Source organism: Bacillus sp. GMs2/2 (assembly GCF_050172095.1).
Lineage (GTDB): Bacteria > Bacillota > Bacilli > Bacillales > Bacillaceae_G > Bacillus_A > Bacillus_A cereus.
Genome location: NZ_JBNLYE010000006.1, coordinates 1 through 55,725, shown reverse-complemented (window position 1 = coordinate 55,725; position 55,725 = coordinate 1). Strand labels below are relative to the sequence as shown.

Sequence of the window (55,725 nt, the reverse complement as noted above, 5' to 3'; positions counted from 1 at the left end):
TGGGCTTGTACGCGAAGGTGAAGGAATTGCAGCAAAAGCGTTAATTGCTCTTGGATTGAGCCCGGAGAAAGTGCAAAAAGAGGTAGAAGCGTTAATTGGACGTGGAACAGAAGCTTCTCAAACTGTACATTATACACCTCGTGCTAAAAAAGTTATTGAATTGTCTATGGATGAAGCGCGTAAGCTAGGACATTCTTACGTTGGAACAGAACATATTTTACTTGGCTTAATCCGTGAAGGTGAAGGTGTAGCGGCACGTGTTTTAAATAATTTAGGCGTCAGCCTCAACAAAGCAAGACAACAAGTGTTACAACTTCTTGGAAGTAACGAAGCAAGTTCAGGTCACCAAGGTGGTTCATCGACAAATGCAAATACACCGACACTAGACAGTTTAGCGCGCGACTTAACAGTTGTTGCACGTGAGAATCGTTTGGATCCTGTTATTGGACGTAGTAAAGAAATTCAACGTGTAATTGAAGTGTTAAGCCGTAGAACAAAAAACAATCCAGTGTTAATTGGAGAGCCTGGTGTAGGTAAAACAGCAATTGCTGAAGGGTTAGCACAGCAAATCGTAAATAATGAAGTTCCTGAAACGTTAAGAGATAAGCGTGTTATGACACTAGATATGGGAACAGTGGTAGCTGGGACGAAATATCGTGGTGAGTTTGAAGATCGTTTAAAGAAAGTAATGGATGAAATACGTCAAGCAGGGAATATTATTCTATTTATTGATGAACTTCATACATTAATCGGTGCAGGTGGAGCAGAAGGTGCAATCGATGCATCAAATATTTTAAAACCATCTTTAGCACGCGGAGAATTACAATGTATTGGTGCGACAACTTTAGATGAGTATCGTAAATATATTGAAAAGGATGCAGCTTTAGAGAGACGTTTCCAGCCAATTCATGTTGATGAGCCGAGTCTAGAAGAATCAACTCAAATCTTGAAAGGTTTACGCGATCGTTATGAGGCCCATCACCGTGTGTCTATTACAGATGATGCAATTGATGCAGCTGTGAAACTTTCCGATCGTTATATTACGGATCGTTTCTTACCAGATAAAGCAATTGATTTAATTGATGAAGCTGCTTCAAAGGTTCGCTTACGTTCTTATACAACACCACCAAACTTAAAAGAGCTTGAAGTGAAGCTTGAGGAAATTCGAAAAGAAAAAGATGCGGCTGTACAAAGTCAAGAGTTTGAAAAGGCTGCTTCCTTACGTGATATGGAACAACGCTTACGTGAGAAATTGGAAGATACAAAGCGTCAGTGGAAAGAACAACAAGGAAAAGAAAATTCAGAGGTTACGGTAGAAGATATTGCAAATGTCGTTTCTACATGGACACGTATCCCTGTTTCTAAACTTGCACAAACAGAGACTGATAAATTATTAAACTTAGAATCCATTCTTCATGATCGTGTCATCGGCCAGGATGAAGCGGTAGTGGCTGTAGCGAAAGCTGTTCGTCGTGCAAGAGCAGGACTGAAAGATCCGAAACGTCCAATTGGTTCATTTATTTTCTTAGGACCAACAGGTGTAGGTAAAACAGAATTAGCAAGAGCGTTAGCAGAATCTATGTTCGGTGATGAGGATGCAATGATTCGCATTGATATGTCTGAGTATATGGAGAAACATTCAACTTCTCGCTTAGTTGGTTCTCCTCCAGGATATGTTGGGTATGAAGAAGGCGGACAATTAACAGAGAAGGTTCGTCGTAAGCCGTATTCAGTTGTCCTATTAGATGAAGTAGAGAAGGCGCATCCTGATGTATTTAATATTTTACTACAGGTATTGGAAGATGGTCGTTTAACTGATTCTAAAGGACGTACAGTTGACTTCCGTAATACGATTGTTATTATGACGTCTAACGTTGGTGCTGAGGCGTTAAAACGTAACAAACATCTTGGATTTAACGTACAAGATGAAAGCCGTGATTATTCGGATATGAAAGGTAAAGTAATGGATGAGCTGAAAAAGGCATTTCGTCCAGAATTCTTAAACCGTATTGATGAAATTATCGTATTCCATATGCTTGAGAAAAAACATATTCAAGAAATTGTGACTCTTATGGTAAATCAGTTAGTGAATCGCTTAAAAGAACAAGAAATTGAATTGCAATTAACAGAAGGGGCGATTGCAGCTATTGCTGATAAAGGGTTTGATCGTGAATATGGTGCTCGTCCACTACGTAGAGCAATTCAGAAGCATGTAGAAGATAGACTATCGGAAGAACTTTTAAAAGGTGCTATTGAGAAAGGACAAAAAGTTATCTTTGATGTAGAAGGGGAAACATTTGTCATTCATAGTGCTGAAAAGGTAAAATAAGTATAGACAAACTAAGAGGGCTACGAGATAGCCCTCTTTCTTGTACGAGAAGGTCAAATGTTTATAGATGAAAGCGAAGTGAAATATAAAAAGATATGGCTAAAAAGAAAACAAAATTCACATGTCAAGAGTGTGGTTATCAATCACCAAAATATATGGGTAAATGTCCAGGGTGTGGTCAATGGAATTCGCTTGTTGAAGAGATGGAACCCGTTGTATCATCCAGACGCCTAAATTATGCAAATGCAATTCAAACAGAAGTAACAAAACCAAGACGTCTTACAGAAGTAGAAACAAAGTCTGAGGCACGTATTGAAACAAAATTTCAGGAGTTTAACCGTGTACTAGGTGGCGGAATTGTAGATGGATCTTTAGTACTTATTGGTGGGGACCCTGGGATTGGAAAATCAACGTTATTATTACAGATTTCCTCGCAATTAGCAGATGCTTCATATGATGTATTGTATATATCAGGTGAGGAGTCAGCAAAGCAGATTAAACTTCGTGCAGATCGTTTACATGTAAATGGTAGTAATCTATTTGTTGTATCAGAGACAGATTTACAGCGTATTGCAGCACATATTGAAGAGATGAATCCTGCTTTTGTTGTTATTGATTCTATTCAAACGATACATTTACCTGAGGTGACATCAGCTCCTGGTAGCGTGGCGCAAGTACGTGAATGTACAGCAGAATTAATGAAACTTGCAAAAACAAAGGGAATCCCAATTTTCATCGTAGGACATGTGACAAAAGAAGGTGCAATTGCGGGGCCGCGTATGCTAGAACATATGGTCGATGCAGTTCTTTACTTTGAAGGAGATCGACACCATACATATCGTATTTTACGAGCTGTAAAGAATCGTTTTGGTTCTACGAATGAAATGGGTATCTTTGAAATGAAAGAACTTGGCCTTGCAGAAGTCTTAAATCCTTCTGAAATTTTCCTTGAGGAAAGACCAGTTGGAGTTGCAGGTTCAACAGTAGTTGCCTCAATGGAAGGAACAAGACCAGTTTTAGTAGAAATACAGGCATTAATTTCCCCTACTAGTTTTGGAAATCCTCGAAGAATGGCGACAGGAATTGATCATAATCGTGTCTCGCTTATTATGGCGGTACTAGAGAAAAGAACAGGTTTACTATTACAAAATCAAGATGCGTATTTAAAAGTAGCTGGTGGTTTGAAATTAGATGAACCGGCAATTGATTTAGCTGTTGCCTTAAGTATAGCTTCAAGTTTTAGAGATAAATCTACGGCACCAACTGATGCGGTAATAGGAGAAGTTGGATTAACTGGAGAAATAAGAAGAGTATCAAGAATCGAACAACGTGTACAAGAAGCAGCTAAATTAGGATTTCAACGTGCTATCATTCCTAGAAAAAATTTAGGGGGGTGGACAATTCCAGAGGGGATTGAGGTTGTAGGTGTTTCTAATTTAGGAGAAGCGCTTCGTTTGACATTAGGAGGCTAGGCTATGGAAGAAAATAAGCAACGTGTCAAAAGTATAATTAATATTTTACAGCTCGTGGCCCCGGGAACACCACTGCGCGAAGGGATAGATAATGTACTTCGCGCACAAACAGGGGGACTAATTGTTCTTGGGTATAATGAGCAGATTAAAAGCATTGTTGATGGTGGTTTTCATATTAATTGCGCATTCTCTCCTGCTAGTTTATATGAATTAGCAAAAATGGATGGAGCACTTATTTTAAATGAAACTGGAAGTAAAATTTTAATTGCAAACGCACAGTTAGTTCCGGATTCATCTATTGATTCTATTGAAACAGGTATGCGTCACCGAACAGCAGAGCGTGTAGCAAAGCAGACGGGCAGCCTTGTTGTGGCCATTTCACAAAGACGTAATGTAATTACGCTATATCAAGGGAACTTACGTTATACATTAAAAGATATAGGTGTCATTTTAACAAAAGCAAATCAAGCAATTCAAACGCTAGAAAAATATAAGGCTGTATGGAATGACGGCATTACGAATTTGGGTATTCTAGAATTTGAAGAGGTCGTTACAATGTCCGAGGTGGTTCACGTTTTACATAGTGTTGAAATGGTGCTGCGTATAAAAAATGAAATATTGAGCTATATTCATGAGTTAGGAACAGAAGGTAGGTTAATTCGTTTACAGCTTACAGAATTACTAGCTGATTTAGAGGCAGAGGCAGCATTGTTAATTAAAGATTATCACCAGGAGAAAACACAAGACCATCATCAAATCTTGAAAAAGTTACAAGATCTTGCAAATACACAACTTTTAGAGGATAGTGATTTAGTTAAATTACTTGGCTATCCAGGACAAACAAGCTTAGAAGAAAGTGTGACACCTAGAGGGTACCGAATCACAAGCAAGATTTCTCGTGTTCCGCCACTTATTATCGAGAATTTAATTAATCGATTTAAAACATTGCAAGGTGTTTGCCGAGCAACTATTAATGAATTGGATGATGTGGAAGGAATTGGGGAAGTGAGAGCGAAGAAAATACGAGAAGGTCTAAAAAGAATTCAAGAGCATCTCTATATGAGTAGACACAATTAAGAATATTACATTGATTCTATAATATAACGACACTAGAACATTTTTGGTATATGATATGATATATTGGTAAATAAAACTATTTACAAAAAAACACGTCCGCTTTTGCATTCGGCGTTTTGATTAGCGAAACAATGGTTAATAATGAGTAGGAGGTGGTTGGATGTTAAAACGGATTGTACAGCTCTTCTTTTTAGTGATCGGGGGAGCGTTAGGGATTTACTTAATCCCAAAAATTATTAATGTATTAGATATCGGTGCGGTTCCTTTGTTGGAAGGATCGTATGTTCGTGCAATTATTGGTGCAATTATTTTATTTTTAACAACATTTTGGCTTGTGGATTATATTGTTCAACTTATTAAGCATATTGAAGAGGCTCTTGTAAAGGCGCCTGTAGCAGATGTTTTATTTGGTACATTAGGATTAATCTCTGGTCTTATTGTTGCATATTTAATTTTGATACCAATTCGTGAATTTACAATTCCAGTTATTAGTACGGTGTTGCAAGTATTCTTCACCCTTTTACTTGGATATTTAGGATTCCAAGTAGGATTTAAAAAGAGGAATGAATTGCTAGGATTATTTACATTACCCCAACGCGGAGGTAAGAAGAAAAACAATAGTGAGAATGAAGAGGTAGAGGTCGAAGCAGAAAAATCTACGACTCATTGGAAAATTCTCGATACGAGTGTAATTATTGACGGACGTATTGCAGATATTTGCCAAACAAAGTTTTTAGAAGGAACAATTGTCATTCCGCAATTCGTATTAGAAGAGCTTCAGCATATTGCCGATTCTTCAGATGCTTTAAAGCGTAATCGTGGCCGCAGAGGGCTAGACATTTTAAATCGTATTCAAAAGGAGATGCCAATTCCGGTAGAAATTTATGAAGGCGATTTCGATGATATCCAAGAAGTAGATAGCAAGCTTGTAAAGTTGGCAAAAATCACTGGTGGAACTGTAGTAACAAACGATTTCAATTTAAACAAAGTTTCTGAATTACAAGGGGTTACGGTGTTAAACATTAATGATTTAGCTAATGCGATTAAACCAGTCGTACTCCCTGGTGAAGAATTAAGTGTTTATGTTGTGAAAGATGGTAAAGAACAGAATCAAGGTGTTGCATACTTAGATGATGGTACGATGATTGTAGTAGAAGATGGTAGAGAGTATGTGGGTTCACAACTTGATGTACTTGTTACTAGCGTATTACAAACATCGGCTGGTCGTATGATTTTTGCAAAACGTAAATTGCTAGAAAAAGCATTATAAGTAGAGGATTATTAATATGTATACATTAATTATTCCGGCAGCGGGCCAAGGAAAACGAATGGGTGCTGGTAAAAATAAGTTATTTTTACTTATAGATGAAGTACCAATTATTGTGCACACATTGCGTGCTTTTGAAAAAGATAAAGCGTGCAAAAGTATTATTATGGCAATTAACGAAGAAGAACGCCCATATTTTGAAGAGTTAATGCAGAAGTACCAGATTGAAAAGCACGTACAATTTATTCAGGGTGGAGCCGAAAGACAAGATAGCGTATATAACGCACTTCAGTATGCGAGTGGTGTCGAATATGTTCTTGTGCATGACGGGGCGCGCCCGTTCGTAAGGAATAAAGTGATTCGCGATGTATTAACTGCAGCAGAAAAATATGGAGCTTCCATTTGTGCAGTGCCAGTAAAAGATACTGTTAAGAAAGTAGAGCAGGGTGTTGTTGTAGAAACGGTAGAGCGATCTCAACTTAACGCTGTACAAACACCACAAGGATTCTCTGTTTCTCTTTTGCTAGAAGCTCATAGAAGCGCAAAGCAAAGTTGTTTTCTTGGCACAGATGATGCAAGTCTCGTAGAACGTGTTGGGAAGCAAGTAGGTGTAGTAGAGGGGAGTTACTATAATATTAAAGTGACGACTCCGGAAGATCTATTAATTGCTGAAAGTTTCCTACGTGTTCAGAAGAAATAATGTTGATGATGTGTTAATAAAGAAAAGCTCGGCAACAGCCGGGCTTTTCTTTATAAGGATAGCGATATAATATAGAGTCATAAAGCTCAGTAGTTTAGCTTAAGGAGGAAGTAAGGATGTTTCGAATTGGACAAGGTTTTGATGTACATGAATTTGCGGAAGGGCGCCCGTTGATTATTGGTGGAATTACAATTCCACACGAGAAAGGATTAATTGGTCATTCAGATGCAGATGTATTGTTACATACGATTGCTGATGCATGTTTAGGTGCGATTGCAGCAGGAGATATCGGAAAGCATTTTCCTGATACAGACCCAGCTTTTAAAGATGCAGATTCAGCTGTATTGTTACAAAAAGTTTGGGAATTTGTGCGTGAACAAGGTTACGAGTTAGGAAATTTAGATTGTACAATTATTGCTCAAAAACCAAAAATGGCACCACATATTGAGAGCATGCGTAAGCGCATTAGTGAACTGCTAGAAACGTCTATCAATAACATTAATGTAAAGGCAACAACAACAGAAAAATTAGGATTTACAGGTAGAGAAGAAGGGATTGCTTCTCAAGCGGTTGTTTTATTACAGAAAAAATAATGGTTTTTAATTCGTAAGATGGATAATCACATTTTTTTGGTGTACAATTATAGAATGTGTTGACATTAAGAATGGAAGGTGTACCAATTATGGAAAAGCAAGTGAGAGTGCGCTACGCGCCAAGTCCAACAGGACACTTACATATCGGAAATGCGCGTACGGCATTATTTAATTATTTATTTGCTCGTCATTTAGATGGCAAATTTATTATTCGTATTGAAGATACTGATGTAAAACGTAACGTGGCTGGTGGAGAAGAAAGCCAATTAAAATACTTGAAATGGCTCGGTATGGACTGGGATGAAGGTGTTGATGTTGGTGGTGAATTTGGACCATATCGCCAAACAGAGCGTTTAGATATTTATAAAAAATTATATGAAGATTTATTAGAGCGTGGTCTAGCTTATAAATGTTATATGACAGAAGAAGAGCTAGAAGCAGAGCGTGAAGGACAAATCGCTCGCGGTGAAACACCTCGTTACGCAGGTAACCACCGTGAATTAACTGAAGAACAAGTGAAAGAATTTGAAGCTGAGGGACGTATTCCAAGTATTCGTTTCCGTGTACCAGCTAATCGTGACTACACATTCAAAGATATTGTAAAAGATGAAGTTGCGTTCCATTCAAATGATTTCGGTGATTTTGTTATTGTGAAAAAAGATGGAATTCCAACTTATAACTTTGCAGTAGCAGTAGATGATCATCTAATGGAAATTACACATGTACTTCGTGGTGATGATCATATTTCAAATACACCGAAACAAATGATGATTTATGAAGCTTTCGGCTGGGATATTCCACAATTCGGTCATATGACTCTAATTGTTAATGAAAGTCGTAAAAAGTTAAGTAAGCGTGATGAATCTATTATTCAATTTATTGAGCAATATAAAGAGCTTGGGTATCTTCCAGAAGCAATCTTTAACTTTATTGCACTACTAGGTTGGTCTCCGGTAGGAGAAGAAGAAATCTTCTCTAAAGATGAGTTTATCAAAATGTTCGATGCAGCTCGTTTATCAAAATCACCTGCATTATTTGATTCTCAAAAACTAAAATGGATGAACAACCAGTATATGAAAAAGCAAGATTTAGATACGGTTGTAGAGTTAAGTTTACCGCATTTAGTGAAAGCTGGACGTGTGGGAGAAACTTTAAGCGAACAAGACCAAGCTTGGATTCGTGATGTAATTGCTTTATACCATGAACAAATGAGTTTTGGAGCTGAAATTGTAGAGCTTTCTGAAATGTTCTTTAAAGATCATGTTGATTATGAAGAAGAAGGACAAGAAGTATTAAATGGTGAACAAGTACCTGAAGTACTTCGTGCATTTGCTGGTCAAATAGAAGCTCTAGAAGCAATGGAGCCAGCAGCAATTAAGGCAGCGATTAAAGCAGTTCAAAAGGAAACAGGTCATAAAGGTAAAAACCTATTTATGCCAATCCGTGTTGCAACTACAGGACAAACGCATGGTCCAGAGCTTCCGAATGCTATTGCACTTCTTGGAAAAGAAAAAGTTTTAAATCGTCTTCAAAAAGTAATTGGTTAACATTTTCTAGGTTTAGAAATATAATAAGTATACCTAAAACCTAATAAGGAAAAGCGACGAGAAGGAGAAGTAGAAAATCAGGCTTTTTACAGAGAGAACCACCTTTAGGCTGGGAGTGGTTTATAAGCAGATTTTTGAAATGCCCCTTCGAGTCTTCTGCTGAACAGCGAATTGCTTCGTGGGATGTCTTAGGCCGCAAAGTAAGCAGAAGCGGTGTACACCGTTATCATGGATGAGTTTGAGGTTTTTTTAAGCCTAAACAGAGTGGAACCGCGCTTAAAAGGCGTCTCTGTCAATATGACAGAGACGCCTTTTTTTTATACCGTGTAAATAGGTATGAATATAGAATTTATCTCCTTATATAAAGAATTAGGGGAGAAGTGATGAGTTAGGGGAGTTAGTTCGTTCGACAAAAAAGCAGCCCATAAAGGGGAGGGAACACCGATGTTTAAGAGGCTTCGGGAAGATATTGAAGTCGTTTTTGAACAGGATCCAGCGGCAAGAGGTTATTTCGAAGTCATTTTAACTTACTCTGGATTACATGCAGTTTGGGCCCATCGAATTGCACATGCTTTTTATAAAAGAAACTTTTTCTTTCTTGCACGTTTTGTTTCACAAGTGAGCCGCTTTTTTACTGGCATTGAGATCCATCCAGGAGCAACTATTGGTCGACGCTTTTTCATAGATCATGGAATGGGAGTTGTAATTGGAGAAACTTGTGAAATTGGTGATAATGTAACGATTTATCAAGGGGTTACATTAGGTGGTACAGGAAAAGAAAAAGGGAAGAGGCACCCAACAATTCAGGATAATGTATTAATTGCGACGGGTGCTAAAGTTCTTGGGTCTATTACTGTGGGAGAGAATTCTAAAATCGGAGCAGGGTCTGTCGTATTAAAAGAAGTTCCTGCACATTCTACAGTTGTAGGTATACCTGGCCGTGTCGTTATTCAAAATGGAGTAAAGATTGGTCAAGAATTAAATCACTCTGACCTTCCAGATCCGATTTTTGATAAATTAAAGGCTATGGAAGTAGAACTTGATAAATTGAAGAAACAATTGGAATTAAAGGTAGAAAGGAAGGATAAAAATGACTATTCACATTTATAATACGTTAACACGTCAAAAAGAAGAGTTTGTTCCATTAGAAGAAAATAAGGTAAAGATGTATGTATGCGGACCTACAGTTTATAACTACATTCATATTGGGAATGCAAGGCCTCCCATGGTATTCGATACAGTGCGTCGTTATTTAGAATACAAAGGATACGATGTGCAATATGTATCTAACTTTACGGACGTAGATGATAAATTAATTAAAGCGGCAAATGAATTAGGTGAAGATGTACCAACAATTGCTGATCGTTTTGTTGAAGCGTACTTTGAAGATGTAACAGCACTAGGTTGCAAACACGCAACAGTTCATCCTCGTGTAACAGAAAATATGGATATCATTATTGAATTTATTCAAGAACTTGTGAATAAAGGGTATGCATATGAATCAGAGGGTGATGTGTACTTTAAGACGAAGGAATTCGAAGGTTACGGTAAATTATCACATCAACCAATCGCAGATTTACGTCACGGTGCTCGTATTGAGGTAGGGGAAAAGAAACAAGACCCTCTTGATTTTGCTTTATGGAAAGCTGCGAAAGAAGGAGAAATCTTCTGGGAAAGCCCTTGGGGGCAAGGGCGTCCAGGATGGCATATTGAATGCTCAGCAATGGCGCGTAAGTACTTAGGGGATACGATTGACATTCATGCTGGTGGGCAAGACTTGGCGTTCCCGCATCATGAAAATGAAATTGCGCAGTCAGAGGCATTGACTGGAAAAACGTTTGCACGTTACTGGATGCATAATGGATATATTAATATTAACAATGAGAAGATGTCTAAATCGCTTGGTAACTTTATTTTAGTTCACGATATTATTAAGCAATACGACCCGCAGTTAATTAGATTCTTTATGTTATCAGTACACTATCGTCACCCGATTAACTTTAGTGAAGAGTTATTACAAAGTACGAATAATGGACTGGAAAGAATTAAAACAGCTTATGGAAACTTAAAGCATCGTATGGAGAGTAGTACGGATTTAACGGACCATAATGAGAAATGGTTAGCTGAAATAGAGAAATTCCAGACTGCATTTGAAGAGGCAATGAATGATGACTTTAACACTGCAAATGCAATCACCGAATTATACAACGTAGCAAATCATGCAAATCAATATTTACTTGAAGAGCATACATCTAAAGTTGTGATTGAAGCATACGTAAAACAACTGGAAACGTTATTTGATATTTTAGGATTAGAATTATCAAAAGAAGAATTACTGGATGAAGAAATTGAAGAGCTTATCCAAAAGCGCATTGAAGCTCGTAAAAATCGCGATTTCGCATTGTCTGATCAAATTCGTGACGATTTAAAAGAACGTAATATTATTTTAGAAGATACCGCTCAAGGTACAAGATGGAAAAGAGGATAAGGATGATTGATGCAAAGCAATTAAACAGCTTGGCGTTAGCGTATATGGGTGATGCGGTATATGAACAATATATCCGCTATCACCTCCTTCAAAAAGGAAAAGTTCGCCCTAATCAATTACATCGCTTAGGGACGAGCTTTGTTTCAGCAAAAGCACAGGCGAAAGTTGTTTATCATTTATTAGAGACGGCATTTTTGACAGAGGAAGAAGAGGCGGTATTAAGAAGAGGGCGTAATGCAAATTCAGGTACAGTTCCGAAAAATACGGATGTACAAACATATCGACATAGTACAGCCTTTGAAGCGCTAATTGGTTATCATCATTTATTAAATAATCGTGAAAGATTAGACGAAATTGTATATAAGGCAATTGCAGTTTTAGAAGAAAAGGAAGGGGGCACATCATCATGACTAGTGAATATATTATCGGACGTAACCCTGTAATTGAAGCGTTAAGATCAGGGAGAGATATTAATAAAATTTGGATCGCAGAAGGTGCTGCCAAAGGACAAGTACAAATTGTACTAGCGTTAGCGAAAGAAAATAAGATTATTTTACAACATGCACCAAAGAAAAAGTTAGATCAATTAGTTGAGGGTAATCATCAAGGTGTAATTGCTCAAGTAGCTGCATATCAGTATGCAGAGTTAGAAGATTTATTCAAAGTGGCAGAAAAACGTAATGAAGATCCGTTCTTCTTGATTTTAGATGAGATTGAAGATCCGCATAACCTAGGTTCTATTATGCGTACTGCTGATGCAACAGGAGCTCATGGAATTATTATTCCGAAGAGAAGAGCTGTGGGACTTACCGCATCAGTTGCGAAAGCATCAACAGGAGCGATTGAATACATTCCTGTTGCGCGCGTAACAAACTTATCTCGTACAATTGATGAATTAAAAGAGCGTGGACTTTGGATTGCTGGTACAGATGCCAAAGGGAAAACGGATTACCGTAATTTAGATGGTACAATGCCGATTGGATTAGTAATTGGTAGTGAAGGAAAAGGTATGAGTCGTATTATTGGTGAAAAGTGTGATTTCTTAATCACTCTACCGATGGTTGGTAAAGTTACATCCTTAAATGCTTCAGTAGCCGCAAGTTTGTTAATGTATGAGGTATATCGTAAACGTCACGAAATTGGTAAATAAAAAATGAACGATATTTTAATCGTTGACGGCTACAACATTATCGGAGCTTGGGGAGATTTGAAGAAACTGCGGGATATAGATTTACAATCATCAAGAGATGCGCTTATTGATAAGATGGCGGATTATCAAGGTTATACAGGTACAAAAGTGATGATAGTCTTTGATGCCTATACAGTCCATGGTATTGAAAAAAAGATGAAACAATCTCGTGTAGAAGTAATATTCACACGAAAGAATCAAACTGCAGACGAAAAGATAGAGCAACTTGCGATAGAGCTTAGAAATATAAATACACAAATATATGTTGCGACTTCTGATTATACAGAACAATGGGTTATATTTGGGCAAGGTGCCCTTCGAAAATCTGCGCGTGAATTAGAGTTGGAAGTACAAGCGATGGAACAACAAGTAAGAAGGCGTACAAAAGACACGAAAGAACAGCAGCCCGCCATGCGAAAGATATTTAGTAAGGATATTACAGAAAAATTAGAAAAATTAAGAAGAGGAGAGCGTTGAAGCATTGACGCTCTTTATCTTTTTACTGTATAATATTGCTAAATAAATAGCGGTCGGAGGGATCAAGGTGGAAGCAGGCTTCGTAAGTATAGGCGACGTTACATTTCGTGATTTAGAGGATGAGGCAATCGTTGAGTTAGTTCGAAAAGGTAATACTGACGCTCTAGAATATTTAATTCACAAGTATAAGAACTTTGTTCGTGCGAAATCAAGATCTTACTTTTTAGTGGGTGCCGATCGAGAAGACATTGTTCAAGAAGGTATGATAGGGTTGTTTAAAGCAATTCGTGATTATAAAGAGGACAAGCTGTCTTCATTCAAAGCATTTGCTGAACTATGTATCACTCGACAAATTATTACCGCTATTAAAACGGCAACAAGACAAAAACATATTCCTTTAAATTCGTATGTGTCTTTAGATAAGCCGATTTACGATGAGGAATCTGATCGAACGTTATTGGATGTTATTTCTGAAGCGAAGGTGACTGATCCTGAAGAGATGATCATTAGCCAGGAAGAATATACAGACATAGAATCAAAAATATCTGAATTATTAAGCGATTTAGAAAGAAAAGTGCTTTCTTTATATTTAGATGGTCGTTCTTATCAAGAGATTTCAGAACAGTTAAACAGGCATGTGAAATCTATTGATAACGCTTTACAAAGAGTAAAGAGGAAATTGGAACGATATATGGAAATGAGAGAAAGTACAACTTTAAATTCATAAGAAGTAACAAGTGCTGCAGGTGTAAAATAAATCACCTGTTTTCTTTTGTAGAGAGTACAAAATGCATGTCATTGACATTGTCTTTTATTGTATGATACATTTTTAGGGACATAATGTTACAAGGTTGGTGTAACTAATGAGGAAAAAAGTTGTACTCTCATGTGAAGAGTGTAAAAATCGAAACTACTCTACTATGAAAGATACGAGCTCAATAGAGCGACTTGAAATAAAAAAGTTTTGTAAAACATGCAATCAGCATACAGTTCACAAGGAAACAAAATAAATAATTGAAATAATACACTGGAGGTCCCGCAGATGCGTTTAACGAACTTTTTCGGCGATGTAGGTCGCGAAATGAAAAAAGTAAGTTGGCCTAAAAAAGATGAATTACTCCGCTCAACAGCGACTGTTGTTGCTACAGTTGTGTTCTTTGCGATTTTCTTCGCAGTAGTTGATATGGGCATTTCTTCTTTAATTCGGTTAATTCTTGGTTAATTCTTGAATAAGAAGCACTTATCCATGATATAATGTTATTTATAAGAACTGTGTAAAAGCCCGGTGAACGGGTTTTTTCATTTGCGCAAAAAAATGTACGTCAGGGAGGGAAGGACGCTCGTCCTAAATGAATGGAAAAAAGTTGGTATGTTGTCCATACTTATTCTGGATATGAAAATAAAGTAAAAGCAAACCTAGAGAAACGTGTAGAATCAATGGGTATGCAAGATAAAATTTTCCGTGTTGTTGTCCCGGAAGAAGTAGAAGTAGAAATGAAAAACGGAAAAGAAAAATTAATGAAAAGAAAAGTGTTCCCAGGTTATGTATTAGTAGAATTAATCATGACTGATGACTCTTGGTATGTTGTACGTAACACGCCAGGTGTAACTGGGTTCGTTGGTTCTTCTGGTTCTGGATCTAAACCATCACCTCTATTAGAAGAGGAAGTTGTTACCATTATGAAACATATGGGAATGGACAACGAAGTGGTTGATTTCGACTTTGAACTTCATGAGACAGTACGTGTAAATGAGGGGCCATTCGCAGATTATACAGGTGCTATTGAAGAAATTGATGTGGAGAAGAAAAAGGTTAGCGTGCTTGTGGATATGTTTGGTCGCGAGACTCCAGTTGAACTTGACTTCCATCAAATTGAAAAATTATAAAATGAAACTTGAAATGAATTGTAAAAAGTGATAATATCTTTTAAGTCAGTACGTCTTCGTTATCGGAGACGTTTTTTGAAAGATTTTATCCTTACAGATAAAATATGACGTGGGAGGGCAAATCACTGTCCAATTGACCACATCACGGACTTAAGGAGGTGTGTCTCGTGGCTAAAAAGGTAATTAAAATGGTAAAGCTTCAAATTCCTGCAGGTAAAGCTAACCCAGCTCCACCAGTTGGTCCAGCATTAGGACAAGCAGGTGTTAACATCATGGGCTTCTGTAAAGAGTTTAACGCTCGTACAGCAGATCAAGCTGGTCTTATCATCCCTGTTGAAATTACGGTATTTGAGGACCGTTCATTCACTTTCATTACTAAAACTCCTCCTGCTGCTGTTCTTCTTAAGAAAGTAGCTGGTATTGAGTCTGGTTCTGGTGAACCAAACCGTAATAAAGTGGCAACTGTTAAGCGTGATAAAGTACGCGAAATCGCTGAAACTAAAATGCCTGACCTAAACGCTGCTAGCGTAGAAGCTGCAATGCGTATGGTTGAAGGTACTGCACGCAGTATGGGCATCGTTATCGAAGACTAATTCGATTTGTTTTTAAAAAAGGTTGCGGGTCTGGAATTCCAATTCGCAACCTTTATTATCGTAAATGATTATCGTTTTTAAATAAATGGATGGCGCTCATCCTCAGGTTATACCTGAAAACAGGCGTAAACGTGGGAGGTTATTCCGCTAAAACCACATTCGAGGAGGAAATAAAAATGGCTAAAAGAGGTAAAAAGTACGTAGAAGCTGCAAAGCTTGTTGATCGTGCAGCTGCTTACTCTGCAACAGAAGCAGTAGAATTAGTAAAGAAAACAAACACAGCTAAATTTGATGCAACTGTAGAAGCTGCATTCCGTTTAGGTGTTGACCCTAAGAAAGCTGACCAACAAATCCGTGGTGCAGTTGTTCTTCCACACGGTACTGGTAAAGTACAACGTGTATTAGTATTTGCTAAAGGTGAAAAAGCTAAAGAAGCTGAAGCTGCTGGAGCTGACTTCGTAGGCGATACTGATTACATCGGTAAAATCCAACAAGGTTGGTTCGATTTCGATGTAGTAGTAGCAACTCCTGACATGATGGGTGAAGTTGGTAAACTTGGTCGCGTATTAGGACCTAAAGGTTTAATGCCAAACCCTAAAACTGGAACAGTTACTTTCGATGTAACTAAAGCTGTTAACGAAATCAAAGCTGGTAAAGTTGAATACCGCGTTGATAAAGCTGGTAACATCCACGTTCCAATCGGTAAAGTATCTTTCGAAGATGCTAAATTAGTAGAAAACTTCAAAACAATTGCTGACACTTTACAAAAAGTTAAGCCAGCTGCTGCAAAAGGTACTTACATGAAGAACGTAACAGTTGCTTCTACAATGGGACCTGGCGTACGTGTAGACGTTTCTACATTAGCGTAAATTTTGGAAGTTGACTTCATAAAGAAGTTTTAATATAATCATTTATGTTGTGAATTTAATTAGTGTACCGTAGACAGTAGGTGTCAATAGACTTAATTTCCTACCTAGGTGTTAATATACGAAGCGGAATCTTTTTTCTGTGACTATATGCCTCCATGTCTACAAGTTGGGCATGGAGGTTTTTAGTGCACTTTCGGTACATCTTCTATATAATCTACAGGAGGTGTAATAACATGAGCAAAGTAATCGAAACTAAACAACAAGTTGTAACTGAAATCGCGGACAAACTTCGCGCTAGTAAATCTACAATCGTTGTTGACTACCGTGGTTTAACAGTTTCTGAAGCAACAGAATTACGTAAGCAATTACGTGAAGCTGGCGTTGAGTTCAAAGTTTACAAAAACTCTCTAACTCGTCGTGCTGCAGAATCTGCTGAAATGGCTGAGTTAAATGAATTCTTAACAGGACCAAACGCAATCGCGTTCAGTAACGAGGATGTAGTTGCTCCTGCGAAAGTATTAAACGACTTCGCTAAAGATCATGAAGCTTTAGAAATTAAAGCGGGCGTAATCGAAGGTAAACTTGTAACACTTGATGAGGTTAAAGCAATCGCTACTCTTCCATCACGTGAAGGCTTACTTTCTATGCTTCTTAGCGTTCTTCAAGCTCCAATCCGTAACCTTGCACTTGCTACTAAAGCAGTTGCAGACCAAAAGGAAGAGCAAGGCGCTTAATTTTTTAAAAGATAATTACGTATTATCGATAAAACAATACAAACCTATTTAAGGGAGGATATTTACAATGACTAAAGAACAAATCATTGAAGCAGTTAAATCTATGACTGTATTAGAACTTAACGACTTAGTAAAAGCTATCGAGGAAGAATTCGGCGTAACTGCTGCTGCTCCTGTAGCTGTTGCTGGTGGCGCTGGAGAAGCTGCTGCTGAGAAAACTGAATTTGATGTGGAACTAACTAGCGCTGGTGCACAAAAAATCAAAGTTATCAAAGTTGTTCGTGAAATCACTGGTCTTGGCTTAAAAGAAGCTAAAGAATTAGTTGACAACACTCCAAAAGTAATCAAAGAAGCTGCTGCTAAAGAAGAAGCTGAAGAAATCAAAGCTAAACTTGAAGAAGTTGGCGCTGCTGTAGAAGTTAAGTAATTAACTTTTGATGCTTTAAAAAAAGCTCGCTCTCATGCGAGCTTTTTTTTTAACTGTAAAGAAAAGAGGTGGCCATATGGCAGACCATTATTTTTCTAACGACCCTTCTAGTAAAAGTGATCGTAAGCGATGGGAGTTTGCCCTTCGTGGATCTCGATTCACTTTCTTATCTGACCATGGGGTGTTCTCGAAAAACGAAGTGGACTTTGGTTCCCGTCTTTTAATTGAAGCGTTTCAAATGCCAGATATTAAAGGTGATATATTAGACGTAGGTTGCGGATACGGTCCTATTGGTTTGTCGTTAGCGAAAGAGTTTCAAGGTCGTGAAGTTCACATGGTGGATGTGAACGAGAGGGCACTTGGGCTTGCGAAAGAAAACGCCGCTAATAACAAAATCGAGAATATACGTATTTTTCAAAGTAGCGTCTATGAAAATGTAGATGGTAAGTATGCTGCTATTCTATCTAACCCTCCAATTCGTGCGGGTAAAGATATCGTACATGAGATTTTAGAAAAAGCTGTGGAGTATTTAGTTCCAGATGGAGAGCTTTGGATTGTTATTCAAAAGAAACAAGGTGCACCGTCTGCGCTAAAAAAACTAGAAGAAGTATTTTCTGAAGTTGAGGTTGTAGAAAAGAAAAAAGGATATTATATCATAAAATCAAAAAAACGTTGACGGTTATTTTTGGCTATGTTAACATTATACAATGCCAATATATGATTTTCTGCGTTGAGAAAGATGTATATTTTTGTTTCTCTTGGAAAAGATAGTAAAATCAGCAGATTATGAAACAGAATGATGGTTTTCTTATAGAAGCCATTTTTCTTTTTTGAGCAGGTAGAAAGACTCAACGTATTTATCTTTAAGAGAAAGAGACTACGCTAATAGCAGTAGTTGTATTTATTTGTGATTTTGCACAAATTTTTTTGTGCATTTATAATACTCATGATTTGAGGGGTGAAGCAGTTGACAGGTCAACTAGTTCAATACGGACGCCACCGCCAACGAAGAAGTTATGCCCGTATTAGTGAAGTATTAGAGTTACCAAATCTTATCGAAATTCAAACCTCTTCTTATCAGTGGTTTCTTGATGAGGGTTTGCGAGAAATGTTCCAAGACATTTCTCCGATTGAAGACTTTACGGGAAATCTATCGCTTGAATTTATCGACTACAGCTTAGGTGAACCTAAATACTCTGTAGACGAATGCAAAGAGCGTGATGTGACGTATGCAGCACCACTTCGTGTAAAAGTGCGTCTAATCAACAAGGAAACTGGTGAAGTAAAAGAACAAGATGTGTTCATGGGAGATTTCCCACTCATGACAGAGACTGGAACATTCGTAATTAACGGTGCAGAACGTGTTATCGTTTCCCAGTTAGTTCGCTCTCCAAGCGTATACTATAGTGGCAAAGTGGATAAAAACGGAAAACGTGGTTTTACTGCTACTGTAATTCCAAACCGCGGAGCTTGGTTAGAGTATGAGACAGATGCTAAGGATGTTGTATATGTGCGTATTGACCGTACGCGTAAACTTCCTGTAACTGTTTTGTTACGCGCATTAGGGTTTGGCTCTGATCAAGAAATCACCGAGCTTTTAGGTGATAACGAATACTTAAGCAACACATTAGAAAAAGACAACACAGATAGCACAGAAAAAGCATTGCTTGAAATTTATGAGCGTCTACGTCCTGGTGAACCACCAACAGTAGAAAATGCTAAGAGCTTACTTGTGTCTCGTTTCTTCGATCCAAAGCGCTACGATTTAGCAAATGTAGGTCGCTATAAGATCAACAAGAAGTTACACATTAAAAACAGATTGTTTAATCAACGTTTAGCTGAAACATTAGTGGATCCAGAAACTGGTGAAATTTTAGCGGCAGAAGGAACAATCTTAGATCGTCGTACACTTGATCGCATTTTACCTTACTTAGAGAAAAACATTGGATTCAAAACAGCGAAACCAATGGGTGGAGTGGTAGAAGGCGATGTTGAGCTGCAATCTATTAAGATTTATGCTCCTGAGTCGGAAGGCGAACGCGTAATTAATGTAATTGGTAATGCAAACATTACTCGTGATGTGAAACACATCACACCAGGTGATATCCTTGCTTCTATCAGTTACTTCTTCAACCTACTATACAAAGTAGGGGATACAGATGATATTGACCATTTAGGAAACCGTCGTCTGCGTTCTGTTGGAGAACTATTACAAAATCAATTCCGTATCGGTCTTTCTCGTATGGAACGTGTTGTTCGTGAGAGAATGTCGATCCAAGATACAAATGCGATTACACCACAGGCACTAATTAATATTCGTCCTGTTATTGCATCTATTAAAGAGTTCTTCGGAAGTTCTCAGTTATCTCAGTTTATGGACCAAACAAACCCATTAGCAGAGTTAACTCACAAACGAAGACTATCTGCATTAGGACCTGGTGGTTTAACGCGTGAGCGCGCAGGCTTTGAAGTGCGTGACGTTCATTACTCTCACTACGGTCGTATGTGTCCGATTGAAACACCAGAGGGACCAAACATCGGTTTGATTAACTCATTATCTTCGTTCGCGAAAGTAAATGAGTTTGGTTTCATTGAAACACCATACCGTCGTGTTGACCCAGAAACTGGTCTTGTAACAGGGCATGTTGATTACTTAACAGCAGATGAAGAAGATAATTATGTTGTAGCCCAAGCGAATATGAAATTATCTGACGAAGGTGAATTCCTAAGTGAAGATATCGTAGCTCGTTTCCGTGGTGAAAACATTGTCACAAATAGAGAACGCATCGACTACATGGATGTATCTCCAAAACAAGTAGTGTCGGCAGCGACAGCTTGTATTCCGTTCTTAGAAAACGATGACTCTAACCGCGCACTTATGGGAGCGAACATGCAACGTCAGGCGGTTCCGTTAATGAATCCGGAATCTCCGATTGTAGGTACAGGTATGGAGTACGTATCAGCAAAAGACTCAGGTGCTGCAGTAATCTGTAAACATCCTGGTGTTGTTGAGCGCGTAGAAGCACGTGAAGTTTGGGTACGTCGCTATGTAGAAGTTGACGGTCAAACAGTAAAAGGCGACTTAGATCGCTACAAAATGCAAAAATTCATTCGTTCTAACCAAGGAACTTGTTACAACCAACGTCCAATCGTAAGTGTTGGAAATGAAGTTGTAAAAGGTGAAATCCTTGCGGATGGTCCTTCTATGGAATTAGGTGAACTAGCACTTGGACGTAACGTGCTTGTTGGCTTCATGACTTGGGACGGTTATAACTACGAGGATGCGATCATCATGAGTGAGCGCCTTGTAAAAGATGATGTGTACACTTCTATTCATATTGAAGAATATGAATCAGAAGCTCGTGATACGAAGCTTGGACCAGAAGAAATTACACGTGACATTCCAAACGTTGGGGAAGACGCATTACGTAACCTTGACGAGCGCGGTATCATTCGCGTTGGTGCTGAAGTAAAAGATGGAGATTTACTTGTTGGTAAAGTAACACCTAAAGGTGTAACAGAATTAACAGCTGAAGAACGTCTATTACATGCTATCTTTGGAGAAAAAGCGCGTGAAGTACGTGATACATCACTACGTGTACCACACGGTGGTGGCGGTATTATCTTAGACGTAAAAGTATTCAACCGTGAAGATGGCGATGAATTGCCACCAGGCGTGAATCAACTTGTACGTGCATATATCGTTCAAAAACGTAAAATTTCTGAAGGTGACAAGATGGCCGGACGTCACGGTAACAAAGGTGTTATTTCTCGTATTTTACCAGAAGAAGATATGCCTTACTTACCAGATGGTACGCCAATCGATATCATGTTAAACCCATTAGGGGTACCATCTCGTATGAATATCGGTCAGGTATTAGAGCTTCATCTTGGTATGGCAGCAAGATACCTTGGCATTCACATTGCAACACCAGTATTCGATGGTGCTCGTGAGGAAGATGTTTGGGGCACAATTGAAGAAGCTGGTATGGCAAATGACGCGAAAACAATCCTGTATGACGGACGTACTGGTGAACCATTCGATAACCGCGTATCTGTTGGTGTCATGTATATGATCAAACTTGCGCACATGGTTGACGATAAACTTCATGCTCGTTCTACTGGACCATACTCACTTGTAACGCAGCAACCTCTTGGAGGTAAAGCTCAGTTCGGTGGACAGCGTTTCGGTGAGATGGAGGTTTGGGCACTTGAAGCTTACGGTGCTGCTTATACTCTTCAAGAAATCTTAACAGTGAAGTCTGATGATGTTGTTGGACGTGTTAAGACTTATGAAGCAATTGTTAAAGGCGAAAATGTTCCAGAACCAGGCGTTCCTGAATCATTCAAAGTATTGATTAAAGAGCTGCAAAGTTTAGGTATGGACGTTAAAATGATGTCTAGCGACGATACAGAAATTGAAATGCGTGATACAGAAGATGACGATGATCATCAATCAGCAGATAAATTGAATGTCGAAGTTGAGACAACTAAGGAATAATTGGGATAACCTGTAGACTAAAAGGGAGGTAGGCCCCTTGATAGATGTAAATAACTTTGAATATATGAAGATTGGACTTGCTTCACCTGACAAGATTCGTTCTTGGTCATACGGTGAAGTTAAGAAACCAGAAACTATTAACTATCGTACGTTAAAGCCTGAAAAAGATGGCTTGTTCTGTGAGCGTATTTTCGGACCACAAAAGGACTGGGAATGTCATTGCGGAAAATACAAACGTGTACGTTATAAAGGTGTAGTTTGTGATCGATGTGGCGTTGAAGTAACGCGTGCAAAAGTACGTCGTGAACGTATGGGTCATATTGAATTAGCTGCTCCTGTATCTCATATTTGGTATTTCAAAGGTATCCCGAGCCGCATGGGACTTGTCTTAGACATGTCCCCTCGCGCGCTTGAAGAAGTAATTTATTTCGCTTCTTATGTTGTAACAGAAAGTGGAGATACACCACTTGATAAGAAGCAATTACTTTCTGAAAAAGAATACCGTGCATATCGTGATCGATATGGTAGCACATTCCAAGCTGCTATGGGTGCAGAAGCAATTAAAAAGCTACTACAAGACATCGATTTAGATAAAGAAGTAGACTTCTTAAAAGAAGAATTAAAAACAGCACAAGGACAACGCCGTACTCGTGCTATTAAACGTCTAGAAGTATTAGAAGCATTCCGTAACTCTGGAAATGAACCGTCTTGGATGATCTTAGATGTTCTACCAGTAATTCCACCAGAACTACGCCCAATGGTACAGTTAGACGGTGGACGTTTTGCTACTTCTGACTTAAACGACTTATACCGTCGTGTAATTAACCGTAACAATCGTTTAAAACGTCTATTGGACTTAGGTGCACCAAGCATCATCGTTCAAAACGAAAAACGTATGTTACAAGAAGCTGTAGACGCATTAATCGATAATGGTCGTCGTGGCCGTCCAGTTACTGGACCAGGTAACCGTCCATTAAAATCACTATCTCACATGCTTAAAGGTAAACAAGGACGTTTCCGTCAAAACTTATTAGGTAAACGTGTTGACTACTCTGGTCGTTCTGTAATCGTTGTAGGACCGAACTTAAAGATGTATCAATGTGGATTACCAAAAGAAATGGCGCTTGAACTGTTCAAACCTTTCGTAATGAAAGAGTTAGTTGAAAAAGGATTAGCACATAACATTAAGAGTGCGAAACGTAAAATCGAGCGTGTACAACCTGAAGTTTGGGACGTTTTAGAGTCTGTGATTAAAGAACATCCAGTACTTCTAAACCGCGCACCAACACTTCACCGTCTTGGTATCCAGGCGTTTGAACCTACATTAGTAGAAGGTCGCGCAATCCGTCTTCACCCACTTGTATGTACTGCATACAACGCGGACTTTGACGGTGACCAAATGGCCGTTCACGTACCTTTATCATCAGAAGCTCAAGCTGAAGCTCGTCTTCTTATGTTAGCGGCACAAAACATCTTGAACCCGAAAGACGGTAAACCAGTTGTTACTCCATCTCAGGATATGGTATTAGGTAACTATTACTTAACACTTGAGCGTGAAGGTGCAATCGGTGAAGGTATGGTCTTCAAAGATGCAAACGAAGCATTGCTTGCATATCAAAATGGATATGTTCATCTTCATACACGTGTTGCGGTAGCTGCAAGTGCAGTAAACAACGCAACATTTACTGAAGAGCAAAAGAGTATGCTTCTATTAACAACAGTTGGTAAATTAATATTTAACGAAATCTTACCAGAGTCGTTCCCTTATATTAATGAACCAACAAATTCAAACCTTGAAAAAGAAACACCAGCGAAATATTTCGTTGAAAAAGGTGCGAACATTAAAGAAATTATTGCTAGTCGCGAAGAAGTGGCGCCATTTAGCAAGAAGATCCTTGGTAACATCATTGCGGAAGTGTTCAAACGTTTCCAAATTACAGAAACGTCTCGCATGCTTGACCGTATGAAAAACTTAGGATTCAAGTACTCTACAAAAGCTGGTATTACAGTTGGGGTATCTGACATTCTTGTATTAGGCGAAAAAGATGAAATTCTCCACGAAGCACAAGCAAAAGTAGATAATGTAATTAAACAATTCCGTCGCGGTTTAATCACGGAAGAAGAACGTTACGATCGCGTTATCTCTATTTGGAGTAATGCAAAAGATGTTATCCAAGGAAAACTGATGAAATCCTTGAATAAACGCAACCCAATCTTCATGATGAGTGACTCAGGTGCCCGTGGTAACGCATCTAACTTTACTCAGCTTGCTGGTATGCGTGGTCTTATGGCCAATCCATCTGGTCGTATCATCGAACTTCCAATCAAATCGAGTTTCCGTGAAGGTTTAACAGTACTTGAGTACTTCATCTCTACGCATGGTGCGCGTAAAGGTCTTGCCGATACAGCACTTAAAACTGCCGATTCTGGTTACTTAACACGTCGTCTTGTTGACGTTGCACAAGATGTAATCGTTCGTGAAGATGATTGTGGAACAGATCGCGGTTTATTAATTGGTGCGATTAAAGAGGGTAATGAAGTTATCGAGTCATTATATGATCGTCTTGTTGGACGTTTTGCAAGAAAAACTGTAAAACATCCTGAAACAGGTGAAGTATTAGTTGCTGAAAATCAATTAATTACTGAAGATATCGCTCATATCGTTGAAAATTCGGGTGTTGAAACTGTAAACATTCGTTCAGCGTTTACGTGTAACACTCGCCACGGTGTATGTAAGAAGTGTTACGGTCGTAACTTAGCAACTGGAACAGACGTAGAAGTAGGAGAAGCGGTAGGTATTATCGCAGCTCAATCTATCGGTGAGCCAGGTACACAGTTAACGATGCGTACATTCCATACAGGTGGGGTTGCCGGAGATGATATCACTCAAGGTTTACCTCGTATCCAAGAGATCTTCGAAGCTCGTAATCCGAAAGGTCAGGCAGTGATCAGTGAAATCGACGGTGTTATCGCAGCGATCAACGACGTTAAAGATCGTCAAGAAGTAGTTGTACAGGGTGAAGTTGAAGCTCGTACGTATGCTATTCCTTACGGTGCTCGTCTGAAAGTAACTCCAGGACAGCCAATTAGCCACGGTAAAGAGTTAACAGAAGGTTCTATTGATCCGAAAGAATTACTAAAAGTAACGGACATTACGGCGGTTCAAGAATACTTATTACGTGAAGTTCAAAAAGTATACCGTATGCAAGGGGTAGAAATTGGTGACAAACACGTAGAAGTAATGGTACGTCAAATGTTACGTAAAGTTCGTGTAAGTGATGCAGGTGAAACGGATGTATTACCAGGAACATTACTAGATATCCATCAGTTCACTGATGCGAATGCTAAGGTCTTACTGCAAGGTAAGCAACCAGCAACAGCTAGACCTGTTCTACTTGGTATTACAAAAGCTTCACTTGAAACAGATTCATTCTTATCTGCAGCATCGTTCCAAGAAACAACTCGTGTCTTAACTGATGCAGCAATTAAGGGTAAACGCGATGAACTTCTAGGATTAAAAGAAAATGTTATTATCGGTAAACTTGTTCCTGCTGGAACAGGTATGAATCGTTATCGCAAAGTGGATCTTGTAAAAACAACACAAGATGACATGAATGTAGAAAACGATGAGGTTTATGTGGAACAGTAAAATTTTCCGGCATAAATTTTGTATAAAAACAATTAATCTTAGTTGACATTGTATGAGTCAAAATGTTACTATAATCAAGGTTGCTCCTGAACGATGCTTTGGAGGATATTTATATGTCTTATCAAAAAGTATCAACTGCTGAAAATGTAGTCGTTGGTCATAAACGCACATTGGAGGCAATCAAAAATGGTACAGTTAAAGAAGTTGTCATCGCAGAGGATGCTGACATGCGGTTAACCCATGCTATCATTCGTGTTGCAATGCAATATAACGTGCCCATAACAAAAGTTGAATCAGTTCGTAAGCTTGGTAAAGCTTCGGGGATTCAAGTGGGAGCTTCAGCAATAGGAATAATAAGTTAAAACTGTTTTTGTGAGGAGAGAGCATTTGCTCTTCCTTGCAAAAACTTTGTTTTCAACTAATAATGAACCACCTGGATATGTGGTCATACAAACATGCGAAGGGAGGATAATCAAATGCCTACTATTAACCAATTAGTGAGAAATGGTCGTACTGATAAAGTATGGAAATCTAAATCACCTGCGTTAAACAAAGGTTTTAACTCTTTAAAGAAAAAATCAACTGATATCTCTGCACCTCAAAAACGTGGTGTATGTACTCGTGTTGGTACAATGACTCCAAAGAAACCTAACTCAGCGTTACGTAAATACGCTCGTGTACGTTTAACAAACGGTATCGAGGTTACAGCTTACATCCCAGGTATCGGTCATAACCTACAAGAGCATAGCGTAGTATTAATTCGCGGTGGTCGTGTAAAGGATTTACCGGGGGTACGTTACCACATCGTTCGTGGTGCGCTTGACACAGCTGGTGTTGACAAACGTATGCAAGGACGTTCTAAATATGGTACTAAGAGACCAAAACCTGCTAAAAAATAATAACTTTAAAATGAAAGGAGGAACTCAATATGCCTCGTAAAGGACCTGTTGCGAAACGTGACGTGTTACCAGATCCAATGTACAATTCGAAGCTAGTAACACGCCTTATCAACAAAATGATGGTTGACGGTAAAAAAGGTAAATCTCAAACAATTCTTTATAATGCGTTCGATATCGTAAACGAACGTACTGGTAAAGAGCCAATGGAAGTATTCGAGCAAGCTCTTAAGAACATCATGCCTGTTCTTGAAGTACGCGCTCGTCGTGTTGGTGGTGCTAACTACCAAGTTCCAGTTGAGGTTCGTCCAGAACGCCGTACAACTTTAGGTCTTCGTTGGTTAGTAAACTACGCTCGTCTTCGTGGTGAAAAAACTATGGAAGAGCGTCTTGCTAACGAAATCTTAGATGCAGCTAACAACGCTGGTGCATCTGTTAAGAAACGTGAAGACACTCATAAAATGGCAGAAGCTAACAAAGCATTTGCTCATTACCGTTGGTAGGATTCAACGTAAAATAAATGTAAGCATAAACCGCTTTATTTGTCGCTTATGGAAGTGTGGAGAGGGAGAATGCCTCTCCCTTTCATCGGGCGCTCGTTTTACATAATGAGAGTACTGGACATACTGACATGTGTAACAATATAAAGTGGCTTTTTTGCTACTTAAAATAAAAAAATCCAATCCATATATGGAAGGAGCAAGACACCAAATGGCAAGAGAGTTCTCTTTAGAAAACACTCGTAATATTGGTATCATGGCTCACATCGATGCTGGTAAAACAACAGCAACTGAGCGTATTCTGTACTACACAGGACGTATTCATAAAATCGGTGAAACTCACGAAGGTGCATCTCAGATGGACTGGATGGAGCAAGAGCAAGAGCGTGGTATCACAATTACTTCTGCTGCAACTACAGCACAATGGAAAGGTCATCGTGTAAACATCATTGATACTCCAGGACACGTAGATTTCACAGTAGAAGTAGAACGTTCTTTACGCGTACTTGATGGCGCTGTAGCAGTACTTGATGCGCAATCTGGTGTAGAACCACAAACAGAAACTGTTTGGCGTCAGGCTACTACTTACGGCGTACCTCGTATCGTATTCGTTAACAAAATGGATAAGATCGGTGCAGATTTCTTATACTCTGTAGGAACAATCCACGATCGTTTACAAGCAAACGCACATCCAATTCAGTTACCAATCGGTGCTGAAGATGAGTTCAATGGTATCATTGACCTTGTTGAAGAGTGTGCTTACATGTACGGTAACGATTTAGGAACAGACATTCAACGTGTTGAAATTCCTGAAGAGCACAAAGAATTAGCTGAAGAATACCGTGGAAAACTTATTGAAGCGGTAGCTGAGCTTGATGAAGAAATGATGATGAAGTACCTAGAAGGTGAAGAAATCACTGTAGAAGAGCTTAAAGCTGGTATCCGTAAGGCTACAACTTCTGTAGAATTCTTCCCAGTAATCTGTGGTTCTGCATTCAAAAACAAAGGTGTTCAAATTCTGTTAGACGCAGTTATCGACTACCTTCCATCTCCACTAGATGTACCTGCTATTAAAGGTACTCTACCGGATACAGATGAAGAAGTAGAACGTAAGTCTAGCGATGAAGAACCATTCGCAGCTTTAGCATTCAAAATCATGACTGACCCTTATGTTGGTAAGTTAACGTTCTTCCGTGTGTACTCTGGTGTGTTAAACTCTGGATCATACGTGAAAAACTCAACTAAAGGTAAGCGTGAGCGTGTAGGTCGTATCCTACAAATGCACGCTAACAGCCGTGAAGAGATTTCAACAGTTTACGCTGGTGATATCGCTGCTGCTGTAGGTTTAAAAGATACTACTACTGGTGATACTCTTTGTGACGAGAAGAGCCTTGTTATCCTTGAGTCTATGGAATTCCCAGAGCCAGTTATCTCTGTAGCTATCGAACCAAAATCTAAAGCTGACCAAGATAAAATGGGTACAGCTTTATCTAAGCTTTCTGAAGAAGATCCAACATTCCGTGCTCACACTGACCAAGAAACTGGCCAAACTATCATCGCTGGTATGGGTGAACTTCACCTTGATATCATCGTTGACCGTATGCGTCGTGAATTCAAAGTGGAAGCAAACGTTGGTGCTCCTCAGGTAGCATACCGTGAGACTTTCCGCGCTGCTGCGAAAGTTGAAGGTAAGTTCGCTCGTCAATCTGGTGGTCGTGGACAATTCGGTCACGTTTGGATTGAGTTTGAACCTAACGAAGAAGGTAAAGGATTCGAATTCGAAAACAAGATCGTCGGTGGTGTAGTTCCTCGTGAATACATCCCAGCTGTTGGAGCAGGTCTTGAAGATGCACTTAAAAATGGTGTACTAGCTGGTTATCCACTAGTTGACATTAAAGCTGCATTAGTTGACGGATCTTACCATGATGTCGATTCATCTGAGATGGCGTTCAAAATCGCTGCATCTATGGCACTTAAAGCTGCGGTTTCTAAATGTAGCCCAGTAATTCTTGAGCCAATGATGAAAGTTGAAGTTGTAATTCCTGAAGAGTACATGGGTGACATTATGGGTGACGTAACATCTCGTCGTGGACGTGTAGAAGGTATGGAAGCTCGCGGTAACGCACAAGTTGTTCGCGCTATGGTTCCACTTTCTGAAATGTTCGGTTATGCAACGTCATTACGTTCTAACACTCAAGGACGCGGAACATTCTCTATGGTGTTTGACCACTATGAAGAAGTACCAAAGTCTGTTTCTGAAGAAATTATCAAAAAAAATAAAGGTGAATAATTGATTTTTATCGATTGTTCAAGTATAACTACTTATGTAAGCTTAGAAAGTGGGACGTAAGTTTCACTTTCTAGTCTAAATATAAAATAACCTATATAAACTAAGGAGGAATTTAGAATGGCTAAAGCTAAATTCGAACGTTCTAAACCCCATGTTAACATCGGTACAATCGGCCACGTTGACCATGGTAAAACTACATTAACTGCTGCGATCACTACAGTTCTTGCAAAAGCTGGTGGTGCTGAAGCACGCGGATACGATCAAATCGATGCTGCTCCAGAAGAAAGAGAGCGCGGTATCACAATCTCAACTGCACACGTTGAGTACGAAACTGAAACTCGTCACTATGCACACGTTGACTGCCCAGGTCACGCTGACTATGTTAAAAACATGATCACTGGTGCTGCTCAAATGGACGGCGGTATCTTAGTAGTATCTGCTGCTGATGGCCCAATGCCTCAAACACGTGAGCACATCCTTCTTTCTCGTCAAGTAGGTGTTCCTTACATCGTTGTATTCTTAAACAAATGCGACATGGTAGATGACGAAGAATTATTAGAATTAGTAGAAATGGAAGTTCGCGACCTATTATCTGAATACGGATTCCCAGGCGACGACATTCCTGTAATCAAAGGTTCTGCTCTTAAAGCTCTTCAAGGAGAAGCTGATTGGGAAGCAAAAATCATTGAATTAATGGCTGAAGTTGATGCTTACATCCCAACTCCAGAACGTGAAACTGACAAACCATTCTTAATGCCTGTAGAGGACGTATTCTCTATCACAGGTCGTGGTACAGTTGCTACTGGTCGTGTTGAGCGCGGTATCGTTAAAGTTGGTGACGTAGTAGAAATCATCGGTCTTGCTGAAGAAAATGCTTCTACAACTGTAACTGGTGTAGAGATGTTCCGTAAACTTCTTGACCAAGCTCAAGCTGGAGACAACATCGGTGCTTTACTTCGTGGGGTTGCTCGTGAAGACATCCAACGTGGACAAGTACTTGCAAAAAGCGGTTCTGTAAAAGCTCACGCTAAATTCAAAGCTGAAGTTTTCGTATTATCTAAAGAAGAAGGTGGACGTCACACTCCATTCTTCGCTAACTACCGTCCTCAGTTCTACTTCCGTACAACTGACGTAACTGGTATCATCCAATTACCAGAAGGTACTGAAATGGTAATGCCTGGTGACAACATCGAAATGACTATCGAACTTATCGCTCCAATCGCTATCGAAGAGGGAACTAAATTCTCTATTCGTGAAGGTGGACGTACAGTAGGTTACGGTGTAGTTGCTACTATCGTTGAGTAATCTTAACTGATATAAAAAAACCTAAGGGATTTTCCCTTAGGTTTTTTGTTTGCGTTTATATAAGGGAGAAGAGAGTGTTTTTTTGTTTTGACGAGTTTCTTCTATAGTAATATAAAAACAACAAAAGATAATCCAGAAACTGTAAAATGAATTCTGTTAGATGAAAACTTGAAATTCTTTAAAGTGCCATGTATAATAGCAAAAGTAGAGAAAAGCAGATGCAAACAAAAAGATGCTTGCATCTAGACGAATAACATTGTATAATAGACAATGTTGGTCTTTGACTGCGATGAAGTGGAAGGTTGCTGACACACCCGGCCGCTTTGCCATGGCATGGTGTGGGGAAATTTCCATGGAGAAGGTCTATTTTAGAAATAGGCGAACGAAGGAGGGAAAATAATGGCAAAAGAAAAAATTCGTATCCGTTTAAAAGCTTACGATCACCGTATTCTTGATCAGTCAGCTGAGAAAATTGTAGAAACAGCTAAGCGTTCTGGGGCAACAGTTTCTGGTCCGATCCCATTACCAACTGAAAAAACTGTTTACACAATTCTTCGTGCTGTTCATAAGTACAAAGATTCTCGTGAGCAATTCGAAATGCGCACGCACAAACGTCTAATCGACATCGTGAGTCCTACTCCACAAACAGTAGATTCATTAATGCGTTTAGACTTACCATCTGGTGTAGATATCGAAATCAAACTATAATTTATATAACTTAAAAATGTAGGAGGTGTAACTCATGACCAAAGGAATCTTAGGAAGAAAGATCGGTATGACTCAAGTATTTGCTGAGAACGGTGAGTTAATCCCAGTAACAGTTATCGCTGCTAATCCAAACGTTGTTCTTCAAAAGAAAACAACTGAAACTGATGGCTACAATGCAATCCAGTTAGGATTTGAAGATAAACGTGAAAAGTTAACTAACAAACCTGAACAAGGCCACACTGCTAAAGCATCTACAACTCCTAAGCGCTTCATTCGCGAAATCCGCGATGCAGACGTGGACGGATTAGAGGTTGGTCAAGAGGTAAAAGTTGACGTATTCGCTACAGGTGAAATCGTTGATGTAACAGGAATTTCTAAAGGTAAAGGTTTCCAAGGTGTTATCAAACGCCACGGACAATCTCGCGGACCTATGTCTCATGGTTCTCGCTATCACCGTCGTCCAGGTTCAATGGGCCCAGTTGCTCCGAACCGTGTATTCAAAGGCAAAAAACTTGCTGGACGTATGGGTGGAGACCAAGTTACTATCCAAAACTTAGAAATCGTTCAAGTTGACACTGAGCGCAACTTATTACTAGTAAAAGGTAACGTTCCAGGTGCTAAGAAATCTCTTGTAGTTGTTCAAGGCGCTGTGAAGGTTAGCAAATAATTCACAATAGGAAGGAGGAATTCCAATGCCAAAAGTTACTGTATATAACCAAACTGGTTCACAGGTTGGTGAAATCGAATTAGCTGAAGCTATTTTCGGTATCGAACCAAATGAAGCTGTACTTTTCGAAGCTGTAATGATGCAACGTGCATCTTTACGTCAAGGTACACACAAAGTAAAAACTCGCTCTGAAGTTCGCGGTGGTGGTCGTAAACCATGGCGTCAAAAAGGAACTGGACGTGCTCGTCAAGGGTCTATCCGCTCTCCTCAATGGCGTGGTGGTGGTACGGTATTCGGACCTACACCAAGAAGCTATGCGTACAAACTTCCTAAGAAAGTTCGTCGTTTAGCAATCAAATCTGCATTAGCTACTAAAGTAGTTGAGAACAACATTGTAGTTCTTGAAGACCTAGTGTTAAATGCACCAAAAACAAAAGATATGCTAGCAGTACTTAAAGGATTAACTGTTGAGAAGAAAGCTCTTATCGTAACTGCTGATGCAAACGAATCTGTAGAGTTATCTGCTCGCAATATCCCTGGAGTAACAGTAATCACTGCTGATGGCGTAAACGTTTTAGACGTGCTTCATCATGATAAGCTAATCATGACAAAAGCGGCAGTGGAAAAAGTAGAGGAGGTGCTTGCATAATGAGAGATCCTCGTGATATCATTAAGCGCCCAGTTATCACTGAACGTTCTATGGAAATGATGGCTGAAAAAAAATACACGTTCGATGTGGACGTTAAATCTAATAAAACAGAAGTTAAAGATGCTCTTGAAGCGATCTTTGGTGTTAAAGTAGAAAAAGTGAACATCATGAACTACAAGCCGAAAGCAAAACGCGTTGGTCGTCACGCTGGTTTTACTAGCCGTCGTCGTAAAGCAATCGTTAAGCTAACTGCTGACAGCAAAGAAATCGAAATCTTCCAAGGCGTTTAATTCTTACTAAAGAAGGAGGGAAATTGAGATGGGAATCAAAAAGTATAATCCAACTACTAACGGTCGTCGTAATATGACTACGAATGATTTCGCTGAAATCACGACTGATAGACCCGAAAAGTCATTACTTGCTCCTTTAAGCAAGAAGGCTGGTCGTAATAACCAAGGTAAAATCACTGTACGTCATCAAGGTGGCGGACATAAGCGTCAATACCGTATCATCGACTTTAAGCGTAACAAAGATGGAATTCCAGGACGCGTTGCTACGATCGAATACGATCCAAACCGCTCTGCGAATATCGCATTAATTAACTACGTTGACGGTGAAAAACGTTACATTCTTGCTCCTAAATCTTTAGAAGTAGGTATGGAAGTTATGTCTGGCCCAGAAGCTGACATTAAAATCGGTAACGCATTACCATTAATCAACATTCCAGTAGGTACTGTTGTTCATAACATCGAGCTTAAGCCTGGTCGTGGCGGACAATTAGTTCGTTCTGCTGGTACATCTGCTCAAGTACTTGGTAAAGAAGGTAAATACGTACTTGTACGTTTAACTTCTGGTGAAGTACGTCTTGTATTATCTGCTTGTCGCGCTTCAATCGGTCAAGTAGGTAACGAACAACACGAACTTATCAAAATCGGTAAAGCAGGTCGCTCTCGCTGGTTAGGTAAACGCCCAACAGTTCGTGGTTCTGTAATGAACCCGGTTGATCACCCACACGGTGGTGGTGAAGGACGTTCTCCAATCGGACGTAAGTCTCCAATGTCTCCATGGGGTAAACCAACTCTTGGATTCAAGACTCGTAAGAAAAACAAAGCGTCTGACAAATTCATCGTTCGTCGTCGTAAAAAATAATGGGATTGTAGTACGGTTCATTTCTAGAACCGTACGCCAATCACGAAGGGAGGCACCAAAATGGCTCGTAGCTTAAAAAAAGGACCATTTGTCGATGATCACTTAATGAGCAAAATGGAAAAATTAGTTGCATCTGAGCAAAAACAAGTTGTTAAAACTTGGTCTCGCCGTTCAACAATCTTCCCTCAGTTCATCGGACACACAATCGCTGTATATGATGGTCGTAAACACGTACCTGTGTACATCACTGAGGATATGGTTGGCCATAAGTTAGGTGAATTCGCACCAACTCGTACGTACAAAGGTCACCTTGCTGACGATAAGAAAACTAGAAGATAATGAGAGGAGGCACTTCAATGCAAGCTAAAGCAGTAGCGAGAACAGTTCGTATTGCTCCTCGTAAAGTTCGTTTAGTAGTAGACTTAATCCGAGGTAAGCAAGTGGGTGAAGCGATTGCTATCCTTAACCACACACCAAAAACTGCTTCTCCAGTTGTAGAAAAAGTTTTAAAATCTGCAATCGCAAATGCAGAGCACAATTATGAGATGGACATTAACAACCTAGTTGTTGAAAAAGTTTTCGTTGACGAAGGTCCAACGTTAAAACGTTTCCGTCCACGTGCAATGGGTCGTGCAAGCCAAATTAACAAACGCACAAGCCACATCACAGTTGTGGTATCAGAAAAGAAGGAGGGATAATCGATGGGTCAAAAGGTTAATCCAATTGGTCTTCGTGTCGGCGTTATCCGTGACTGGGAATCTCGTTGGTTCGCTGAGAAAGATTACGCTACATTATTACATGAAGACATCAAAATCCGTGAGTACATTAATGTACGCTTAAAAGATTCTGCTGTTGCTAAAGTAGAAATCGAACGTGCAGCAAATCGTGTAAATGTTACAATTCACACTGCAAAACCTGGTATGGTAATTGGTAAAGGTGGTACTGAAGTTGAAGCACTTCGTAAAGCTCTTAACCAATTAACAGGCAAGCGTGTACACATCAACATTTTAGAAGTTAAGAGAGCTGATCTTAACGCTAAATTAGTAGGCGAAAACATCGCTCGTCAATTAGAAAACCGTGTATCATTCCGTCGTGCACAAAAGCAAGTTATTCAACGTGCTATGCGTGCAGGTGCTAAAGGTATTAAAACACAGGTTTCTGGTCGTCTTGGCGGAGCTGATATCGCTCGTGCAGAATCTTACAGTGAAGGAACTGTTCCACTTCATACACTTCGCGCTGATATTGACTATGCAGCAGTTGAAGCTGATACAACATACGGTAAATTAGGCGTAAAAGTATGGATCTACCGTGGAGAAGTCCTTCCTACAAAAAAGAAAGCTTCTGAGGAAGGAGGAAAATAATATGTTAATGCCAAAACGCGTAAAATATCGTAGAGAGCATCGTGGTAAAATGCGTGGTCGTGCTAAAGGTGGAACTGAAATTGCTTTCGGTGAATTCGGTTTACAAGCACAAGCTGCTTCATGGATTACAAACCGTCAAATCGAAGCTGCTCGTCGTGCAATGACTCGTTACATGAAACGTGGCGGTAAAGTATGGATTAAAATTTTCCCTTCTAAACCTTACACTGCAAAACCTCTAGAAGTACGTATGGGTTCCGGTAAAGGGGCACCAGAAGGCTGGGTAGCAGTAGTAAAACCTGGGAAAATTATGTTCGAAATCGCGGGTGTATCTGAAGAGGTAGCACGCGAAGCATTACGTCTTGCAGCTCACAAGTTACCTGTGAAATGTAAATTCGTAAAACGTGAAGAAAATGGTGGTGAATCTAATGAAAACTAATGATATTCGTGAATTAACCACTGCCGAAATCGAAACAAAAGTTAAAGCTTTAAAGGAAGAGTTGTTTAATCTTCGCTTCCAACTTGCTACAGGACAATTAGAGAATCCAACTCGCATTCGTGAAGTGCGTAAAGCAATTGCTCGTATGAAAACTGTAGTTCGTGAAAGAGAGATCGGAATTAATCGATAAATTGAGGGGAGGTTTGCATAGTGAGCGAACGTAACCAACGCAAAGTTTATACTGGTCGTGTAGTGTCTGACAAAATGGACAAAACGATTACAGTTTTAGTTGAAACTTACAAAACTCATTCCTTGTACGGAAAACGTGTTAAGTATTCTAAGAAGTACAAAGCCCATGATGAGCAAAACCAAGCGAAACTTGGCGATATCGTTAAAATCATGGAAACTCGCCCGCTTTCTGCTACTAAGCGTTTCCGTTTAGTTGAAATCGTTGAAGAAGCGGTTATTATCTAAATAGACGAATCGGAATTTTTAGTCCGAAGGGAGGTTTCATAACATGATCCAACAAGAATCTCGTTTGAAAGTTGCTGACAACTCTGGTGCACGTGAACTTTTAACAATTAAAGTATTAGGCGGCTCTGGTCGTAAATATGCTAACATTGGTGACATTATCGTTGCTACGGTAAAACAAGCAACACCAGGTGGCGTTGTTAAAAAAGGTGACGTTGTTAAAGCAGTAGTGGTACGTACGAAGAGCGGAGCTCGTCGTCCGGACGGTTCTTACATCAAATTTGATGAAAACGCAGCGGTTATCATTAAAGACGATAAGAGCCCACGTGGTACTCGTATCTTCGGACCAGTAGCTCGTGAATTACGTGATAGCAACTTCATGAAGATCGTTTCTTTAGCTCCAGAAGTTCTATAATTTAAGGTATTGCCTTGCTAAGGAGGTGCAGAATTAAGATGCATGTAAAAAAAGGTGATAAAGTACAGGTAATCACTGGTAAAGACAAAGGAAAACAAGGCGTTATCCTTGTGGCTTTCCCAAAGCAAAACCGTGTTATCGTTGAGGGTGTCAATATCGTTAAGAAGCACTCTAAGCCATCTCAATTAAATCCACAAGGTGGAATTATTACTAAAGAAGCACCTATTCACGTTTCTAACGTTATGATTTTAGATCCGAAAACAGGTGAACCTACTCGTGTAGGCTTCAAAGTAGAAGATGGTAAAAAAGTTCGTATTGCAAAAAAATCTGGTGAATTATTAGATAAATAATTTTCTTAAGAAAGGAGGTCACTTCATTGAATCGCCTTAAAGAGAAGTTCCAAAAGGAAATTACTCCTGCTCTAGTGAGCAAGTTTAACTATAAATCTGTAATGCAGGTACCAAAAATCGAAAAGATCGTAATCAACACTGGTGTTGGTGACGCGGTATCTAACTCAAAAGCGTTAGACAACGCAGTAGAAGAATTAACACAAATCACAGGTCAAAAACCTGTTGTAACTCGTGCTAAAAAATCAATCGCTGGTTTCCGTCTTCGTGAAGGTATGCCAATCGGTGCGAAAGTAACTTTACGCGGCGAGCAAATGTATGAGTTCTTCGACAAATTAGTATCAGTTTCTTTACCACGTGTACGTGATTTCCGTGGTGTTTCTAAGAAATCATTCGATGGTCGTGGAAACTATACATTAGGTGTTAAAGAGCAACTTATTTTCCCTGAGATTGATTATGATAAAGTAAGCAAAGTCCGCGGTATGGACATCGTAATCGTTACTACAGCGAAAACTGATGAAGAAGCTCGTGAACTTTTAACACAATTCGGTATGCCATTCCAAAAATAATGGAAGCCAACGCTAAGTAGAGGAGGCGAAAACGTGGCTAAAAAATCTATGATAGCGAAACAAAAGCGTACTCCTAAGTTTAAAGTACAAGAGTATACACGTTGCGAACGCTGCGGTCGTCCGCATTCTGTATACCGCAAATTTAAACTTTGCCGTATTTGTTTCCGTGAACTTGCATATAAAGGTCAAATTCCTGGTGTTAAAAAAGCTAGTTGGTAAAACCCACAAATGGGAAGGAGGTAAAACACATGGTGATGACAGATCCAATTGCAGACATGCTTACTCGCATCCGTAATGCGAACATGGTACGTCATGAGAAATTAGAGGTTCCTGCTTCTAAAATCAAAAAAGAGATCGCTGAACTTTTAAAACGTGAAGGTTTCATTCGTGATGTAGAATACATCGAGGATAACAAACAAGGTATCCTTCGTATTTTCCTGAAATATGGTGCAAACAATGAACGTGTAATCACTGGATTAAAACGTATCAGTAAACCTGGCTTACGCGTTTACGCTAAAGCTGACGAAGTACCACGTGTACTTAACGGATTAGGTATCGCTCTTGTTTCTACATCTAAGGGAGTAATGACAGACAAAGACGCTCGTCAATTACAAACTGGTGGAGAAGTAGTAGCATACGTTTGGTAATATATATTTAAAACGAACGGAGGTGTGACCACATGTCTCGTATTGGTAAAAAGATTCTTGAAATCCCTGCAGGTGTTACTATTACAGTTGCAGAAGACAATACTGTAACAGTAAAAGGCCCTAAAGGTGAATTAACTCGTACTTTCAATGCTGATATGCTTATCAAAATTGAAGAGAATACATTAACAGTTGAGCGTCCATCTGAACAGAAGGAACACCGTGCATTACACGGTACAACTCGTGCTTTAATCGGAAACATGGTTGAAGGTGTAACTGAAGGTTTCGCACGCGGACTTGAATTAGTCGGTGTTGGTTACCGTGCTCAAAAACAAGGTGATAAACTTGTATTAAGCGTAGGTTATTCTCATCCAGTAGAAATGACTCCGGAAGCAGGTCTTGAAGTTGAAGTACCTGCACCAACTAAGATCGTAATTAAAGGTATCGACAAGCAACGTGTTGGCGAATTCGCTGCTAACATCCGTGCTGTACGTGCTCCTGAGCCTTACAAAGGTAAAGGTATTCGTTACGAAGGCGAAGTTGTTCGTCGTAAAGAAGGTAAAACTGCTAAGTAAACCCGTTAGGTGAGAGAAAGGAGTGACAAGAATGATCACTAAAGCTGATAAAAATGCGACTCGTAAGAAAAGACATGCACGTGTACGTGCTAAACTTACTGGTACTGCAGAGCGTCCACGTTTAAACGTGTTCCGTTCTAACCAACATATTTACGCTCAAGTTATTGATGATGTGAATGGTGTAACGTTAGTAAGTGCATCTACTCTTGATAAAGACCTTGCTCTTAACGGTACTAGCAATATTGAAGCTGCTACGAAAGTTGGAGAATCAGTTGCTAAGCGTGCTGTAGAGAAAGGCGTTAAAGAAGTAGTATTTGATCGCGGTGGTTACTTATACCATGGCCGTGTTAAAGCTCTAGCTGAAGCTGCTCGTGAGGCTGGATTACAATTTTAATGGTCAAAGGAGGGAAAATTGATGCATCGCATTGACCCAAGTAAATTAGAACTTGAAGAACGTGTAGTTACGATAAATCGTGTCGCGAAAGTTGTTAAGGGTGGTCGTCGTTTCCGCTTTGCTGCACTAGTTGTAGTTGGCGATAAAAACGGTCATGTTGGATTCGGTACTGGTAAAGCACAAGAGGTACCAGACGCAATCCGTAAAGCTATCGAAGACGCTAAGAAAAACTTAATCGCTGTACCATTAGTTGGTACAACAATTCCACACACAATCAACGGTCATTTTGGCGCTGGTGAAGTATTCTTAAAACCTGCTGCTGAGGGTACTGGTGTTATTGCTGGTGGACCTGTTCGTGCGGTCCTTGAATTAGCTGGTGTACAAGATATTCTTTCGAAATCTCTTGGTTCTAACACACCAATCAACATGATTCGCGCTACTGTGAACGGATTAAGCGAACTTAAGCGCGCTGAAGATGTTGCAAAATTACGCGGTAAATCTGTAGAAGAGCTACTAGGTTAAGGAGGGAAAACAAATGGCGAAAAAGTTAGAAATTACCCTCACTCGTAGTGTAATTGGTCGTCCACAAGATCAACGTGCGACGGTAGAAGCTTTAGGTCTTAAAAAGTTGAATTCAACTGTAGTTAAGGAAGAAACTCCTGCTATTCTTGGTATGATCAACAAAGTTTCTCACCTTGTAACTGTAAAAGAAGCTTAAGGATAACTCATTAATATAAGGAGGTGCCTGGGAATGAAACTTCATGAATTAAAACCTGCAGAAGGTTCTCGTAAAGTACGTAACCGTGTCGGTCGTGGTATCGGTTCTGGTAACGGTAAAACTGCTGGTAAAGGTCATAAAGGACAAAACGCACGTTCTGGTGGCGGTGTTCGTCTTGGCTTCGAAGGTGGTCAAACTCCATTATTCCGTCGTTTACCAAAACGCGGCTTCACAAACATTAACCGTAAAGAGTTTGCTATTGTAAACTTATCAACGTTAAATCGTTTTGAAGATGGTACAGAAGTAACACCTGAATTATTGCTGGAAACTGGCGTTATCAGCAAGTTAAACGACGGTGTTAAAGTTCTTGCAAGCGGAGCAGTAGAGAAAAAACTAACTGTTAAAGCGCACAAGTTCTCTTCAAGTGCTAAAGAAGCAATTGAAGCAGCTGGCGGATCAGTTGAGGTGATCTAATGTTTCGTACAATCTCCAACTTTATGCGCGTTGCTGAGATAAGACGTAAAATATTATTCACTTTAGCGATGTTAATCGTATTCAGGATTGGCACGTTTATCCCCGTGCCATTTACAAATGGAGACGTACTGAAGGCACAAGATCAATTAAATGCTTTAGGTATTCTAAATACATTTGGCGGTGGAGCCTTGAAAAACTTCTCCATCTTTGCGATGGGAATCATGCCGTATATTACAGCATCCATCATCGTGCAATTATTGCAGATGGATGTTGTTCCTAAATTTTCGGAATGGTCGAAGCAAGGTGAAATGGGCCGTCGTAAATTAACGCAATTCACGCGTTACTTTACAATTGTTCTTGCGTTTATTCAGGGGTTTGGTATGTCAATCGGTTTTAACGGTATGGTAGGTGGACAATTAATTTTGAATCCAGGTTGGAGCACTTATTTATACATTGCTACGGTACTGACTGCTGGTACTGCATTTTTAATGTGGTTAGGTGAACAGATTACAGCTAAAGGTGTAGGTAATGGTATTTCCATCCTTATCTTTGGCGGTATTGCCGCAGCGATCCCAAGTGTTATATCTCAAGTGTATCAGCAACAGTTTCAAAATATCGGAGATCAATTGTTCATGAGTATCGTTAAAGTTGCATTGATTTTACTAGCTGTGCTAGCAGTTATTGTGGGTGTTATTTTCATTCAACAGGCTGTTAGAAAGATCCCAATTCAATATGCGAAGCGTGTAACAGGAGGAAATGGTGGTTATGCTGGAGCACAAAACACACATTTACCGCTTAAGGTAAATAGTGCTGGTGTTATTCCAGTAATTTTTGCTGTTTCATTCTTAATTACGCCTCCGACTATTGCACAGTTCTTCCCGAAACATGATGTATCGCAGTGGATTATTGCAAACTTTAACTATTCTCACCCAGTGGGAATGATCATATATGTTGCGCTCATTGTAGCCTTCACATATTTCTATGCATTTGTTCAGGTTAATCCAGAGCAAATGTCAGAGAATCTAAACAAGCAAGGTGGATATGTTCCAGGTATTCGTCCGGGTAAGAATACGGAACAATATCTAACAAAAATCTTGTATCGTTTGACCTTTGTAGGATCAATTTTCCTAGCAGCGATTGCAATCTTACCAGTTATCTTTACGAAATTGGGAAATCTTCCTCCATCTGCACAGATCGGTGGAACGAGTATGTTAATCGTTGTCGGCGTTGCTTTAGAAACAATGAAGCAGCTAGAAAGCCAACTGGTAAAACGCCATTACAAAGGGTTTATCAAGCAGTGAGTAAGTGGGAAGAATTGTCTTCCCTACATGCTCATGTACTCTGAGGGGGAACAAGGATGAACTTAATTTTAATGGGGCTTCCTGGTGCTGGTAAAGGTACACAAGCCGAACAGATTGTTGCCAAGTATAACATCCCTCACATTTCAACAGGAGACATGTTCCGTGCAGCTATGAAGGCTGAAACTGAAATGGGTCTACAAGCAAAATCTTTTATTGATAAAGGTGCACTTGTTCCAGATGAAGTTACAATCGGAATCGTTCGTGAACGTTTAAGTCAAGACGACTGCGTAAGAGGTTTCTTACTAGACGGTTTCCCACGAACTGTTGCACAAGCATCAGCTCTTGAAGAAATTATGAAAGATCTTGGCAAAAAAATCGACTATGTTTTAAACATTAATGTGGATTCAGGGTTGTTATTAAAACGCCTTACAGGCCGTCGCATTTGTAAAGAGTGCGGTGCGACTTACCACTTAGAATTCAATCCACCAGCAAAAGCTGATGTGTGCGATAAATGTGGTGGCGAATTATATCAACGCTCTGATGACAATGAAGAAACTGTAGCAAATCGTTTAGATGTAAATATTAAGCAAACAAAACCTTTGCTTGATTTCTACGAAGAGCTTGGTTACTTACAAAGCATTAATGGTGAGCAAGATATCAATAAAGTATTTGCTGATATCGATGTTCTCATCGGAGGCTTAGCGTAATGATAATCTGCAAAACTCCTCGCGAGATAGAAATCATGCGAGAAGCTGGCAGGATCGTTGCTTTGACTCATCAAGAGTTGAAACAGCACATTACTCCAGGAATTACAACGAAAGAGCTCGATCAAATAGCGGAAAAGACGATTCAAAAATATGGTGCTACGCCATCTTTTAAAGGATACAACGGATTTCCGGGGAGCATATGTGCTTCTGTAAATGAAGAGCTTGTACACGGAATTCCAGGGAAGCGCAAGCTCAAAGAGGGCGATATCATCAGTATCGATATTGGTGCGAAATACAATGGGTACCATGGAGATTCTGCATGGACGTATCCAGTTGGAAACATTTCTGAATCTGTTCAAAAGCTACTTGATGTCACAGAAAAATCGTTGTATCTTGGTCTAGAACAAGTAAAACCAGGCGAGAGATTATCAAATATCTCACATGCGGTTCAAACCCATGCTGAAGAGAATGGATTCTCGATCGTTAGGGAGTATGTTGGTCACGGAATCGGGCAAGACTTACATGAGGACCCTCAAATCCCGCACTATGGTCCACCAAATAGAGGCCCTAGATTAAAGCCGGGAATGGTCATCTGTGTTGAGCCGATGGTGAATCAAGGAAGACGATATGTAAAAACACTATCTGATGACTGGACAGTGGTAACGGTAGATGGTAAATGGTGTGCCCATTTTGAGCACACGATTGCTCTTACAGAAGCAGGATACGAAATCCTTACCACTTTATAAGTAGCTGGCTCTCCGGGATTTCAGAGCAGTGTAAAATGTTACTGATTTGAAGAAGGGAGAACTATTGAATGGCTAAAGATGATGTAATTGAAGTCGAAGGTACCGTTCTTGAAACGTTGCCAAATGCTATGTTCAAAGTAGAATTAGAGAATGGGCATGTCGTATTGGCTCACGTTTCTGGTAAAATCCGTATGAACTTCATTCGTATTTTACCAGGAGACAAAGTTACGGTAGAATTATCTCCGTACGATTTAAATCGTGGTCGTATTACGTACCGTTTTAAATAATATAGCACTCCGTAATCTTTAAGGAGGTTCGAGACATGAAAGTAAGACCGTCAGTTAAACCAATCTGCGAAAAATGTAAAGTTATTCGTAGACGTGGAAAAGTAATGGTTATTTGTGAAAACCCTAAACATAAACAAAAACAAGGTTAATCAGAAGGAGGTGCATTCGTAATGGCACGTATCGCAGGTGTAGATATTCCTCGAGACAAACGCGTTGTTATTTCTTTAACTTACGTATTCGGCATTGGTCGCACAACTGCTGAAAAAATTCTTGCTGAAGCAGGTATTTCTGAAGAAACACGAGTTCGTGATTTAACGGAAGACGAATTAGGACGTATCCGTGATATCATCGATCGTATTAAAGTTGAGGGAGACCTTCGTCGTGAAGTATCTCTTAACATCAAACGTCTAATGGAGATCGGTTCTTACCGTGGTCTTCGTCACCGTCGTGGTTTACCAGTTCGTGGTCAAAACTCTAAAAACAATGCTCGTACACGTAAAGGTCCACGTCGTACAGTAGCAAATAAAAAGAAATAATAAGTAAAGGAGGTTGAACTAACAATGGCACGTAAAACAAACACTCGTAAAAAACGTGTGAAAAAGAATATTGAAGCTGGTATAGCTCATATTCGTTCTACTTTCAACAACACAATCGTAACACTTACAGATACTCACGGTAACGCACTTTCTTGGTCTAGTGCTGGTGCACTTGGTTTCCGTGGATCTCGTAAATCTACTCCATTCGCTGCGCAAATGGCTGCTGAAACTGCTGCTAAAGCTGCAATGGAACACGGTTTAAAAACTTTAGAGGTTACTGTTAAAGGTCCTGGTGCTGGTCGTGAAGCTGCAATTCGTGCTCTTCAAGCTGCAGGTCTAGAAGTAACAGCAATTAGAGATGTTACTCCAGTTCCTCATAATGGATGTCGTCCACCAAAACGTCGTCGTGTGTAATTTTTCTGTATAGAATTTTCCCTTTTGTCTATAATGGATATGATGCATTATCGAGAAATTTCGTACAGAAACATCGCTTGTTGTGCACAATCGGGAACTGCCTAAGGGGGACTTTCGGTTAGACAGGGGTTATACCTTTGTTTAACCGGGGTTTCGACGTTTTGAAGGAGGGTTTAGTTAATGATTGAAATCGAAAAGCCGAAAATCGAAACGGTTGAACTTAACGAAGATGCTAAATATGGTAAATTCGTAATTGAACCGCTTGAGCGTGGATATGGTACTACTTTGGGTAACTCCTTACGTCGTATTCTTTTATCCTCACTCCCTGGTGCCGCTGTTACTGCTATCCAAATCGATGGCGTATTACATGAATTTTCAACAGTTGAGGGCGTAGTAGAAGACGTTACGACGATCATCTTAAACTTGAAAAAGTTAGCTCTTAAAATCTACTCTGAAGAAGAGAAGACGTTGGAAATTGATGTACAGGGCGAAGGTATTGTCACAGCTGCTGATATTACTCACGATAGTGATGTAGAAATCTTAAATCCAGATTTACACATTGCAACGTTAGCAAAAGATGCGCATTTCCGCGTGCGTTTAACTGCAAAGCGTGGCCGTGGGTATACGCCAGCTGATGCAAATAAAAGCGAAGATCAACCAATAGGAGTAATTCCTATTGATTCTATTTATACTCCAGTATCACGTGTGACTTACCAAGTGGAAAAGACACGTGTCGGACAAGTGGCTAATTATGATAAGCTTACGCTTGATGTATGGACGGATGGAAGCATCGGGCCAAAAGAAGCTATCTCTTTAGGTGCCAAAATCTTAACTGAGCATTTAAATATCTTTGTTGGTTTAACTGATGAAGCACAAAATGCTGAGATTATGGTCGAGAAGGAAGAAGATCAAAAAGAGAAAGTTCTTGAGATGACTATCGAAGAACTAGACCTTTCTGTTCGTTCTTATAATTGCCTAAAACGTGCAGGAATTAATACTGTACAAGAGCTTGCGAACAAAACAGAAGAAGATATGATGAAAGTTCGTAACTTAGGACGTAAATCCTTAGAAGAAGTTAAACATAAACTTGAGGAATTAGGTTTAGGTTTACGTAAAGACGACTGAGGATTTAAACCCATCAACAAAGGAGGGAACTACGAATGGCATACAGAAAATTAGGCCGTACAAGTGCGCAACGTAAAGCTATGTTACGTGATTTAGCTACTGATTTAATTATCAACGAGCGCATCCAAACGACAGAAACTCGTGCAAAAGAACTTCGTTCTGTAGTGGAAAAAATGATCACTTTAGGTAAACGCGGAGATCTTCATGCTCGTCGTCAAGCAGCAGCTTTCATTCGCAATGAAGTAGCTAACGCTGAGACTGGTCAAGATGCACTTCAAAAACTATTCGCTGATGTAGCTCCACGCTATGCTGAGCGCCAAGGCGGATACACTCGTATTGCAAAAATTGGTCCACGTCGCGGAGACGCAGCACCAATGGTAATTATCGAGTTAGTATAATGATAATTAAAAGGGCAGGACAGTTCTTTTCAAGAAACTGGTCATGGCCCTTTTTTTTAAATATAAAAATAGGCTAACTGTGCGAAGGAAAGGGTGCCTTCTATTGAAAAAAGAGAAACTTCGGATAGAAAATATATCATTTCAATATCCTGGGGCAGCCACTTATGCATTAAAAGATGTTTCATTTTCCTTATATGAGGGAGAGTGGGTATCTATTATTGGACAAAACGGTTCAGGAAAGTCTACACTTGCAAAATTATTGAATGGTTTGTTTTTGCCAGAAGCAGGGACTATTACAGTAAATGATACAATGGTTTTATCAGAGGAAACGGTATGGGATGTTCGAAAACAAATTGGAATGGTATTTCAAAATCCAGATAATCAATTTGTTGGAACAACAGTGCAAGATGATGTTGTATTTGGCTTAGAGAATATCGGAATGCCAAGAGAACAAATGATTGAAAGATTAGAACAGGCCTTGCGACTTGTCCGTATGGAAGATTTTCTTAATGATGAGCCTCATTCCTTATCTGGTGGGCAAAAGCAGCGAGTGGCAATAGCAGGCGTTTTAGCACTTCAACCATCTATTTTAATATTAGATGAAGCAACGTCAATGTTAGACCCTCAAGGGAGACGTGAAGTAGTAGAAACGGTTAGACAACTTGTTACTCAAAAAGGTATTACCGTGTTATCGATTACGCACGATTTAGAAGAAGCGGCACAGTCAGATCGTGTCATTATTTTAAATAAGGGAGAAATATTAGAGGAAGGGACTCCAGAAAAAATTTTCAAATCCTCTCATATGCTCCAAGAAATTGGCTTAGATGTACCGTTTTCAGTGAAAATAGCAGAATTATTAAAAAGAAATGAAATTCTCTTGCAAAATACGCATCTTACAATGGAAAGCTTGGTGAACGAACTTTGGAGATTACATTCCAAAAAGTAGAGCATCGTTATCAATATAAAACTCCATTTGAAAGACGCGCACTTTATGATGTAGATGTGTCGTTTCCAAGTGGGGGCTATTATGCCATTATTGGTCATACTGGTTCAGGTAAGTCAACGATGATTCAACATTTAAATGGTTTATTGCAGCCGACAAATGGTACAGTTCAAATTGGTGAACATTTGATTTCGGCAGGAAAGAAAGAAAAAAAGTTAAAGCCACTACGTAAAAAAGTAGGGGTTGTCTTTCAATTCCCAGAACATCAGTTGTTTGAAGAGACTGTGGAGAAAGATATTTGTTTCGGCCCTACTAATTTTGGAGTATCTGTAGACGAAGCAAGGCAAAAGGCTAGAAAGGCAATTGAACTTGTAGGGCTAGAACCGGAACTGTTAACACGTTCTCCGTTCGAATTAAGTGGTGGACAAATGAGACGTGTTGCTATAGCGGGTGTACTGGCGATGGAACCTGAAGTGCTTGTATTAGATGAACCTACAGCAGGACTAGATCCAAAAGGGCAGAACGAACTTATGGAGATGTTTTATAAGCTGCACAAGGAGAAAGGTCTTACAGTTATCCTTGTAACGCATAATATGGAGGATGCTGCTCAGTATGCGGAGCAGATTGTAGTTATGCATAAAGGAACGGTCTTTTTGCAAGGAAGTGCAGAGGAAGTATTTTCACATGCCGATGAACTAGAGAAAATTGGTGTGGATCTTCCTATGTCATTAAAGTATAAACGTGCAATTGAAGAGAAGTTTGGTATTTCAATTCCAAAGGCTACCTTATCTTTAGAGGATCTTACTCATGAAGTTGTGCAGGTGTTACGAAAAGGTGGTCATGAATCATGCAGCAGTTGATTATTGGGAGATATATCCCGGGGAATTCACTTATTCATCAACTTGATCCACGTACGAAGCTGCTGATTGTCTTTTTATATGTATTTGTTGTTTTCTTAGCAAATAATGCGATTTCATATGGATTTTTATTTTTATATGCACTCATTGCTTTATTTTTTGCAAAAGTGCCGATTCGTTATGTACTTTCGGGCTTAAAACCAATTTTATGGATTTTTCTTTTTACATTTTTCCTGCATATTTTTACAAATAAGGAGGGGGATGTACTATTCCAGCTTGGTTGGTTTTCGATATATGAAAAAGGATTAGAGCAAGGGATATACATTTCTGTACGATTCTTCGTTATTATTTTAATGACGACATTATTAACGTTAACGACGACACCTATTGAAATTACAGATGGTTTGGAGACGTTATTAAAGCCGTTGAAGCGTATAAAGGTTCCTGTTCATGAAATCGCATTAATGATGTCAATTTCTCTTCGTTTTATCCCGACATTAATGGATGAAACGAGTAAAATAATGAAAGCACAAGCGTCACGTGGTATTGATTTTGCCGGGGGACCGATAAAAGATAGAATGAAAGCTATTATTTCACTGCTCGTTCCTCTGTTTATCAGTGCTTTTAAGCGTGCAGAGGACTTAGCCATTGCGATGGAAGCTCGTGGATATCAAAGTGGTGAAGGACGTACTAAATTTAGGCAACTACGCTGGAAAACAAGCGATACAGTAACGATTGTCAGCTTATTTTGTTTAGCTTGTATTTTGGCATGGGTGCGATCGTAATGGAGAATAGAGAAATGGATAGAATAAAATGTACGGTTGCATATGATGGCATGCATTTTTGTGGTTATCAAATTCAGCCGAACCATCGTACTGTTCAACAGGAGATAGAAAAAGCATTGCAGAAATTGCATAAGGGAGAACTTGTTCGTGTTCAGGCATCTGGTAGAACAGATTCTACAGTTCATGCAAAAGGACAAGTAATACACTTTGATACTCCTTTGTCTCTTGAAGAGTGGCAATGGATTAATGCTTTAAACACAATGTTGCCAGATGATATTGTTATTAGGCAAGTAGAGAAAAAAACAGAAGAATTTCATGCACGTTACGGTGTTGAGAAAAAAGAATATCGTTATCGTGTATTATTATCAAAGACTGCGGATGTATTCCGTAGAAATTACGTATATCAATATCCATACCCGCTCGAAATCAACTCTATAAGAAAAGCAATTCCTTATTTTATTGGAACACATGATTTCACTTCTTTTTGTTCGGCAAAAACTGACAAAAAAGATAAAGTGCGAACAATTTATGAAATCGAGTTAATTGAACAAAATGATGAAATAATTTTTCGTTTTGTAGGTAATGGATTTTTATATAATATGGTCAGAATTATTGTTGGTACGTTACTTAGCGTAGGGCAAGGAAAGCTTGATCCTGATAGCATTCCAGAGATTTTAGCGAAACAAAATCGTCAGTTTGCTGGAAAGATGGCTCCAGGTCATGGGCTTTACTTATGGGAGGTAAACTATAACAACTAATCCTGGTGTAACATTTGCTTGACATTAGAAACTCAAAAGTATATCATAACATATGGTATTGTTTCTAAAACCACGATTAGCCCCGGAAGGAAATCGTGTTTAAGATAAACAATAGATTTTTTCTATGGAAAAGATAACGAGGAGGGAAACACATGCGTACGACTTTTATGGCAAAAGCTAACGAAGTTGAGCGTAAATGGTATGTGGTTGATGCTGAAGGTCAAACTTTAGGTCGCCTTGCTAGTGAAGTAGCATCCATTTTACGTGGTAAAAACAAACCTACATTTACACCACACGTTGACACGGGTGATCATGTAATTATTATTAACGCTGAGAAAATTCATTTAACAGGTAATAAATTAAACGATAAAATTTACTACCGTCACACTAACCACCCAGGTGGACTTAAGCAAAGAACAGCTCTTGAAATGCGTACAAACTACCCTGTACAAATGTTAGAGCTTGCAATTAAAGGCATGCTTCCAAAAGGACGCTTAGGCCGTCAAGTTTCTAAGAAACTTAACGTGTATGCTGGAGCAGAGCATCCACACCAAGCACAAAAACCAGAAGTTTACGAACTTCGCGGATAATTAATTAAAGGAGGGCTTACTTTGGCACAGGTTCAATACTATGGCACTGGACGTCGTAAGAGTTCAGTAGCGCGCGTACGCCTAGTTCCAGGCGAAGGACGCGTTATCATTAACGGTCGTGATTTTGAAAACTATATCCCATTTGCTGCATTACGTGAAGTAGTGAAACAACCTCTAGTTGCAACAGAAACTTTAGGTAACTACGATGTACTTGTAAACGTAAATGGTGGTGGATACACTGGTCAAGCTGGTGCTATTCGTCACGGTATTTCTCGCGCTTTATTAAAAGCTGATCCAGAATACCGTCTAACACTAAAACGTGCAGGTCTATTAACTCGTGACGCACGTATGAAAGAGCGTAAAAAATACGGTCTTAAAGGCGCACGTCGTGCACCTCAGTTCTCAAAACGTTAATTTTTGCGAACTACAAACCCCAACCATTTTGGTTGGGGTTTTTTTATGTTTCATTCCTCTTTTGCAATTTTTATAGCTTGGAATATTTTAGTGCTACCGCCACGCGTATGCTTCTTCTTTAGAAGTTTAGACTAATACGTATTAGGGAGGTTTATAAGTACTATGAATGTCATTGTCAGCTTACAAGAAAAACAAAAAGAAAAGCAGTTAAAATACGAGCGGAAGATGTTGCGGGAATTATCATTAAAAACATTGCGTTCAAATATTCGTGATGCCTTTCAAATGCAAGAGCTTCATCGTCAGTATGAAGATTACTGTATTGAATTAGGGATAGAATCTTATTTATTAGGAGCGAGATACAGTAAATTTGGTTATTATGGTGAATCGTTTTTTGATGTGAAATATAGAGCTTTAGAAGAAGAACAACAATTAACTGAAACGCTATTTCAATTTTTAACGAGTATGACTATGCGAGAAATAAAGTTGAAAGATGAGGAATTACTTTTTGAATCTTGTCAGCAGTTTATAGGATTGTGGTGGCAAGAAGGGTATGAAAAAGGTGAAAGAAGATATCGATTAAAGCTTCATTAAGACAAGCATAAACTTTCCTCTTGTCCCATATAAGTAATTAGAGGGACTAGCTGGAGGAGGAAAGGTATGAAGAGAATTCGAATTATCTCTTTTGCACTCGCTGCGGTTGTATTGTTTTTTTTAGTCAAACAAGAATTTCAAATTACAAAATCGTGGCGTGCTTGGAATTTACCCTTATCAGGGAAAGTAATCGTATTAGATGCTGGGCATGGTGGACCAGATGGAGGGGCTGTTGGTGGAAAGGATATTATAGAAAAGGATATTACGCTTGAAATTACAAAAAAGGTACAAGACTATTTACAAGAACAAGGTGCACTAGTTATTTTAACGCGTGAGGGAGATTATGATTTAGCTAACAAAGATACAAAGTCATATAGCAGACGTAAAGCAGAGGATTTAAAAAAACGTGTAGAAATCATCAATAAACCTGATGTAGACTTTTTTGCAAGTATTCATTTAAATGCTTTAACTAGTAGTGGATCGAAAGGCGCACAAACGTTCTATTACCGCTCTTCAATTGAAAATGAACGTGCTGCAAAATTTATACAGGCTGAATTGAGAACAAGTTTAGAGAATACGAATCGTTCTGCTAAGACTATTTCGCATGTGTATTTATTAAAGTATTCTAAAACACCAGGTGCTTTAATTGAAGCTGGCTTTTTATCGAATGTGAACGAAAGGTATATGTTAAATTCGGAGAAATATCAGCAAAAGGTAGCAGCTGCAATATACCGTGGTATACTACGGTATTTCACGGAAAAAGGAAATCCTCCAGAATAAGGAGGATTTTTTTGAGCTTCTCTCGTTAACGAAGTTTTCGGAAAATATGTTATACTGGAAATGTAAACGCATTTATTTCAAGAATAAGCAGAGATAAATTCAATTAACATTACGTTATTTTTCATACAGGGGGCTGGGCTAATTATGGTAACGAAAGAGCAAGTGGTTGAAGCGTTAGAAGGGATTGTAGATCCGTTTTTACATAAAACATTAAAAGAAACAAGTGCAATTAAAGAGGTAACAGTCAAGCCAGAGAAGGAACATGTGAGTGTCAAAATTGCAATCGTAAAAACCGGTACAGCGGAACAAATGCAGTTGCAGTCTGGAATTGTAAAGTTAGTAAAAGAACTTGGGGCAGCAACAGTTGGACTTCGTTTTGCAGAATTTACAGAAGAGGAATTAGCTCAGTTTGCGCCGGAACAAGAAGAAGAGCAAAGTGAATCTTTATTGTCACCTAATTCAAAAACAACATTCTTAGCAGTAGCGAGTGGAAAAGGTGGCGTGGGAAAATCAACTGTTTCCGTTAACCTTGCAGTTGCTTTAGCTCGTTTAGGAAAAAAGGTTGGTATTATTGATGCGGACATTTACGGTTTTAGTGTGCCAGACATGATGGGGATAGAAAAACGTCCTATCGTAAGAGGTGACAAGATAATTCCGGTGGAACGTTTAGGTGTAAAGGTAATCTCAATGGGCTTCTTTGTAGAGGATAATGCACCAGTTATTTGGAGAGGACCTATGCTTGGGAAAATGTTAAACCACTTCTTCACAGAAGTAGAATGGGGCGATTTAGATTATTTAGTACTAGATTTGCCACCAGGCACAGGTGATGTTGCGTTAGATGTGCACTCAATGTTGCCATCTTGCAAAGAGATTATTGTAACGACGCCTCATCCAACAGCTGCGTTTGTAGCAGCGCGTGCTGGAGCGATGGCATTGCGCACTGAACATAGTATTCTTGGTGTTGTTGAGAATATGGCATATTTTGAAAGTAAGGTAACTGGTGAGAAAGAATATGTATTTGGAAAAGGCGGGGGAGATAAGTTAGCTACCGAATTACAAACAAATGTTCTTGGGCGTATTCCACTACAACAACCCGATTGGAATAAAGAAGACTTTGCTCCTTCAGTATATGAAGATACACATACAACGGGCATTATTTATAGTAAAATAGCTGAAACAGTAATTGATAAAACAGCTGTTACACAAAAATAAAGTGAAACTTTAATCAGTGGGGTTTACCTGTTACTGACAACAATAAGGCTGTAAACCTTTCGCTTAACTAGAGGGGTCCATTTTGTCTATTAATAGCAAGATAAAGTAATAACGAGTGAACAATGTATACATTGTTCACTCGTTATTATAGTTATTATTTTTTACTGTTCTTCCTTCTTCTCGTCTTGAGAACCACCGTCACCGCCTGTTTCTTTCTTACCGGATCCGCCTTTTTCAGCTTTTTGCACACCTTTACTAATGATATCAATCATCTTGGCTTGGAAGAGTGGACTTTCAGCAGTTTCTGTTAGTACTTGTTGTAGATATTGACGGTATTCTTTACTCTTCATTGTTTGTAACATCATTTTTTCTACTTCAGGATTTTTCATAATTTCTATAACGCCTGCTTGGTATTCAGGGTCTTTTAGTAAGGTTTTCATTAATTGAGTTTGTTCTTTCCCCATACTTTTAGCAAACTTTGATGAGAACTCAGGATCTTTAAAGAGCTTTTCCCAGAATTGTTGCCCTTTATCGGATACCATGGCATCTTCAATCGTTTTCTTTACTACTGTTTCATCTAGTATGAGTGCTTGTTTCATTTTTTCATCAGTTAATACATCTTGAATAGCTTTCTTACCTTGATCTGTTTTTAAAATATCAACAATCATTTTCTTTGTTTGATCGTAATCTAGTTCGGATTTCGTTTCTTTTCCTTGTGCGCATGCTGCAAGTGCGATAAGTAGAAAAGAAGAAACGAAAATGAATAGCATCCGTTTCATAAGTTGGAACTCCTTTCAGCACAGTTCTCTCTTTTTAATATAAATATCTTTAAGGAATTTATACATGAACATGGCTAGCTTTTTGAAATTGTCATTGATACAATTTAATTAGAAATATAAGGATAATGGGGGATGTGTTGTGAATAGCCGCAAGTGGGTACGACTATTTTTAACGACGTTGTTTCTTGGTGGAATTAGCACAGTTATTATTGGTTTTGTTTTGGAGTGGGACAAGTACAATAAATTTTTTCAAAATTTCGACGGTAAGGAGATTTTAGCAGTATCTTTCTGGCTGATGGGTGTAGGATTTATTTTTAGTGTTATAAGTCAAATGGGATTCTTTGCATATTTAACAATCCACCGTTTTGGACTAGGGATGTTCCGCTCATCTTCTTTATGGAATGCAGTCCAGCTCTTCTTTATTGCATTCGTATTATTTGATTTTGTGTATTTAAGATCTGTACTTATTGCAAATGGGGAAGTCTCGTTAGGGAATAACATACTTGTTGCTGGAATATTATTTGTGTTTGGAGCAATTGTTGCTTATGTAAAAAGCAAAGAAACAAATAAAAAAGCATTTGTGCCAGCTCTGTTCTTTATGGTTGTTGTAACGATCCTTGAATGGGTACCGGCGCTTCGGATTAATGATACAGATTGGTTATATTTAATGGTTATACCGCTATTGTTATGTAATGCATATCAATTACTTGTATTACATCGTTTAATCGGAAAAACAAGTAAATCAGCTTAATAGAGAGATTTTATACACCAGCAGTTATAATGCTGGAAATGGTATGATTAAAAAAGCTCTACCACCTTCTTGAAAGGTAGTAGAGCTTTTTATGCGTGAAGAGTGGTAGGGAAGAAGCTACTTCACATCTTCACTTTTCGTACTTGTGTTGGAAATAAGTTGTGATACGGATATTTGCTCATATCCATCACTTTTTATTTTTTGCAGGAGCAGCGGTAAAGCTCTATTTGTTTGAAGGGCAGAATCGGATGCGTGTAATAAGACGATATCTCCACCTTTCAAATTATTAGAGACAGTGGAAACGATGTTATTTACACCTGGGTTTTTCCAATCGTTTGAATTATTACTCCAATGCACGACGGTGTATCCAAGTGATTCTGCGATTTTAAGGGTTGCTTTGTTAAATTCGCCACTAGGTGGACGTAACAGCTTGACTTGTTTTACACCAAGTTTCGTAAAAACATCTTGTGCTCGTAAAAGGTCTCGTCTTATTTCATTTGTCTCTAGAGAAGTGTAGGATGTGTAATTGTACCCCATACTACCGATTTCGTGTCCGTCTTTCATGATTCGCTCTACAATATCGGGGTGTCTTTCGGCCCATGCAGCAGAAAGGAAGAATGTTGCATTCTTAATTTCTCTTTCTTTAAGAGTATCTAGGATTGGAATTGCTTTTTTGTCTCCCCAACTAATATCAAACGTAAATGCAACTTGCTTTTTAGCGGTGTCTCCTTTGTAAATTACTTTAGGGCCTGTAGCAGTTGAAAAAGCAGATTCATGTGAATATGTTTTTAAAAAGAGTAGCCATGCTGTAAATAAGGACAGTATCACTATTAAGCTAATGTGTTTAAAATTTCTCTTACTCGTAATAAAAAAGAAAAACATAATATTACGCCCCTTTGTCCAATCCTTTTCAGTTACATATATGCTGTAAATATAAAAAAGAGAACAAAGGATTAATATCGTAAGTAGTGGATATAATGGATGATAGGATTGTGATAATTGAAAATGAGCGGAACGTTTATTGTTGCGTAAGGAATTATTGAGGTGATTGTTTGCTTGGGCTGATGTTGACAAAAGAAGAGAGAAAAGAAATGGAATACATATTGAAGAGAGAATTAGAGGAACTTTTATTTGATTTTGAAGATGAGCGTATTCATGAAGTTGTAAAAAAAGCCATGGAAGAAAGATATAAAATCATTTTCTGTTTATTCCGGAGAGTAGCTAACACAGAAGAATGTATTCGTTATGTAAGAAAAAGAATTTTTTATTAAAAAGTGTTGACGTTAACGGTTTGTATATGGTAAATTAATAACCGTCGCTGATGCGGAAACGCAGAAAACGACAAAAAGAAATTGAAAAACTTAGTTGACATCGAAAAACGAAA

71 protein-coding genes and 2 other annotated features (1 of these 73 only partly in view) are annotated in these 55,725 nt (G+C 39.1%); of the genes, 69 read left to right on the top strand and 2 right to left on the bottom strand.

The window, feature by feature from the left end; translation table 11 throughout:
• From clpC to ACQGS6_RS01990, 67 genes are all read left to right on the top strand, one after another.
• Positions 1–2,329, top strand: partial view of an ATP-dependent protease ATP-binding subunit ClpC gene (gene clpC / locus ACQGS6_RS02320; RefSeq protein ID WP_000971184.1) — the 3' portion only. Its footprint begins 107 nt before the window's first position; 2,329 of the gene's 2,436 nt are visible here — the last part of the coding sequence; its start codon lies beyond the left edge, outside the window; it ends in the stop codon at positions 2,327–2,329.
• A gap of 95 nt (positions 2,330–2,424) precedes the next feature.
• The gene (gene radA, locus ACQGS6_RS02315) at positions 2,425–3,801 is read left to right on the top strand and encodes a DNA repair protein RadA (RefSeq protein WP_001085202.1); all 1,377 of its coding nucleotides are present in this window, start codon (positions 2,425–2,427) and stop codon (positions 3,799–3,801) included.
• 3 nt (positions 3,802–3,804) lie between these two features.
• Positions 3,805–4,878 (top strand): DNA integrity scanning diadenylate cyclase DisA, encoded by a 1,074-nt coding sequence (disA, locus tag ACQGS6_RS02310; RefSeq protein ID WP_000392158.1) that lies wholly within the window; start codon positions 3,805–3,807, stop codon positions 4,876–4,878.
• A 160-nt stretch (positions 4,879–5,038) separates the two neighbouring features.
• The gene (locus ACQGS6_RS02305; protein ID WP_000919677.1) at positions 5,039–6,148 is read left to right on the top strand and encodes a PIN/TRAM domain-containing protein; all 1,110 of its coding nucleotides are present in this window, start codon (positions 5,039–5,041) and stop codon (positions 6,146–6,148) included.
• Positions 6,149–6,164: 16 nt separating this feature from the next.
• Entirely contained in the window at positions 6,165–6,845 is a 681-nt protein-coding gene (gene ispD / locus ACQGS6_RS02300) for a 2-C-methyl-D-erythritol 4-phosphate cytidylyltransferase (protein WP_000288281.1), read from the top strand.
• Between the two features lie 116 nt (positions 6,846–6,961).
• Positions 6,962–7,438, top strand: a complete 477-nt coding sequence (gene ispF, locus ACQGS6_RS02295; RefSeq protein ID WP_000488388.1) for a 2-C-methyl-D-erythritol 2,4-cyclodiphosphate synthase — start codon at positions 6,962–6,964, stop codon at positions 7,436–7,438.
• Positions 7,439–7,527: 89 nt separating this feature from the next.
• Positions 7,528–8,985 (top strand): glutamate--tRNA ligase, encoded by a 1,458-nt coding sequence (gene gltX / locus ACQGS6_RS02290; RefSeq protein ID WP_000415146.1) that lies wholly within the window; start codon positions 7,528–7,530, stop codon positions 8,983–8,985.
• A 47-nt stretch (positions 8,986–9,032) separates the two neighbouring features.
• Positions 9,033–9,279, top strand: a binding site (T-box leader).
• Positions 9,280–9,429: 150 nt separating this feature from the next.
• On the top strand, positions 9,430–10,095 hold the full coding sequence (cysE, locus tag ACQGS6_RS02285) for a serine O-acetyltransferase (protein WP_000476497.1): 666 nt from the start codon (positions 9,430–9,432) through the stop codon (positions 10,093–10,095).
• Complete coding sequence (gene cysS, locus ACQGS6_RS02280; RefSeq protein WP_000152276.1) at positions 10,076–11,473, top strand: cysteine--tRNA ligase; 1,398 nt, start codon at positions 10,076–10,078, stop codon at positions 11,471–11,473. Before cysE ends, cysS begins: the two co-directional genes overlap by 20 nt.
• Before the next feature lie 2 nt (positions 11,474–11,475).
• On the top strand, positions 11,476–11,883 hold the full coding sequence (locus ACQGS6_RS02275; RefSeq protein ID WP_000564261.1) for a Mini-ribonuclease 3: 408 nt from the start codon (positions 11,476–11,478) through the stop codon (positions 11,881–11,883).
• Complete coding sequence (gene rlmB / locus ACQGS6_RS02270; protein ID WP_000200237.1) at positions 11,880–12,623, top strand: 23S rRNA (guanosine(2251)-2'-O)-methyltransferase RlmB; 744 nt, start codon at positions 11,880–11,882, stop codon at positions 12,621–12,623. The genes ACQGS6_RS02275 and rlmB overlap by 4 nt, the downstream gene beginning before the upstream one ends.
• A 3-nt stretch (positions 12,624–12,626) precedes the next feature.
• Entirely contained in the window at positions 12,627–13,139 is a 513-nt protein-coding gene (locus ACQGS6_RS02265; protein WP_000997874.1) for an NYN domain-containing protein, read from the top strand.
• Positions 13,140–13,206: 67 nt separating this feature from the next.
• A complete protein-coding gene (locus ACQGS6_RS02260) occupies positions 13,207–13,866 on the top strand; it encodes an RNA polymerase sporulation sigma factor SigH (protein ID WP_000387193.1) in 660 nt (219 codons plus the stop codon).
• A gap of 136 nt (positions 13,867–14,002) precedes the next feature.
• Positions 14,003–14,149 (top strand): 50S ribosomal protein L33, encoded by a 147-nt coding sequence (rpmG, locus tag ACQGS6_RS02255; RefSeq protein ID WP_014481927.1) that lies wholly within the window; start codon positions 14,003–14,005, stop codon positions 14,147–14,149.
• A 32-nt stretch (positions 14,150–14,181) separates the two neighbouring features.
• Positions 14,182–14,361, top strand: a complete 180-nt coding sequence (secE, locus tag ACQGS6_RS02250) for a preprotein translocase subunit SecE (protein ID WP_001241323.1) — start codon at positions 14,182–14,184, stop codon at positions 14,359–14,361.
• A gap of 131 nt (positions 14,362–14,492) precedes the next feature.
• Entirely contained in the window at positions 14,493–15,026 is a 534-nt protein-coding gene (gene nusG / locus ACQGS6_RS02245; RefSeq protein WP_000415794.1) for a transcription termination/antitermination protein NusG, read from the top strand.
• 167 nt (positions 15,027–15,193) lie between these two features.
• Positions 15,194–15,619, top strand: a complete 426-nt coding sequence (rplK, locus tag ACQGS6_RS02240; RefSeq protein WP_001085872.1) for a 50S ribosomal protein L11 — start codon at positions 15,194–15,196, stop codon at positions 15,617–15,619.
• Between the two features lie 176 nt (positions 15,620–15,795).
• Positions 15,796–16,488, top strand: a complete 693-nt coding sequence (gene rplA, locus ACQGS6_RS02235; RefSeq protein ID WP_001987630.1) for a 50S ribosomal protein L1 — start codon at positions 15,796–15,798, stop codon at positions 16,486–16,488.
• A 49-nt stretch (positions 16,489–16,537) separates the two neighbouring features.
• Positions 16,538–16,682: a sequence feature (ribosomal protein L10 leader region), on the top strand.
• 39 nt (positions 16,683–16,721) lie between these two features.
• Positions 16,722–17,222: a 50S ribosomal protein L10 gene (gene rplJ, locus ACQGS6_RS02230; protein ID WP_000048716.1), complete on the top strand. Its 501-nt coding sequence runs from the start codon at positions 16,722–16,724 to the stop codon at positions 17,220–17,222.
• A 67-nt stretch (positions 17,223–17,289) separates the two neighbouring features.
• Positions 17,290–17,649: a 50S ribosomal protein L7/L12 gene (rplL, locus tag ACQGS6_RS02225; protein ID WP_000159736.1), complete on the top strand. Its 360-nt coding sequence runs from the start codon at positions 17,290–17,292 to the stop codon at positions 17,647–17,649.
• 76 nt (positions 17,650–17,725) lie between these two features.
• The gene (locus ACQGS6_RS02220; protein WP_000763262.1) at positions 17,726–18,325 is read left to right on the top strand and encodes a class I SAM-dependent methyltransferase; all 600 of its coding nucleotides are present in this window, start codon (positions 17,726–17,728) and stop codon (positions 18,323–18,325) included.
• Between the two features lie 291 nt (positions 18,326–18,616).
• A complete protein-coding gene (gene rpoB, locus ACQGS6_RS02215) occupies positions 18,617–22,150 on the top strand; it encodes a DNA-directed RNA polymerase subunit beta (RefSeq protein WP_000147553.1) in 3,534 nt (1,177 codons plus the stop codon).
• 37 nt (positions 22,151–22,187) lie between these two features.
• A complete protein-coding gene (gene rpoC / locus ACQGS6_RS02210; protein ID WP_000567939.1) occupies positions 22,188–25,799 on the top strand; it encodes a DNA-directed RNA polymerase subunit beta' in 3,612 nt (1,203 codons plus the stop codon).
• A 113-nt stretch (positions 25,800–25,912) separates the two neighbouring features.
• On the top strand, positions 25,913–26,161 hold the full coding sequence (locus ACQGS6_RS02205) for a 50S ribosomal protein L7ae-like protein (protein WP_000121837.1): 249 nt from the start codon (positions 25,913–25,915) through the stop codon (positions 26,159–26,161).
• Between the two features lie 114 nt (positions 26,162–26,275).
• The gene (gene rpsL / locus ACQGS6_RS02200; protein ID WP_001142341.1) at positions 26,276–26,698 is read left to right on the top strand and encodes a 30S ribosomal protein S12; all 423 of its coding nucleotides are present in this window, start codon (positions 26,276–26,278) and stop codon (positions 26,696–26,698) included.
• 29 nt (positions 26,699–26,727) lie between these two features.
• On the top strand, positions 26,728–27,198 hold the full coding sequence (rpsG, locus tag ACQGS6_RS02195) for a 30S ribosomal protein S7 (RefSeq protein WP_001137491.1): 471 nt from the start codon (positions 26,728–26,730) through the stop codon (positions 27,196–27,198).
• Between the two features lie 208 nt (positions 27,199–27,406).
• Positions 27,407–29,485, top strand: a complete 2,079-nt coding sequence (gene fusA / locus ACQGS6_RS02190) for an elongation factor G (protein WP_000090370.1) — start codon at positions 27,407–27,409, stop codon at positions 29,483–29,485.
• Between the two features lie 117 nt (positions 29,486–29,602).
• Entirely contained in the window at positions 29,603–30,790 is a 1,188-nt protein-coding gene (gene tuf, locus ACQGS6_RS02185) for an elongation factor Tu (protein ID WP_001029614.1), read from the top strand.
• A 399-nt stretch (positions 30,791–31,189) separates the two neighbouring features.
• Positions 31,190–31,498 carry a 30S ribosomal protein S10 gene (gene rpsJ, locus ACQGS6_RS02180; RefSeq protein ID WP_001040596.1) on the top strand — a complete coding sequence of 103 codons (309 nt, stop codon included), beginning with the start codon at positions 31,190–31,192 and terminating at the stop codon, positions 31,496–31,498.
• 34 nt (positions 31,499–31,532) lie between these two features.
• Positions 31,533–32,165 (top strand): 50S ribosomal protein L3, encoded by a 633-nt coding sequence (gene rplC, locus ACQGS6_RS02175; RefSeq protein ID WP_000160207.1) that lies wholly within the window; start codon positions 31,533–31,535, stop codon positions 32,163–32,165.
• Between the two features lie 25 nt (positions 32,166–32,190).
• Entirely contained in the window at positions 32,191–32,814 is a 624-nt protein-coding gene (gene rplD, locus ACQGS6_RS02170; protein ID WP_001127258.1) for a 50S ribosomal protein L4, read from the top strand.
• Complete coding sequence (gene rplW, locus ACQGS6_RS02165; RefSeq protein WP_001205558.1) at positions 32,814–33,104, top strand: 50S ribosomal protein L23; 291 nt, start codon at positions 32,814–32,816, stop codon at positions 33,102–33,104. Before rplD ends, rplW begins: the two co-directional genes overlap by 1 nt.
• Positions 33,105–33,132: 28 nt before the next feature.
• Complete coding sequence (rplB, locus tag ACQGS6_RS02160; protein WP_000511583.1) at positions 33,133–33,963, top strand: 50S ribosomal protein L2; 831 nt, start codon at positions 33,133–33,135, stop codon at positions 33,961–33,963.
• Positions 33,964–34,023: 60 nt separating this feature from the next.
• The gene (rpsS, locus tag ACQGS6_RS02155; RefSeq protein ID WP_000124454.1) at positions 34,024–34,302 is read left to right on the top strand and encodes a 30S ribosomal protein S19; all 279 of its coding nucleotides are present in this window, start codon (positions 34,024–34,026) and stop codon (positions 34,300–34,302) included.
• 17 nt (positions 34,303–34,319) lie between these two features.
• Positions 34,320–34,661, top strand: a complete 342-nt coding sequence (rplV, locus tag ACQGS6_RS02150) for a 50S ribosomal protein L22 (RefSeq protein WP_001148024.1) — start codon at positions 34,320–34,322, stop codon at positions 34,659–34,661.
• Between the two features lie 3 nt (positions 34,662–34,664).
• Entirely contained in the window at positions 34,665–35,324 is a 660-nt protein-coding gene (gene rpsC, locus ACQGS6_RS02145; protein WP_000529956.1) for a 30S ribosomal protein S3, read from the top strand.
• 1 nt (position 35,325) lies between these two features.
• A complete protein-coding gene (rplP, locus tag ACQGS6_RS02140) occupies positions 35,326–35,760 on the top strand; it encodes a 50S ribosomal protein L16 (RefSeq protein ID WP_000928969.1) in 435 nt (144 codons plus the stop codon).
• The gene (rpmC, locus tag ACQGS6_RS02135; RefSeq protein WP_000855718.1) at positions 35,750–35,950 is read left to right on the top strand and encodes a 50S ribosomal protein L29; all 201 of its coding nucleotides are present in this window, start codon (positions 35,750–35,752) and stop codon (positions 35,948–35,950) included. The genes rplP and rpmC overlap by 11 nt, the downstream gene beginning before the upstream one ends.
• A gap of 20 nt (positions 35,951–35,970) precedes the next feature.
• Positions 35,971–36,234, top strand: a complete 264-nt coding sequence (gene rpsQ / locus ACQGS6_RS02130) for a 30S ribosomal protein S17 (RefSeq protein ID WP_000004106.1) — start codon at positions 35,971–35,973, stop codon at positions 36,232–36,234.
• Between the two features lie 43 nt (positions 36,235–36,277).
• Entirely contained in the window at positions 36,278–36,646 is a 369-nt protein-coding gene (rplN, locus tag ACQGS6_RS02125; RefSeq protein WP_000615912.1) for a 50S ribosomal protein L14, read from the top strand.
• A gap of 38 nt (positions 36,647–36,684) precedes the next feature.
• Positions 36,685–36,996 carry a 50S ribosomal protein L24 gene (gene rplX, locus ACQGS6_RS02120; protein WP_000558200.1) on the top strand — a complete coding sequence of 104 codons (312 nt, stop codon included), beginning with the start codon at positions 36,685–36,687 and terminating at the stop codon, positions 36,994–36,996.
• Between the two features lie 26 nt (positions 36,997–37,022).
• A complete protein-coding gene (gene rplE, locus ACQGS6_RS02115; protein WP_001080831.1) occupies positions 37,023–37,562 on the top strand; it encodes a 50S ribosomal protein L5 in 540 nt (179 codons plus the stop codon).
• A 33-nt stretch (positions 37,563–37,595) separates the two neighbouring features.
• The gene (rpsN, locus tag ACQGS6_RS02110; RefSeq protein WP_001085700.1) at positions 37,596–37,781 is read left to right on the top strand and encodes a 30S ribosomal protein S14; all 186 of its coding nucleotides are present in this window, start codon (positions 37,596–37,598) and stop codon (positions 37,779–37,781) included.
• 29 nt (positions 37,782–37,810) lie between these two features.
• On the top strand, positions 37,811–38,209 hold the full coding sequence (gene rpsH, locus ACQGS6_RS02105; RefSeq protein ID WP_000245511.1) for a 30S ribosomal protein S8: 399 nt from the start codon (positions 37,811–37,813) through the stop codon (positions 38,207–38,209).
• 32 nt (positions 38,210–38,241) lie between these two features.
• Positions 38,242–38,781 (top strand): 50S ribosomal protein L6, encoded by a 540-nt coding sequence (gene rplF / locus ACQGS6_RS02100; RefSeq protein ID WP_000086558.1) that lies wholly within the window; start codon positions 38,242–38,244, stop codon positions 38,779–38,781.
• Between the two features lie 31 nt (positions 38,782–38,812).
• Positions 38,813–39,175: a 50S ribosomal protein L18 gene (gene rplR / locus ACQGS6_RS02095; RefSeq protein ID WP_000628816.1), complete on the top strand. Its 363-nt coding sequence runs from the start codon at positions 38,813–38,815 to the stop codon at positions 39,173–39,175.
• Positions 39,176–39,196: 21 nt separating this feature from the next.
• Positions 39,197–39,697: a 30S ribosomal protein S5 gene (gene rpsE / locus ACQGS6_RS02090; RefSeq protein ID WP_000554646.1), complete on the top strand. Its 501-nt coding sequence runs from the start codon at positions 39,197–39,199 to the stop codon at positions 39,695–39,697.
• A gap of 13 nt (positions 39,698–39,710) precedes the next feature.
• Entirely contained in the window at positions 39,711–39,893 is a 183-nt protein-coding gene (gene rpmD / locus ACQGS6_RS02085) for a 50S ribosomal protein L30 (protein ID WP_001085234.1), read from the top strand.
• 33 nt (positions 39,894–39,926) lie between these two features.
• Entirely contained in the window at positions 39,927–40,367 is a 441-nt protein-coding gene (rplO, locus tag ACQGS6_RS02080) for a 50S ribosomal protein L15 (RefSeq protein WP_000766081.1), read from the top strand.
• A complete protein-coding gene (gene secY / locus ACQGS6_RS02075) occupies positions 40,367–41,668 on the top strand; it encodes a preprotein translocase subunit SecY (protein ID WP_000490117.1) in 1,302 nt (433 codons plus the stop codon). The genes rplO and secY overlap by 1 nt, the downstream gene beginning before the upstream one ends.
• 56 nt (positions 41,669–41,724) lie before the next feature.
• The gene (locus tag ACQGS6_RS02070) at positions 41,725–42,375 is read left to right on the top strand and encodes an adenylate kinase (protein WP_001048989.1); all 651 of its coding nucleotides are present in this window, start codon (positions 41,725–41,727) and stop codon (positions 42,373–42,375) included.
• The gene (gene map, locus ACQGS6_RS02065; RefSeq protein ID WP_000582539.1) at positions 42,375–43,121 is read left to right on the top strand and encodes a type I methionyl aminopeptidase; all 747 of its coding nucleotides are present in this window, start codon (positions 42,375–42,377) and stop codon (positions 43,119–43,121) included. Before ACQGS6_RS02070 ends, map begins: the two co-directional genes overlap by 1 nt.
• A 68-nt stretch (positions 43,122–43,189) precedes the next feature.
• Complete coding sequence (gene infA / locus ACQGS6_RS02060; protein ID WP_001029884.1) at positions 43,190–43,408, top strand: translation initiation factor IF-1; 219 nt, start codon at positions 43,190–43,192, stop codon at positions 43,406–43,408.
• 35 nt (positions 43,409–43,443) lie between these two features.
• A complete protein-coding gene (gene rpmJ, locus ACQGS6_RS02055; RefSeq protein WP_000868344.1) occupies positions 43,444–43,557 on the top strand; it encodes a 50S ribosomal protein L36 in 114 nt (37 codons plus the stop codon).
• A 21-nt stretch (positions 43,558–43,578) separates the two neighbouring features.
• A complete protein-coding gene (gene rpsM / locus ACQGS6_RS02050) occupies positions 43,579–43,944 on the top strand; it encodes a 30S ribosomal protein S13 (protein WP_000090788.1) in 366 nt (121 codons plus the stop codon).
• Between the two features lie 24 nt (positions 43,945–43,968).
• Complete coding sequence (gene rpsK / locus ACQGS6_RS02045; protein ID WP_000101798.1) at positions 43,969–44,358, top strand: 30S ribosomal protein S11; 390 nt, start codon at positions 43,969–43,971, stop codon at positions 44,356–44,358.
• Positions 44,359–44,538: 180 nt separating this feature from the next.
• The gene (locus ACQGS6_RS02040; RefSeq protein ID WP_000569643.1) at positions 44,539–45,483 is read left to right on the top strand and encodes a DNA-directed RNA polymerase subunit alpha; all 945 of its coding nucleotides are present in this window, start codon (positions 44,539–44,541) and stop codon (positions 45,481–45,483) included.
• Positions 45,484–45,518: 35 nt separating this feature from the next.
• The gene (gene rplQ / locus ACQGS6_RS02035) at positions 45,519–45,881 is read left to right on the top strand and encodes a 50S ribosomal protein L17 (RefSeq protein ID WP_000331490.1); all 363 of its coding nucleotides are present in this window, start codon (positions 45,519–45,521) and stop codon (positions 45,879–45,881) included.
• A 103-nt stretch (positions 45,882–45,984) separates the two neighbouring features.
• A complete protein-coding gene (locus ACQGS6_RS02030; RefSeq protein ID WP_000711759.1) occupies positions 45,985–46,827 on the top strand; it encodes an energy-coupling factor ABC transporter ATP-binding protein in 843 nt (280 codons plus the stop codon).
• Positions 46,803–47,684 carry an energy-coupling factor ABC transporter ATP-binding protein gene (locus ACQGS6_RS02025; RefSeq protein WP_000406535.1) on the top strand — a complete coding sequence of 294 codons (882 nt, stop codon included), beginning with the start codon at positions 46,803–46,805 and terminating at the stop codon, positions 47,682–47,684. Before ACQGS6_RS02030 ends, ACQGS6_RS02025 begins: the two co-directional genes overlap by 25 nt.
• The gene (locus ACQGS6_RS02020; protein WP_001186526.1) at positions 47,672–48,466 is read left to right on the top strand and encodes an energy-coupling factor transporter transmembrane component T family protein; all 795 of its coding nucleotides are present in this window, start codon (positions 47,672–47,674) and stop codon (positions 48,464–48,466) included. Before ACQGS6_RS02025 ends, ACQGS6_RS02020 begins: the two co-directional genes overlap by 13 nt.
• A gap of 14 nt (positions 48,467–48,480) precedes the next feature.
• On the top strand, positions 48,481–49,224 hold the full coding sequence (truA, locus tag ACQGS6_RS02015; RefSeq protein ID WP_002098927.1) for a tRNA pseudouridine(38-40) synthase TruA: 744 nt from the start codon (positions 48,481–48,483) through the stop codon (positions 49,222–49,224).
• Positions 49,225–49,376: 152 nt separating this feature from the next.
• Positions 49,377–49,814, top strand: a complete 438-nt coding sequence (gene rplM, locus ACQGS6_RS02010) for a 50S ribosomal protein L13 (RefSeq protein WP_001260793.1) — start codon at positions 49,377–49,379, stop codon at positions 49,812–49,814.
• Between the two features lie 21 nt (positions 49,815–49,835).
• Positions 49,836–50,228 carry a 30S ribosomal protein S9 gene (gene rpsI / locus ACQGS6_RS02005; protein ID WP_000079986.1) on the top strand — a complete coding sequence of 131 codons (393 nt, stop codon included), beginning with the start codon at positions 49,836–49,838 and terminating at the stop codon, positions 50,226–50,228.
• Between the two features lie 162 nt (positions 50,229–50,390).
• Positions 50,391–50,819 (top strand): DUF2521 family protein, encoded by a 429-nt coding sequence (locus ACQGS6_RS02000; RefSeq protein WP_001101005.1) that lies wholly within the window; start codon positions 50,391–50,393, stop codon positions 50,817–50,819.
• Positions 50,820–50,885: 66 nt separating this feature from the next.
• Complete coding sequence (gene cwlD / locus ACQGS6_RS01995) at positions 50,886–51,599, top strand: N-acetylmuramoyl-L-alanine amidase CwlD (RefSeq protein ID WP_000822439.1); 714 nt, start codon at positions 50,886–50,888, stop codon at positions 51,597–51,599.
• A gap of 144 nt (positions 51,600–51,743) precedes the next feature.
• Positions 51,744–52,811: an Mrp/NBP35 family ATP-binding protein gene (locus ACQGS6_RS01990; protein ID WP_000256628.1), complete on the top strand. Its 1,068-nt coding sequence runs from the start codon at positions 51,744–51,746 to the stop codon at positions 52,809–52,811.
• Positions 52,812–52,972: 161 nt separating this feature from the next.
• Here ACQGS6_RS01990 and gerD read toward each other — a convergent pair whose 3' ends face one another.
• Entirely contained in the window at positions 52,973–53,590 is a 618-nt protein-coding gene (gene gerD, locus ACQGS6_RS01985; RefSeq protein WP_074625141.1) for a spore germination lipoprotein GerD, read from the bottom strand.
• Between the two features lie 139 nt (positions 53,591–53,729).
• Between gerD and kbaA the strand changes: the two genes are divergently transcribed.
• Complete coding sequence (gene kbaA / locus ACQGS6_RS01980) at positions 53,730–54,341, top strand: KinB signaling pathway activation protein KbaA (RefSeq protein ID WP_001088526.1); 612 nt, start codon at positions 53,730–53,732, stop codon at positions 54,339–54,341.
• Positions 54,342–54,458: 117 nt separating this feature from the next.
• Here the strand turns inward: kbaA and pdaB are convergent, their stop codons facing one another.
• A complete protein-coding gene (pdaB, locus tag ACQGS6_RS01975; RefSeq protein ID WP_000464705.1) occupies positions 54,459–55,223 on the bottom strand; it encodes a polysaccharide deacetylase family sporulation protein PdaB in 765 nt (254 codons plus the stop codon).
• 170 nt (positions 55,224–55,393) lie between these two features.
• Between pdaB and ACQGS6_RS01970 the strand changes: the two genes are divergently transcribed.
• The gene (locus ACQGS6_RS01970; protein ID WP_000901147.1) at positions 55,394–55,612 is read left to right on the top strand and encodes a hypothetical protein; all 219 of its coding nucleotides are present in this window, start codon (positions 55,394–55,396) and stop codon (positions 55,610–55,612) included.
• Positions 55,613–55,725 lie beyond the last annotated feature (113 nt).

Bases quoted from the DNA above. Each gene is read 5' to 3' on its own strand.
- rpmJ (WP_000868344.1), top strand. From the start codon at position 43,444: ATGAAAGTAAGACCGTCAGTTAAACCAATCTGCGAAAAATGTAAAGTT.
- ACQGS6_RS02275 (WP_000564261.1), top strand. From the start codon at position 11,476: ATGATTGATGCAAAGCAATTAAACAGCTTGGCGTTAGCGTATATGGGT.
- gerD (WP_074625141.1), bottom strand. From the start codon at position 53,590: ATGAAACGGATGCTATTCATTTTCGTTTCTTCTTTTCTACTTATCGCA.
- rpsG (WP_001137491.1), top strand. From the start codon at position 26,728: ATGCCTCGTAAAGGACCTGTTGCGAAACGTGACGTGTTACCAGATCCA.
- ACQGS6_RS02000 (WP_001101005.1), top strand. From the start codon at position 50,391: ATGAATGTCATTGTCAGCTTACAAGAAAAACAAAAAGAAAAGCAGTTA.
- ACQGS6_RS01990 (WP_000256628.1), top strand. From the start codon at position 51,744: ATGGTAACGAAAGAGCAAGTGGTTGAAGCGTTAGAAGGGATTGTAGAT.
- rpsJ (WP_001040596.1), top strand. From the start codon at position 31,190: ATGGCAAAAGAAAAAATTCGTATCCGTTTAAAAGCTTACGATCACCGT.
- rplD (WP_001127258.1), top strand. From the start codon at position 32,191: ATGCCAAAAGTTACTGTATATAACCAAACTGGTTCACAGGTTGGTGAA.
- ACQGS6_RS02265 (WP_000997874.1), top strand. From the start codon at position 12,627: ATGAACGATATTTTAATCGTTGACGGCTACAACATTATCGGAGCTTGG.
- rplA (WP_001987630.1), top strand. From the start codon at position 15,796: ATGGCTAAAAGAGGTAAAAAGTACGTAGAAGCTGCAAAGCTTGTTGAT.
- rplW (WP_001205558.1), top strand. From the start codon at position 32,814: ATGAGAGATCCTCGTGATATCATTAAGCGCCCAGTTATCACTGAACGT.
- ACQGS6_RS02305 (WP_000919677.1), top strand. From the start codon at position 5,039: ATGTTAAAACGGATTGTACAGCTCTTCTTTTTAGTGATCGGGGGAGCG.
- rplR (WP_000628816.1), top strand. From the start codon at position 38,813: ATGATCACTAAAGCTGATAAAAATGCGACTCGTAAGAAAAGACATGCA.
- cysS (WP_000152276.1), top strand. From the start codon at position 10,076: ATGACTATTCACATTTATAATACGTTAACACGTCAAAAAGAAGAGTTT.
- rpmC (WP_000855718.1), top strand. From the start codon at position 35,750: ATGAAAACTAATGATATTCGTGAATTAACCACTGCCGAAATCGAAACA.
- pdaB (WP_000464705.1), bottom strand. From the start codon at position 55,223: ATGTTTTTCTTTTTTATTACGAGTAAGAGAAATTTTAAACACATTAGC.
- rpsS (WP_000124454.1), top strand. From the start codon at position 34,024: ATGGCTCGTAGCTTAAAAAAAGGACCATTTGTCGATGATCACTTAATG.
- nusG (WP_000415794.1), top strand. From the start codon at position 14,493: ATGGAAAAAAGTTGGTATGTTGTCCATACTTATTCTGGATATGAAAAT.
- rpsL (WP_001142341.1), top strand. From the start codon at position 26,276: ATGCCTACTATTAACCAATTAGTGAGAAATGGTCGTACTGATAAAGTA.
- rplX (WP_000558200.1), top strand. From the start codon at position 36,685: ATGCATGTAAAAAAAGGTGATAAAGTACAGGTAATCACTGGTAAAGAC.
- secY (WP_000490117.1), top strand. From the start codon at position 40,367: ATGTTTCGTACAATCTCCAACTTTATGCGCGTTGCTGAGATAAGACGT.
- rpsM (WP_000090788.1), top strand. From the start codon at position 43,579: ATGGCACGTATCGCAGGTGTAGATATTCCTCGAGACAAACGCGTTGTT.
- ACQGS6_RS02070 (WP_001048989.1), top strand. From the start codon at position 41,725: ATGAACTTAATTTTAATGGGGCTTCCTGGTGCTGGTAAAGGTACACAA.
- rplP (WP_000928969.1), top strand. From the start codon at position 35,326: ATGTTAATGCCAAAACGCGTAAAATATCGTAGAGAGCATCGTGGTAAA.
- disA (WP_000392158.1), top strand. From the start codon at position 3,805: ATGGAAGAAAATAAGCAACGTGTCAAAAGTATAATTAATATTTTACAG.
- cwlD (WP_000822439.1), top strand. From the start codon at position 50,886: ATGAAGAGAATTCGAATTATCTCTTTTGCACTCGCTGCGGTTGTATTG.
- truA (WP_002098927.1), top strand. From the start codon at position 48,481: ATGGATAGAATAAAATGTACGGTTGCATATGATGGCATGCATTTTTGT.
- ACQGS6_RS02220 (WP_000763262.1), top strand. From the start codon at position 17,726: ATGGCAGACCATTATTTTTCTAACGACCCTTCTAGTAAAAGTGATCGT.
- ACQGS6_RS02020 (WP_001186526.1), top strand. From the start codon at position 47,672: ATGCAGCAGTTGATTATTGGGAGATATATCCCGGGGAATTCACTTATT.
- infA (WP_001029884.1), top strand. From the start codon at position 43,190: ATGGCTAAAGATGATGTAATTGAAGTCGAAGGTACCGTTCTTGAAACG.
- rplJ (WP_000048716.1), top strand. From the start codon at position 16,722: ATGAGCAAAGTAATCGAAACTAAACAACAAGTTGTAACTGAAATCGCG.
- rplO (WP_000766081.1), top strand. From the start codon at position 39,927: ATGAAACTTCATGAATTAAAACCTGCAGAAGGTTCTCGTAAAGTACGT.
- rplQ (WP_000331490.1), top strand. From the start codon at position 45,519: ATGGCATACAGAAAATTAGGCCGTACAAGTGCGCAACGTAAAGCTATG.
- fusA (WP_000090370.1), top strand. From the start codon at position 27,407: ATGGCAAGAGAGTTCTCTTTAGAAAACACTCGTAATATTGGTATCATG.
- ACQGS6_RS02040 (WP_000569643.1), top strand. From the start codon at position 44,539: ATGATTGAAATCGAAAAGCCGAAAATCGAAACGGTTGAACTTAACGAA.
- rpmD (WP_001085234.1), top strand. From the start codon at position 39,711: ATGGCGAAAAAGTTAGAAATTACCCTCACTCGTAGTGTAATTGGTCGT.
- ispD (WP_000288281.1), top strand. From the start codon at position 6,165: ATGTATACATTAATTATTCCGGCAGCGGGCCAAGGAAAACGAATGGGT.
- secE (WP_001241323.1), top strand. From the start codon at position 14,182: ATGCGTTTAACGAACTTTTTCGGCGATGTAGGTCGCGAAATGAAAAAA.
- rpsH (WP_000245511.1), top strand. From the start codon at position 37,811: ATGGTGATGACAGATCCAATTGCAGACATGCTTACTCGCATCCGTAAT.
- ACQGS6_RS02205 (WP_000121837.1), top strand. From the start codon at position 25,913: ATGTCTTATCAAAAAGTATCAACTGCTGAAAATGTAGTCGTTGGTCAT.
- gltX (WP_000415146.1), top strand. From the start codon at position 7,528: ATGGAAAAGCAAGTGAGAGTGCGCTACGCGCCAAGTCCAACAGGACAC.
- ispF (WP_000488388.1), top strand. From the start codon at position 6,962: ATGTTTCGAATTGGACAAGGTTTTGATGTACATGAATTTGCGGAAGGG.
- rlmB (WP_000200237.1), top strand. From the start codon at position 11,880: ATGACTAGTGAATATATTATCGGACGTAACCCTGTAATTGAAGCGTTA.
- rplL (WP_000159736.1), top strand. From the start codon at position 17,290: ATGACTAAAGAACAAATCATTGAAGCAGTTAAATCTATGACTGTATTA.
- rplC (WP_000160207.1), top strand. From the start codon at position 31,533: ATGACCAAAGGAATCTTAGGAAGAAAGATCGGTATGACTCAAGTATTT.
- rpsE (WP_000554646.1), top strand. From the start codon at position 39,197: ATGCATCGCATTGACCCAAGTAAATTAGAACTTGAAGAACGTGTAGTT.
- rpmG (WP_014481927.1), top strand. From the start codon at position 14,003: ATGAGGAAAAAAGTTGTACTCTCATGTGAAGAGTGTAAAAATCGAAAC.
- rplB (WP_000511583.1), top strand. From the start codon at position 33,133: ATGGGAATCAAAAAGTATAATCCAACTACTAACGGTCGTCGTAATATG.
- rplF (WP_000086558.1), top strand. From the start codon at position 38,242: ATGTCTCGTATTGGTAAAAAGATTCTTGAAATCCCTGCAGGTGTTACT.
- rplM (WP_001260793.1), top strand. From the start codon at position 49,377: ATGCGTACGACTTTTATGGCAAAAGCTAACGAAGTTGAGCGTAAATGG.
- radA (WP_001085202.1), top strand. From the start codon at position 2,425: ATGGCTAAAAAGAAAACAAAATTCACATGTCAAGAGTGTGGTTATCAA.
- rpsC (WP_000529956.1), top strand. From the start codon at position 34,665: ATGGGTCAAAAGGTTAATCCAATTGGTCTTCGTGTCGGCGTTATCCGT.
- rplN (WP_000615912.1), top strand. From the start codon at position 36,278: ATGATCCAACAAGAATCTCGTTTGAAAGTTGCTGACAACTCTGGTGCA.
- tuf (WP_001029614.1), top strand. From the start codon at position 29,603: ATGGCTAAAGCTAAATTCGAACGTTCTAAACCCCATGTTAACATCGGT.
- rplV (WP_001148024.1), top strand. From the start codon at position 34,320: ATGCAAGCTAAAGCAGTAGCGAGAACAGTTCGTATTGCTCCTCGTAAA.
- cysE (WP_000476497.1), top strand. From the start codon at position 9,430: ATGTTTAAGAGGCTTCGGGAAGATATTGAAGTCGTTTTTGAACAGGAT.
- rpsK (WP_000101798.1), top strand. From the start codon at position 43,969: ATGGCACGTAAAACAAACACTCGTAAAAAACGTGTGAAAAAGAATATT.
- map (WP_000582539.1), top strand. From the start codon at position 42,375: ATGATAATCTGCAAAACTCCTCGCGAGATAGAAATCATGCGAGAAGCT.